Genomic DNA, 57,671 nt, shown 5'->3' with positions numbered 1-57,671 from the left:
ACTTCCATCTAACAAAAAGATCCCATCTTGCCCATCTGAATAGATTGAACCACGAATTATTCGATCAAGTCCAGCAATCTGTAGACCTGGTAAATCATCCCGAAATTTCCCTAAACAAACATGCTGAGATTCGATTGAACCATTGTATCGCCATAACTCTTTTCCCTCCCAATCATATAAAACCGTCACACTCCCCCCAATAACGAGCTGATAATCCTCAGCGTCTGGTTGGACCTTGCCTGCCCATATACAATCTGCATGATCATCAAGATCTTTACAAGACCATAAGACCGTTCCATCAGAGCTAAGAAAGTCATATCCTGCCATCACTTCATCCTTGCCATCGCCATTAAAATCAAAAACCCATGGGAAATGACCGATATTTCCTTTATGCGTCCATAGCAAATCCCATTCATTATTCATTGCCCACATTTGTTGATACCGATCTTTTAAAATTATATCACTTGGAAAATCATTTCCTGACAGGTTTGTGATAATGATACAATCATGTGCTTCATCAGCTGGCAGTGGACATTTCCTCTGTATACTGCCTGTCTCTCCATCAATAATGTGGAATGTTTTATCCATAATACTGAGCACTTCATTCTTTCCATCACCATCAATGTCATATATCTGGACTGGATAATCGCTGCCGGGACCACCTGGTTCTTCACTGGGTGTGCCGATCTGCCATAAGACATTCCCTTCTAAATCAAATGCAGTCATCGCTTCCACTTGATGGGGTACATATCTATCATCAATTCCCCCATCTGGTTGAACCATTAGAATATCTAACCTTCCATCTCCAGTTAAATCCCCAAGAAACATTTTGCAGTTTTTCCCCGCTTTTGTTATATCCACTTTTCCTAATAAAACTGGTTCTGCCCAAACTGATACCTCTTTATTTTCCATGGTCATTAATTATCTCCCCCTCTATTTACCCTAAACTTCACTTTCCTGTAATTTCTCTTGTCTCAGCTCCAGACGCAAAAAAGTCCGATATGTTATCCACATGATAACTAAACTAGTTAAACTGGCACCAAAGAAAAATATAAAAACCGGAAGAACAAAATACAAATAATATAATGTTAAACATGCCGCAATCAGATAAATGGTCCTGATTGGAGAATATACGGCAATGAGGATCGCATTTTTTAAATACACAAACAGTTTATTTTCATAATGAACATACATAGGAAAAATATAAATAAGCATAATACCATATACTACAGTTGTAATGATTAATAGGGTTTTCATTAACTGTTGGAGCCCCTCACTTCTAAGTTCTAAAAAATTTAAATTAACATATAACATATAGCCGAATAAAAGCAAAAGAATCCCAATAACATTTGCACGACGAAACTCTTTTTTGTACGTCTTCCAGAAAAGTTGAAATACGCGAATACCATCCTCGTCCATTGACCATTTCCGGAATATGGTGAACATCGCGACAGTACTTGGTCCGATCCCGAAAACAACTAAACCAGCAAGTGTAAAGCAAACCCACAAAAAGTTTACATATAATAATAGGAAAACTGTCTCTCCAAAATAATAAAATTTACTAATATATCCATCCCCAAGCATAATCTTCCACCACCTTTTAATAACTAGTTTTTAATCGCTTTTTTAACTGAAAAATTGGCATAAGCAGCGACCATTGGTGCCATTTGCCTAAAACCAATTCTCCCGCCATGCAATACCGATCCATAACTTTTTCCATCATCTGTCCATTCAAGAATAGGCAAATCATTGATCGAAAATTGAACAAATTGATTGTACTTAATTAATTTCATCTGATAAGGGGAAATCGCATCCTCAACAGGAGGAAGTGGATCAGCCGCTTGTGTAACCAAATGAAATCCGTAACTTTTCCGAAGATTGCAAGTTCGAAATGCACGTTCATCTGGGTGCTTATGACGAAAATAAGATAAATGCAATGCATTTATTGCCCCAGAATGATAGTGAGGATAGTAACCTGTTCGTTCAGGTAAAGACTTGTCAAATAAATCTTCTCCATTTCTTCCTTTTGCAGCGAAGAAAAGCATGCAAAGTCCTGGTTCTTTAATTGGATAATATTCCCACTCTATAATTACTTTATCCGGAACATCTGCAGGACACCATAAAACCCAGTGGGCATGGTCACCATGCTCATCAGGGTCTAATTTGTTTTCCAGCAATAATTTATTTTCCCAGGTTCTTGTTACGACTTCGCCTTCTCTCCTCCAATCTTTCACTGATTCTTCACCAGTTAAGGCATTTTCATAAATTGTTTCACCAGCTGTGAAAGATAACCCCCTCATATTCTAACCTCCTAAAAGATAGTAAAAATCAGTCTGAAAAAAGATGTAAACAAACAACTACCATTAGTGATAATCATTTGTTTTTACCTTTTATGATCTCAGGCAGAAGATTTTCTAAAAGCTATTGTTGTACTTCTGCCTAAGCAAGTATATATCCATCACCTTCTATCCTTTCACTGAACCTAACATGACACCTTTAGCAAAATGCTTTTGTAAAAATGGATAGAATAATAAAATTGGAATCGTTGCAATAACGATAACAGCTAACTTCACCGATTCTTCCGGCGGCTCATATAATTGCGCCTCTTGCAGATCACCGATACCAGAATTCGCTACCATAACTAATTGTTGAAGCAGTAATTGAATTGGCCATTTTGTTGTATCTGTTAGGTAAAGTAATGCCTGGAAAAAGTCATTCCAATAAAAAACGGCATAGAACAATGTGAAAGTTGCGATAACTGGTTTGGACAATGGCAGCATTACGCGCCAAAATGTTTGGAATTCGGTACATCCATCTATTTTTGATGCATCTTCTAATTCTTTCGGTAATTGCTGAAAGAATGTTTTCACAATGATTAAGTTAAATGGATTAATTGCCAGTGGTAATATTAATGCCCATATCGAATCTAAGAGACCTAAACTTTTTACAAGTAAATATGTCGGAATCATCCCGCCGCCAAAGAGCATCGAGAAAAGGACCAGATTCAGAATTAAGTTCCTTCCAACCATACTGGGTCTTGAAAGTGGATATGCCATAGTCAGGGTTAATATCATACTGACTGTCGTACCTAGTACTGTTACAATGATGGAAACTCCTAGACTCCGGATTACTGCATTGGTTGAAAATATATAATCATAGGCAGCTGTCGTAAAGTCATTTGGAAATAAGAAAAAGGATCTGGTTGCCAGCTCTGTTTCTGATGCAAATGATCCAGCTACAACGTATAAAAACGGGATAACGGTAACGAGTCCGACAACCGTTAAAAAAATATGATTAAAAACATCAAATACTCGACCTGCTGCTGTATTATGCATTCGATGCATATAAAAACCTCCTTTTATGCTGTGCGTTTTACTTGATTAGAAAAGTCCGCCCTGACCTAATCTTTTCGCTAATCTGTCAGCACCAACAATTAGAACAATGCCGACAACTGACTTAAACAGACCAACAGCTGTACTGTAACTAAATGCCCCTTCGGTAATCCCGACAAAGTAGACATACGTATCAAAGACATCTGCTACACTTCGGTTCAGCGAATTTGACATTAAGTAGATTTGCTGGAAACCTGTATCAAGGAAATTACCAAGTCTTAAAATTAATAAAATAACAATTGTACTACGTAAAGCTGGTAATGTTACATGCCACAATCTGCGTAAACGTCCTGCTCCGTCAACAATTGCTGCCTCATATTGCTCTTGATCTACACTTGCTAACGCTGCCAGGAAAATGACCGTACCCCAGCCTGTCTCTTTCCATATGATTTGTCCAATAATCATCGGTCTGAACCAATCGGGACTAGACAAGAAATTTATTTCTTTTCCTATTAAACTGGAAAGTAATTCGTTTACTACACCACCGCTAGTTGTTAAGAACACATAGCTGATACTTGCAATAATTACCCATGACATAAAGTGTGGTACATATACCAATGTTTGAAGTGTACGTTTATAGAAACTCAGTCTAATCTCATTAAGAAGTAATGATAGAATAATTGGTGCCGGAAAGAAGAAGACTAGATCATATAAAGCTAATATGAAGGTATTTCTTAATAATCTTAAAAAGTCAGGATTAGAAAAGAAATACTGAAAATGCTCAAACCCTACCCAATCACTTCTGAACACTCCAAGAAAAGGTGAATAATCCTGAAAAGCAATAACAATTCCCCACATCGGAATATATTTGAAAATAATGAAATAAGCTAAGCCTGGCAAAACCATAAAGTAAAGCCATTTTTCTTTTAATATCTGATTCCATTTACTTTTCTTCTTTACAGTACTGTTTAGTTTGCCTTCGTGTACATTTTCCATCGAATCCCCTCTTAACTTAAATGATGTTGGTAACCCTGATAACTCGGTAATGAACCATACGGGCAAAATAGCGCTTTATATTCATTCTCCCTGAGAGAAAATAGTATTTCATTTGAAGTAAAAAGCAGGTAATCACCTGCTTTTTACATTTTTTCATTTCCAATTATTGTGCTTCTTGATGTAATTGGTTGATTTCCTCAATATAGTCTGTACCGCCAGATTTCTTCCATAGTTCTACAGCTTCTTCAAGACCAGCTTCATCAATTTGCCCAACGATATATTTAATTCGTGCATCAATAATAATATTGTCTAATTGCTGGCCTTTTTTCGAGTATACTTCTGAAATATACGATTCTGCCGGGTTAGGTACAACAATATCTTCATTTTCAATCTTTAATTGTGCTTCCAGCTGACGTAATGGGGATGAATCTGCCGAAAGCGATTTCGCTTCTGGAAGATACATTAACATTTGATTAAATCCTGCAATTTCGGATTTCAATCCTGCATCATCTTCTAATTTGGATTGATATTCACCATCTACAATTTCATAATGGGTCCCTTCAAAACCGTTTTCTGCAAGAATTTGCATTTCTTCATCATTCATTTTGTCAAGAAAGTCAAGCACTCGCTTCAATTCTTCCTCTGACTTTACTGCAGTTTTTGATACAGCGAGCATACCTGAATAACCAGATGTCGGTAAATTGTGTAACCCCGTTGGACCTTCTACCGCTTTTATAACTGTAATTGGATCCGTATTTTCAGGTTCCGCATCAATTATCTTTTCCTGAATTCTGTGACCCTCATCCAATACGTTTACCTGTACCCCAGCTTCTCCGGATATTACAGGTTCTGACCATTTTGCAGGATCCATTACAGCAAAGTCTTCGTTTACAAGCCCTTCGTCATACAATTTCTTAAAGAAATTTAATGCATCTAAATAGTTGTCATCCATAAAGAATGGATATAACTCTCCGTTTTCATCTTCGCCCCATCTATTCGGTACACCGAACCATGTTTGCATAATATCCCATGGACCTTCATATTTAGATACAACCATCCCGTACGTATCGTCTTGTCCATTCCCATCAGGGTCTTCTTCTTTGAAGGCTTTCAACATGTTGTAGAATTCATCTATTGTTTTTGGCTCTTCTAACCCTAAATTTTCTAACCAGTCTTTACGGATAATGACACCATTTCGCCCTAAATCACGTGAACGATAAACTCCATAAATTTCCCCATTAATCGAGCTGTTATTTAAAATGATTTCATTTGCCTGACTTAAATTCGGATAATCTTTCAAGTATGGGCCAACTTCCCAGAATGCCCCATCTTCCACTGCACTAATAAAACTTGGGGATTTACTTGGAACATACATAATATGCGGCAAATCACCTGATGATAAAGTGATGTTAAACTTATCATCCAAGTTACTGTTTGGTGCCCATTCCATTGTTATATCTGTATTTGTGTATTCCTCAATTGCTTTTAGCACAGGGCTGTCATCTGTTGGCGGCTCTGTTTCAAATGTTGGAACAAAGATACGCAAATCCAACTTCTCTTCAGAATTACCAGAATCCCCACCTGATTCCCCATCACCTTCATTACTAGCTGTATCACTATCACTACTGCACCCAGTCACTGCAATAATTCCAATTACCAATAATGCCATAAATAAATAACGAAGAAACTTTGTGTTCATCTTGTGACCCTCCTTAAATTATCTTTCATAAACTGACAATCACTTGTTCCTTTTCAAAGAAATAAGAATAAAATCAAGCCTCCCTTCGCTGCAAATTTCTAATCGTATGAAAAGTCACCATTGTGTTGCCGGTAAACTTAATATAAAACGCTTACATTTTTCTTTCAATATTCAATTTTTGTATACGAGGTTATCACAGGCTCAACTCATAGTTAGCAAGGGGCTCTCTGTTTTGTTTATCATTTTATTTTCTGATTAATACTTTTTTGCAATTGCTTTTCCGGCGGTAAATCCTTTAGTAATTCAAGACATACCATCACATTTAGAGACCATTGCGAAATAGTGTTAGTTGTAATCCATGGAATCTCATTTAATGTCTTCCAGCTTGTCACTGTTTGTGATTGAATTGGAAGAGGTGTATAACTGTACTTAGGATCAAGTAATAAATTCCATGCTGTTTCTGCCAACTTTTGATCGTTTTTCTTCCTTGCTGCATATGCAACCATTGCCGCTGAAAACATTGGCCAATTAAACATTTTATTATGAAGTATTCCATTACTTCTATAACGTTTTTCTCTATCAGACAATGCATAAAATTCGCCAAATTCAGCAATCATCTCTTTCCATTCTTCATCATCCAGTAATTCTGCAAGTTCCATCCAAACCTGTGGTGCCCCAAATGCAATAACCATATGATAGCCGCCATCATTCCCATCACCCATATGGTGAAGATGGGATGTTTGGGGATCATAGCCATATGTTGGGCCTGAGAGTAGACGGTATGGCATTTTCTTTAAATCTTCGATACCTGTTACTATTTTTTCCAAGTAACTATGATCTTCTGTACGCTCCCACTCACATAACCAGTTTGAACTGAATGCCGCCCAATCCGGACCAACTCTTGTATGTGTTGGAAACTCATCTTTTGGATAGAACTCACGCATCGGATCTAAGTGCACAGTTGATCTATCAGCATCTTTAAAATTGGTTAAAATCTCTCCGGTTCGTTCATCGGCCGTTAGATAATAATAAATTTTATACAGATTTGCCATACTAATACGTGCTTCTTTGCAACCACAACCCCAATGGGAAACATTATGCCGTGAACCTAATCCTTTATATTCACCAATATGGTAACAATCCACTTCACTTGTATGTCTAGTCATTGCTTCAGCCATTTCATAAACCTGACCATCTCCTGTACGAAGAAAGGAATACCATAACCAAATATTCGGTACCAATTCAGTATTTTGCCAAGCAAAACCACCTAGATCATAACGCCATTGATGTCTAACCGGGTCATAGGTATGCATCACATCACCATAATTCCAGAATCCGTACCAACTTCTTTGGTCAATTTCCTGCTGATAAAATTGTATGGCTTTTTCAAGCTGTGTTTCCAGAAAGTTAGTTAACTCATTTGTTCTATTTGGCAGACTCCAGATTCCAGTTGCTTTCGTTCTATTGTAATAAGCAGGTTCACAGACTAGTAAATTATTATTTTGCCAGTCCTGCACTTTTTGAAATAATTGATCAGAATCTGGTGTGGATGAATACAAGGATAAAAATAATTCATTCGTGTTGGCAATTCCTACAGGTGTTGCCCGCATTTCTTCAAACCCTTCATACGCACTTGGTACATGTGTTTCATTACTGTAATGACGAAGATCCATTGCTTCACAATCAGGTGACCATAACCATATCGTTAGTAAAGATGTTTCCTTATTTAAATCACATACTTCCAGAGAACTCGGGAACTTTTCCCAGAATTTCTTCTGTCCAATAGCTATACCACCATCTACACCACCTGCATATACCACACCATTCGAGCGATTGCCATGTAAAACTTCCACCCATGAATTATTTTTTTCTCTTCGTTTCACCACTTTATAATGAACCGCACTATCTTGAATAATTTTGAAATCATTCCATGTTGCATTTTCTATCACATATTTCTTTACTTCAGGTGTCTCATCCAGATTAATGTTTTGATTCTCGATTTGTTTATTAAATAGCCCATCTGCATTTTGGTATCTTCTCGTCAAAATTAGCTGGCCAGGTTCGCTGTATACACCTTTATCCCCCGCAAATTGTACATGTCTGTTCCAAGGATCCCCTGTATAGCTGGTTTGTAATTTTAATCCTATTCCTTTTATAAAATAATGGGCAGGTTCCCTATCGGAGATCAGTGTATGTATTATTTTTACATCTGGTATGTCTTGATAAAAACATAATCTGATGATAAATGGCAGAAACCGTTGGCCGTCTAGATTATAATGGGCCCCTTCTATCTTTATAGCTGCTCGTATATTACCTTTATTCTCAATCACCACATTTTCAATCTTGCCTATCGCTGTTGTTTGATTAATCACAGTTTTCTCACTATTTTCCGTTCTTTCTTCAATTATTGCTTCTAAATTGGCTTGATATGTTTGTACATCTCTCTTTAAATCAAATAATGTCTCTCCTTTTTTATAAATGGCACAGGTGACTATTTTATTATGGACATTTATTCTGTCTTCTTTATCCTCAATAACGAGTCCATCCGTTTCGGCAGCAGGCACCCCGTCGGCGGAAAGTTGCAATGCTCGTTCCTGATTTAAGTTGGCAGAATGGGCAGTCCATTTCACACTCCCATCAGGCCAATAGGCAAGTGGCCATGTTTGCATTGGTATCGATTGTTTTTCTTCATTCAATAATGAAATATTCAGGTTCCGGTCTATTTCCCCCTTAGGCCAAGGTACTCCCCATGTAACATTAGTCAGGAAGTTGGGCTGATTATCTAACCATTTAACATCAACTTTCATTGCTTTTCATCCTTTCTTTTTTTATGGATACGAGTACTGAGATAAAAGTAATTAATTCATATAATAATCCGAACGATTCTCTTGAATCAGTCCGGATTATTTGTTTACTGAAATGTGATTCTATTATCGCTCCGTCAAAATACATCACTTTCACCTAACGGCATAAGTGCGATATCTACTCAAGCATCATTCGGCTTTTAATTATTACTTTAGTTATTAGTCTATTCAATTATTAATCAATGCTCGTAATGGTTCTGCTAAAAGTTTCGCTATTTGATTGGCACCTTTTTCAGTAAAATGTGTATGGTCCTTTCCATTAACCTCAACCATATAATAGGTGGTTGCTTCTTTGATTCCGATTTCAGTTAAATGGTTAATGGATAGATTCATTAAGTCAATTAGTGAACACTGTTCTTCTTCTCCAACCTCTTTCATTGCATTACAATAATCACCAAAGTCTGCCAGAAATTCACCAGATACATAATGTAAACGAGCAACGGGTGTAATTAATATTGGTATTGCTCGTCTTTTTCTTGCAATTATAATATATTGCTTTAGATATTGTTTATACTCTTTATACGGTTCTGTATATCTTTCCGGCTTCTCTTTCGTTGAATCATTATGACCCATTTGGACGAGAAGGTAATCCCCTTCTTGTAGTGATTCTTCTATTTCACCTAATCTTCCTTCTTCAATAAAGGACTTGGAACTTCTCCCGCCTATTGCATGATTAAAAACAGTACAATTAGCCAGGTAATCTTGTATAAATTGCCCCCAACCTGCTTGAGGAGCATTTTCTTCACTATAACTCTGACATGTAGAATCACTTGCTAGAAATAATCGTGTCATATCATCACCCCTTTACTAAATAGAATGGTTGAATCCATATATATTTTAACTGGTCCAATTAAGCCAGACGGTAGTACCTGTTTATCCATTTTATTTGCACTATTATTAGTAACACGAACAGTGATTCTATTCTCTCCTTTAAGTAAGCTGTCACCTGAAAAATGAAGCTGATAAGGTGCCCACATTTTCACTCCTGGTTCTTCTGAATTAAGAGAAACCTCTGCTATTTCATAAACCTCACCTAAATCAACGGTTACTGCATCTACCTTTTCACCTCGATAGTCAAAAGTAAAATAGTAGGTAATGGTTCCGGAATAATGTTTTAACTCTTCACATGTAGTCCAATCAATTAAAGATTCCCTGCCCCAATCATGTTTAGATATGTTGGTCAGTTGTAAAATCGGATTTATCTCCATAACTTTCGTAGTATCTGCAGGAAAATAGTTTTTCTGCCAATCTTCTGTAGTCTCCGCTGACAAAATTACTGATTCACGATAAGGAAGTTCAAGGAGGTACGTTCCATCCTCCTTTTTAGCTAACGGCCGTCGCGACCCTGACCATGGATCCCATTGTTCTGCAGGCTGGTCAGCAAAGAATTTTATCACCCCATTGTAAGCTGTCTCACCTTCATTTGTTAGAAAATAATAGATTCGATTGAACTTTTCTACCTTTGAAATTCGAATGTCCTTACTATCTTTGGATAATTCTGCGTATCGATATTGTAAGAAGTTCTTTTGATATGATGATATATCATTTGGCAGAATATAAACCGCCCCATCTATTTCTTCTTTTTTATTTGATGTGATTATATATATTTTTCCACCTTGTAAAATAAATTCGTTCAATTGCTGTATTATTGTTGGATGGAATTCCGATAGTTCTATTTCATCCACTACCAGGGCTTGGTACGCTTGCTTACCTGCAATGATGCGATTATCTTTTATTCGTACTTGGCGGTTAACAAACAAGGCTTCATGCACATAATTGAATTCCACTTGATGTTGATATAAATATTTGGCTAATTTCCATGGTAAGCGGTCATTTAAGGCTAATATTCCAATTTCTGCCTTATTAATACTATCTGTCATTAACCAGCTTACTCTTTTGATATATGTGCTGAAATAGTTGTAATATGGCCACCATACATTATTCGGTCCTACATCTGGTGGACGTTCATGACTTCTCACCTTACCATCTACAGAATAATAGAATGCATGGGGACAAAATAGATTTACCCCTCTAACCGCAAGCCAATCCGTATACCATTTCATATCAGAGGCAGATAGGTTCCAACTATTATCAATTCCGCATACACCTAAGTATTCATTTAAATTTCGGCGACGCTCGTAATGTCTAGCTGCATCTGCCCCACATTTTCCAGCTGTTGAGTGTTCACCTGCTAGATCTTTTTCATCTTCTGGTGCCACCCATCTCCAAACAACATCCTGCCCCGGAATTGTAAATGGTTCCAGCAAACCAATATCATCACTTTTTGCTGGATGACCTGTTAAGAAGAGATTATTATTGTTACACCACTCTGCTATAGGTATGTAGTATGTTTCCAACATTCGTTTATTAATAATTTTTGAATAAGTTTGGCGAATATGTGCCGTTTTATCACCAATGTTATAAAATAAACCAGGGAGATCTTCCACACGCAAACCTGCCTGATAGATAAATTGTTCAAAGTTGTTTGTCCATGCAACACATCCTGGTTTAGCATTTCGACCGGTTATATCAGGTTCATCGGTAAACATGGCAAAAATAGTTTCACCAAAATACTGACCGACAGCTTCTTTATATCTGTCATGAGTTAATTGAATAAAAGTTTGAACAGCTTCTGGATTTAACAAATCTGCAGAGCGCGGGGCTTCTTCCTGCCCATCATCCTGATTGGTATGTATTCCTCGTATCGTTCCCTTCGTATAGCTTTCTTTTAACACAATACAAGCATAATCACCTTTGTCACGTTCTTTGGCTTCAAAAAACTGGTCTATTTCTTTTTGAGGAATTATCGCATTATCATCAGCCATTTGGATAATTTGCGCATTTAATGGATAGATGCAACTTATTTGATTGGGATCAAACTCAGTTTCTGGATCTTTTTTTGCTAAGTAAACAGCAACTATTCGATCATCCTTATCTAAGGGAATCTCTACAGTATGAGGAAGTTTATCTATTTTCGTTGCATACAACCCCCTGCTAGCAAACTTGTCATTCTCCTTCACTACTTTTCCATTTGCTGCACCGGACGGATACATCGCTTCATCATATAAAATAACATGCATTTTTCGCTTATGGGCTTCTTCTACAGCAAATTTTACAAACTCCATGAATTCATCGGATAAATATTCTGTTTCTTTCGGGATGCCCATTCGCGGGTGTAATACAAAACCCTCTACACCCTTTGATCGGAAATCATCTATTTGTGATCGTAAGGTATCTTTATCAAGCCTGTCGTTCCAAAACCAAAACGGCATTGGTGAAAATTCGGATCCAGGATTAAGAAATTGTTGATATATTGTATCCATTTTTATTCCCCCTAAGAATTACTTGCTCTCATTTTTCGATATTGACTGGGCGGCAGACCTACATGCTTTTTGAATATTCTGTTAAAATAGCTATGCCTGTAGCCAACCTTTTCTGAAATCTCATTAATTTTCATATCCGTTTGTAATAACAACTCTTTTGCCTTGTCCATTCTTATCGTTGTTAAGTAATCAATAAAATTAACCCCATGAATTTTCTTAAAAGCCTTACTTAAGGTATATGGCGTAATGTCAACATATTCCGCACAGCTTTCCAGTGAAATATCCTCCATATAATGTTCTTCTATATAGGAGACTACTTTATCTACAGCCATTTTCATTTCCATGTTCGTATTTTCTTCCAAAAAATTAATATATGGCTCAATCACTTGATCAATTAGCCATTTCACTACCCACTCAATTTCACGCAGTTGTGATAACTCTTCATACATATTCCGCCCATTATATAAGACTACCGGATCAACACCTGACAACAATATTTCGTGTTGAATAGTACTGTATAACTGCATCATTCCAGCATGGACACTAACTTCTTTTGTACTGTCTGTCAGCAATTCATCGAAGAATTGACGCAACAACTCCTCTGATTCGTTGATCTTACCTCTACGTATGCTCTGTACAATTTCCTTTTCTGTTTCAAAAGGATAGAATAATCTTTGCCCTGTTACTTCCTTTTCAACTTCATTAAGCATAAGTACCTGATTCTGATTATTAAAGTCTCTATATCTCTTTGCTCTGCCAATTTCTTCAAAAAGGGTATAAATGTCCTTTATTTTGGGTGTATTTGAGCTGATTGTTATGGTGACATAATTTGATAATATTCGATTAATCGCTGTTGTAATATCTTCCGCTAATTGATTCAAAAGATCTGTCAGATTACCAATATCATTAGGAACGATTAAAAAAATACTAGCCGTCATGTCATACTGATTTAGAACCGTATATTGATCAACATATTTTTTTGTAACATCTTCTGCAATATTCGCCATGGCAAATGCAACCAAACTATCATCTTCGTATGTCCTTTTACGATTACTAATACCACCAGTCAATTGAATATCTAACAGAACAAAGGAATGATCATTTACTTTCCAGCGGTAATTCTCCATTCTCCTCTTTAATGCTTGCTCGTCAAAGTCATATAAATAACCTTTTGTTAACTGAATCAGAAAGTTCTGTCTAAGTTGCGGGATCTGGTTGCTAATCCGTTTTTCTAATTGCTCTCTTTCAAAAGTCAATGAATCCAGTTGATCACGGATTTGTTTAAATTCATCTTTTGCGCCTTTTGATGGTGAACTGTCTGCAGGGGTAAAACTGCTCGCAAGATTTTTAACCGGTTTATACAAACGGTTTGATGCAAACCATGTCAGGAAAAACGCCAAGCCTAATACAAGCAAACTAGCAATTAATATTACTTTTGATATATTAATAATCGGTGTTGTAATTGCCGATATTGGTGCAGCAGAAACATACGTCCATTCAGAGCCAACCCGGTCAAATGAGCCATAAGAGACAGAGTATGTTTTGTCATCCCAGTCTAATTGAAACGAACGATCTTCTTTATTATTTTTTAAAAATGCGGAAAGTAATTCTTTCGTAAATCCACTTTCTTTAGTACTTTCGGTTGTGAAAAGCAACTCATTATTTTCATTCAGTAATAAAGTAACACCATTACTGTATGGTGTTAATGTTTCTAATGTACGGCCAAGGCTTTCCTGGTCAATTGTCACAACAATCGCTCCAAAAGGATTGTTGATTACTCCTGGTATTTGATGAATCAGAATTAAGTTGCTAGAATAGTTCGTATATTCATGGAATTTATCTGAATGGTCCCATGTAATATGTTTTGAATTTTCTATTAATGAATGATATCCTTCTTGTTCACTTTCATCAGATATATACTCAATATAAGGTGAGAACATTATAGGACCATTTTCTGTTTCTACATATAAGTCAACTTCTTTAATAAGAGGCTGGCTTCCTTCGAGAATCAGTAATTTTTGCATAATATCTCTAGTTTTTGTAAATTCATAAACAAAATCTGTAGAAATTAGCTGGTAATTAAAGGTTGGTTCATAAGCCCAATAAGTAAGTGATTCTTCTAAATAACTAAATTGAACATCAATATTTTGAGCACGATCGTCTATCTCATCTGTATGAACTTTGTGCAGCTCGTTTTCTGTTGAACTTAAACCAATCGTATAAATAGCAATACCTGAGATAATACCGGGAATAGAAGTTATAAATAAAATTAATAAGAAACTCTTTCTAAAATAATTACTTTGCCAACGAAAAGAAAACCAACTTAATATATTGGAAATTATTTGCTTAATTTTCATATTCTTCACCTCACAAAAATTATTTTACCATAAATGTAAGCACTTTCACAATTTGCGAGGGGAAAATTGAAGAATATTATATTTCATAATCACCTCCCTGACTATACTGGTACTATATATTCTATAAATCTTTACTGCAATGATATTTTTTTGTATATATTTATATTTCATCATTTTTTTCAAGTACTTTTATGCGAATGTAACACTTTTTTGCAAGTAATAATGGTGAATAAGAAAAGGGATGTAACCAGACGGCTAACATTCAGTATAATTTATGGTAGCAGAAAACAAAATATGCGCTCAGCACACTTATTTTATGAAATAAGTGTCTTGTGCTTCAATTAAAAGAATATGAACGACTGAGCCAAGATGCCATTTGTTTACACCGTCGCTTTTAATGCCAAAAGCACCGCAACTATTACGTTAAATGGCATTGAGGGAGCCTTTTAATGCCAAAGATCTTCTATATATTCCTGAATTTTACTTATAAGTTGTTCCTTTTCACAAACAAATTAAAATGACATTTCAATTTGATCGAAGAATGCTTTTGCCAGTAACAAATGTTCATGTTGGTTTGGGTCATCTTTCCTTTAAATCACGAATAATCTCTCATGACAATCCTTTGTTTACGATAATCAAATCGAAAGAACACTACATGATGTAATGTTCTTTCGATAACCGATGTTGTTAACCTTTCTGTTTTAGTGTGATTTCTCCACATCTAGCGTCACATTCGCAATCTCTTTCTTTTGAAAGGTTGACTGCTTAATTTTCGCTTGTAAATTTTCTAAATACAGGTCCGGGTCTACTGGTAATTCGACCGTTTTCTCTAGCCAAGCAGATAGATAAATTGCATTAGAAATCTCTAATCCCTTAATTCCTTCCGTTCCTGGAGCAAGTAATGGAGTGCCATTATGAATGGCATCCATCCAGTTTTGAAGTATACCTAAATGACCTGGATAATCACCTTTAACAGGGATTTCAATTTCCCAGCATTCTGGCCGGCCAAAACCTGTTTTATCTGTTGCATTAAATTTGCGCTCAGATTCTGTTAAGCGATAGAAAATCAGTTTGTTATTCTCCACAACAATTTTCCCTCTATCACCTGTAATTTCAAACCGATTCGTTCCAGGGGCTTCCCCTGTTGACGTAATAAAGACTCCTGTTGCGCCATTTTCATATTCCACATATGCAGTGACATCATCTTCGACTTCAATATCATGATATTTACCCAAACTGACAAAAGCATGAACTTTCTTTGGCATTAAACCTGTTGTCCACTGCCACAAGTCCAGTTGATGGGGTGCCTGGTTTAATAAGACTCCTCCACCTTCTCCATCCCATGTTGCTCTCCATTCACTTGAATCATAGTAACTTTGTGAACGATACCAGTCTGTTATAATCCAATTTGTTCGTTTTATATCACCCAACTCGCCAGAATGAATCATTTTACGTAGTTTTTGGTATAATGGATGTGTACGCTGGTTATACATCATACTAAAAACAAGACCGCTTTCAGCTGCTGCCTCATTCATTTCTTTTACATTCTTAGCATACGTACCAGCAGGTTTCTCCAGCATGACATGAATCCCTTTGTCAAATGCTTTCATTGCTGTTGTTGGGTGAAAATAATGTGGTGTAGCTATGATGATTGCATCAATGTCAGCTTCATTTAAAAATCTGTCTTCATCTTGATAAAGGTCAATATCATCCGTTATATTATTTTTCACCCATTCAATCTGTTGTTCAGAAGCATCACACACTGCTGTTAAGACAGCTCCTTTTACTTTCCCTTGATTTAATTTTCTGGCATGTGAGCGGCCCATATTCCCAACACCAATCACTCCTACTTTAACTGCACTCATTTATGTTCACCTCTAAATTTTTTATTTTTGCCTACCCGTTTGATTAACTGTAACTTGCTTTACCAGATTGTTTAAATTAGTTAAACTTGTTTGTAAGCAATCATATGGGTGACGTTCGCAGAAATCTTGCTCTACCGCATACCATTCGATACCATTTGCTTCGCCCCATTCCAGGATGGAGATAAAATCAATAACGCCTTCTCCCACTTCCGCGAATGTTTGGCGTTCATCGGGTGTCATGTCTTTCAAATGGATGATCGGCATCCGATTTTCGTAACTGGATATAAATTTAACAGGATCATACCCACCTTTTTTCACCCAAAAGACATCTATTTCAGCTAGAATTTCATTGTCATCTTCAGGGTTAAGTATAAAACTTAATGCATCTTGCCCATCGATCTTACTATCAAACTCGAATGCATGGTTATGGTAGCTGATTCGATACTCTGGCGCTTGTTTTGCAACCTTATTTAACGTCTTTTTAACCTCACGATAGCCAGCTTCATTTCGCAAATCATTCGATAGAAAAGGGCAGATTATATCTTTCGTCCCATATAAATCCGCTTCTTTTAATACATTATCCAAATCCGTTTGTAAGCGCTCTAAAGATATGTGCATTCCTGCAGCATTTAAATGATTCTCTCGCAAAGCAAGTGCGACTTCATTCGGGTCATACCCACTTGGCAATGCGGAAATTTGCACACCCGCCCAACCCATCTCTTTCAATTTTCTGAACACTGGACGTATTCCCTCTCCTTTTAATTCTTCACGCACTGTATACAGCTGTGCAGCAAACTTTTTTTCCATTAACAACCTCTCCTTTTTTTGAAGACACAAAGAATATCACCTTTATGTGCTTTTATTTCTGTTTCCAGAACCGGCAGAGTAACCCTTCCTTTTAGATAAAGTAACCGATTACAAAACTGAATTTACTATTACTAGGAACTAGTTAAATTATAGTAGGATAATTCATAAAAATCATTGCATGAAGTTATTTAGATTAAGCAGAAAATTATCTGAGCGTGCTTTTTTGGTTTGCTTATTCTTATTGCTTTTTTATTTATTGTTTAGTCGAATGTGTCGATATTGCTTTGCAGTTACTCCGACTTTTTCACGAAAAAAGCGACTAAAATGGGAAACGCTTTCAAATCCACACTCATATGCAATATCTTTTAGCGGTTTATCGGGCTCCATTTCTAATAAATATTTTACTTGGGTCAGACGGCATCCCATCACATATTCCATTACAGTAAAACCTGTCATTTCTTTAAATACATGAGAAACATAAGACTTACTTAAATTTAGTGCTTTTGCTATACCATTTAAAGATAGCTTGTTCATATAGTTGACTTGAATATATTCTGCTATTTTTTCTGAGTGTTCAAACTTATCACTTTTACGACCTGGCAGTTTAATAAAATCAAGCTTTCCCAGATGATGAACACTTATTAATATTTGAATTAATAAAACTTTCAGTTCTGATTCACTAATAGCTTCTTCTTGATTTGCTTCAACTTTTCTTTTATACAGCCGTTGAATTACTCCCTCTAAATATTTTGATTCACTGTTTTCCTTTGTACGAATTAAGCAATGGCGAAGCTTTTTAAATACTTCTAATAAATACATACTGTCTATTTCTAAGAGAATGCCTTTAATCCACTGCGGTGAAAAATGAATGACACTTCGAACATATTCTTTGTTTGGATTCACATTCGGTTTATGTAAAGTCATCCCATCCATTAACAGCAAATCACCTGGTTCTAAGTCATAAATCTGGTTATGAATTAAATACCGACATGATCCTGAATGAAAGAAATATATTTCATAATGGTCTGGATGTGAATGATAACCAAAATCACCATTATTGCTTGATCGATAACCAACTCTTAAAGGTTCATTCATTTGCTCCATTCCTTTCAAATGATTTACTTATAGTATATCGGGATTGTAAAAGAAAATCATTGAATTATAATCAAAGATACTTAGAAATGTAAAAGTGCCTTACCCATTTCCCACAGATCAACGAGTAGCTGACTTTTATATAGGAAAGAATGTTACTGACGTCATTTTCGAAGGTTTCAATGTGAGGAATAAAAGCTGGTAACCAAACAACAGTCCGAAGCTTTCAGATAACACGGCAATGCAAACTTTTGGAATATGGCGGTACACGATAATGAAGCAAATGGTTTTTATTTTGCTGGAAGCCCTGCATCAGGCATTGTTTATAATTTTGTTGCCTCCAACAGCATCGGACCAACTGACAGTTCTGCTGGCAATATAGTTTTTTTGGTTCTCATGGAGAAGAAGTGGTGTTTATAACAACCGTGCCTGGATTAATAGTGATGATGGATTTGAAAGTATCAGTGCGGAAGGAACAGTAATTCACCGGAAAAACTGGTCTTTTAATCACAAGGGGAATCGGGAGGTTTTAAAGTGGAGGCTACAGTTATCAAACAACCGGAATTCCGGTCCCTATGCCAATCCACACTGTTCAATATAATTTAGCAGCTAATATATGATAACTGTTATTCGGAATCATCAGCCAGGACAATCCGCTTACTGGATTAATAACACTGATTCGGTTCTAGATTCAATATGTTAGAGCGTGTTAGTCCAACTAGTAAAGAAGACATTCCTGGCTTCAGCATTCGAACAATCTGGAATGATAGATAGTAACGGGATCTGAAATGGTCTAGCGTCAATGCTTTACCATAATAAATATGGGTTATCATCCATATACATTTGTGAAATATCCATAAATAAATATAAATCATGAGCCATTGGATACGAAAATGTGCGAATCATTTCCCCAGTTTCAATATCACTGTACAAATCGGATAAGATGCCGTGTTTTTCCTCATTCATACGAATAACGTTTTCAATAAAGTATGGCCTCCAGCTCCAATTCTTCCCTTTTACCGATTTTTCTATATTCCAGCTACTTTCTTTATATTCAATATTGGCTGTTTTCTGAAAGCCTTCTCCATCTGTGGCATACATTCGGAAACAGATTGCTTGCAGCTCTTTCGCCATTATTTCTATGCGATCATCAAGATCCTTAATTTTTTTTGTCTGTATTAATAAATCATGGAATTGACTGTTTAGTGTTGTGGTTAATTGATATCTTGACGTTAAATGGGATCGTTCAATTGCTATAAACTGTCCGATATCCTGTCTAAATCTCTCTTTCCAAACTGTATTCCCGACAAAGTGCTCTGTTGCTCCACTAAAGAAATTCCCCTGGTAATACCTTCCGTTCTTTCTCCATGCATAATGAAATTGGTAACTGGAATCAATTCCGTCAAACAGTAATTCTGCGCCCACTTTACGTGCTAAGAGTGATAAAGAATAGATAACATTTTGATAATTATCCATAAATGACTGGCTTTGCAATGATGCAAGATTAATCTTAATAATATCAGGTTCTAATGTGCTTATCCGATCTAAATTGTTCGCCCCTTTTAATGCATCGTTTATTGCTACTTTTACACCAAATGTCTTTACATATTTAATCGAGTTTACTAATGAACTCATCTCATCAATATTGTCTTGCTCTACAATTTCGATAACAACTTGCGAGAGATTAAGCCCTTTCTCTTCATATGACAAAATTTCTTGAATAAAGTCATTTTCCCCACTGCTCATTAAATAATCCTGGTGAACAATTAAATAGATCGAAGTTTTTAAATTCGCACCAATAAATTGCTCTAAAGCTTGTTTATGTAAATGACGGTCCATTTCTATCTTAAAATCTTCAGGGACATTATCATCCTGAAAAAAATTACTTAAGCTCTTGCAGCCATCAGCTGTTTCTATATAACCTAAAACTTGATAGCCAGTAACTTCATGACTGTCTGCACTGAAAATCGCTTGATAATATGGCTTAGCATTTTCTAGATCTAGCATAATTTCTAAAGGATCCATCTCTTACACCTCACTACTTATTCGCCCAATTATCTATTATTATATCGAAAGTGACTGCGAAAGCGAATAATTAATTATTTTCCAAGATTAATAAAAAAAATGACTATTGCTATTCGTCTATCACAAAGTTTTTCAATAAATTCTGTTAGAAAAGAAAGCCTGAATTCTAGAAGGAATTCAGGCTTCATCACTATCAATTATTAAAATTTCGCTTGATATTTCTCTAATTCCCAACCAGTTACAGCAATTCTATAACTATCCCATTCATCTTGTTTCAACGATACATATTCATTTAATGCATATTCACCAAGAACTTTTTTACCTATCTCGCCATCTTTCAAAGCCTGGATAGACTCACCTAATGTTGTTGGAAGATTTTGAATCCCTCTTTCTTCGCGTTCCTCATCTGTCATGCTGAAGATATCATCAACTGTCTCCACAGGTGCTTCCAACCCATTCTCAACTCCGTCAATCCCTGCCTGAGCAATCGCAGCAAATGCGTAATACGGATTTGCAGATGGATCTGGACAGCGGATTTCTACACGTGTTCCAGCACCTCGAGTAGCAGGTATACGTACTAATGCGGAACGGTTTGATGCAGACCATGCAATATAACATGGTGCTTCATAGCCAGGAACCAGTCTTTTATAAGAATTTACCAGCGGGTTTGTAAATGCTGCAAAAGAAGATACATGTGTCAACAACCCTGCAATAAATTGGTATGCTGTTTCCGATAATTGACGGGAATCTGATTCATCAAAAAAGGCATTTTTGCCAGCTTCTTCATCAAACAATGACATATTTACATGCATCCCATTACCATTTTCCCCGAAGATTGGCTTTGGCATAAATGTTGCACGCAGTCCAAATTGCTGTGCAACTGTTTTTACTACCCACTTAAATGTTGTAGCATTGTCAGCAGTTGTTAAGGCATCACCAAACTTAAAGTTGATCTCGTGTTGACCGACTGCTACTTCATGGTGAGAGGCTTCAATTGTAAAGCCCATTTTTTTCAGTGTACGATAGATTTCCAGACGGACTCTTTCTCCCAAATCATAAGGTGCTGGTTCAAAGTATCCCCCACGGTCTGCTACTTGATTAGTAGGTTCCCCTTTCTCATCTGTTTCAAATAAGAAGAATTCTAATTCAGGTCCAACATTCACTGAGAATCCTTTTTCTTTTGCTTTATCGACAGTATTCTTCAGAATGTTCCGCGGATCACCTTCAAATAGAGTGCCATCAGGATTTGTTACACTGCATAGGAATCTTGCTTCAGAATATTCTTCTTCTTCTGTCCAAGGTAATACAGCAAATGTATTTAAATCAGGTAATAAGTATAAGTCAGATTTATTAATAGGTGTAAATCCAGTAATGGATGAACCGTCAAACATTGTTTTCCCTTCCACTACATCATTTAATTGTTCAACAGTTACTGTTACTTGTTTCAAAGTTCCTTCAATATCTACAAACTGTAAATGTAGTAATTCCACACTTTTTTGCTTGATTTCTTCTTTAATTGCTTCTAGAGTTGTTTGAGTGTCCACAGTTTTTTCAGGTGCTATAGTTGCCATAAAAATCATATCCCCTTTTTACTTTTATGTGTTAATCTTTTTAACATCAATTGTTATAAATTATCCTACTATTCAACCGATATTTCCGTCATGACTTTTGTCAGATTATCTGACAAACTTTTTCTAGTAAATTAAGGATAAAAAAAAGCTTGAAAAATTGCTATATCAGCATTCTTTCAAGCTTTTTATCCATTAATTATTCAAAAAATATTTTTTAAGTGTTTGCCATTCTTCTAGACTGAGAGTCACTCCTTTACCCATTTTGTCATGTTCTGGTGACCAATCTCTAATATCATATTTTGGTTCCCGGTCATTCCAGCTAACTAGGTTTATCTCTTTTTTCCAGCCTTTTGCTGATTCAGAAAGTATGGCAATATGCTCAACAATTTCATATTTCAATCCTGCCATCTTATCACCTCTAATTAAATTGTTTTGCTCCTTCTCTTAAAATACTGCAAATTCTATGTTATAACAAATTAAATGCAGGAATTAATCGTCCTTGAATATAAACCCCTCATTGTTCCAAATTATGGTTCAAGCAGTTACAAAAACAAATTTAACGACAAGTATGTCAGATATCGCAAAAAAAAAAATGATTTATATCGGCAACTACTTCCCGCTTTTTAATCTTGTTTTAATATAACCAATAAACTCCTCGGCTTTTTCTGTCGGTGCTTTCGTGACTAGACTAATTGCAATATATAATATTGTTGCTACAGAAATTCCCCATATACCTGATTTTAAGCCTAATGGCAGCAATGAGAAAAATTCCAGTATGATAACGAGTATACTGCTAAATGTAACACTAACTATAACACCGGCAGCAGTTCCTTTTTTCCAGAAAAAAGTTCCAATGATTGCTGGAACAACAACGATTAACCCTGCTGATGAAGCTACAGATAATACGGCTATAAGATCAAGCTGTAATTGCGCAAATAAAAAGGCTAGTATCGCAATGATGGGAATAACCACCTTGCCAATCTGAAGTTGTTTTTTATCATTTGTTTTAGATTTTATATTACCATAAACATCCCGTGAAAATAATGAAGACAGTGTTAGCAGGATCGAGTCAATCGTAGAGATGGCCGCTGCCATAATTCCCACCATAACAATCACACCTAATATTGGGGGCACTAAATCTGATGATAATAACATCGGTGTAGCTAAATCTGCATTCTCTAAATCCGGAAATAAAATAGATGCCGAGAATCCCCATACAACAGACACTATCGTATAAATGAGTCCAAAAATCAAAAATCCCATCAACATATGCCGTAAACTTTTTAATGAAGCAGGCATAAATAACCGCTGGCTGACTTGCGGGTTAGAGATACTAAAGAAAAACCACGGAATGGTCAGCCCTAAAAATGTCAGAAAACTAAAATACCCATTTCCGGGCACTGTCAGATCTTCCGGTTGATTTGTTTCAAGTGCTTCATAGAAACCAGTTATACCACCTAGTCCTTTAATAATCAGGATGACAACAATACTTGAAGTAATTATCATCATTAATGCTTGTAATGAATCCGTCCATGCAACTGACCGTATACCTGCAATATAGGAAAAAACGATCGCTAAAATTGTTGCAATGAGCACACCGGTTGTATAAGGGATCGCATTGTTAGTAACCCCCTGAAGCAAATAGCCAATTCCTGTCAGTTGCACCGCACTATACGGGATTAAAAAAAGACAACTTGATATTGCTGTTACCACTGCAACCCATTTGTTTTGATAGCGGTCACCCAACATTTCAGATGGTGTTACATAACCATATTTTTTCCCGACTAACCAGAATCTTGGACCGAAAATAGCAACTAAAGATACACCCATAAAATAAATAATTTCAAATCCATATGCACCGACTCCGCCACTATAAGTAAGACCAGCCAATCCAACTAGCATAAAAGCAGAATAAGTTGTAGCACTGTAACTTAAAGCCGAAACAAAACCGTTTAATTTACGGTCGCCTAGAAAATAACCTGTCATACTATCTTGTTTCCCATTTCTTGATAAATAAGCAATTACTAAAGCTATAACAACATAAAGCGCGATCATCGTCCACACAAGTGTTGGATTCATTTCTTATCACCCCAGTCTTTCGTCAAGAAGTAGTTTGCCAGAATGATAAGAACTGCCAGAATCGTCCATAATAAGAAACTGCCATACCATTTAACAACATCACTTAGCAGTGTGTAAGGGATTAGATACCCTAGCAGTACAATCATTAAGATGATTAGTCCCCATACTTTCTCTTTCTTATTCATGTTTCCACCTGCCCTTTTATTTTCATGAATACTATTATACACACTTAAAAACATCTGTAAAGACACATGTAATCATGTATGTATTAACACATCATAAAAATGAGGATAGAAGTTATTTACTCCTATCCTCTTGCAGCTATAATGCAAACATCATTTTAATGTCAGTTACAGAATCTAATATTATCCCTTATTCCATTCACATAGAGAAAATACTCATTCGAAAGAAGCTAGCCTTCTATTCTTATCACTTCTTTTTATGATAGTTGGCTGCTTTGTTACGGATATAAATATTATAGGCAAGTAATGCTATTAAAAGAATAAATATAACAAATGGCGGGACATAAATGATCCCTGTTAAATCCAGCATTGCTACTAAGATAATAATGACTAATAAAGGTATTCGAATTTTATTATACATAACACCCTCCTGATAAACGCTTTCACTATTATAATATAATATCATAATAAGAAGGGATAGACTAGTTGTTCATCAGCTGCCCATTTTTTATTTATTAATTTCGGGAAGTACTTTCTTCGCTATTAATTGCATGGTTTTTTTAACGGAATCAAGTGGCTGACCACCAAAATCAACTTGTGCATTAAATCGATGATGGCCGAATAATTCGTATTGATAGTTAATTTTTCTTATGATCTGTTCGGGTGTACCAACAAATATCGCTGCTTCCTTACTTGTTAAATAATCTAAATCTGTTCTTGCAACACCCATTGCACCTCCTATCCCTTGCTTTGTAATATGTCTCCAATATTTCGCATAATAAGGATAGAATTCTTCCTCCAATTCTTGCTCTGTTTCGCGTACAAAAGTGTGACCAGACATGGCAATATGTAAATCTGAACCAGTAAAATGCTCTCTGTATGCTTGAATAAGCGGCAAATATTTTTTTGCAATACCACCTATCATAACTACTGTCAGACCACACCCATTTCTTGCTGCCCTTACAGCACTTTCTATCGTTCCACCAACTCCAATGGTTATTGGCAACTTTGTCTGGTAAGGCCGTGGTGCTATTTCTGCTTTAACTAATGGCTGACGATATTTCCCTTCCCAGTTAACTATTTCTGCTTGATTTAATTTAGTAAAAAGTTCTAGGTGTTCTTCAAAAAGTTGATCATATTCTTGTTCATTATAACCAAATAATGAGAATGATTCAGTAAATGCTCCCCTTCCTGCTGTAAACTCAACTCTCCCATTAGATAATTGGTCGATCGTAGCAAAATCTTCGAACAAACGGACAGGATCGGCAGTATTTAATAATGAAGTTAAAGCTGTTAACCGAATTTGCTTTGTTCGTTGAGAAATAGCCGATAAAACAATCTGAGGAGAAGATACAGCATAGTCAAGACGATGGTGTTCACCAACTCCAAACAAATCGAAACCAAGCTCTTCTGCATAATCAGCCATTTGTAATATATCATCCAAGCGTTCATTCGTGGTTAATCCTTTCTTTGTTACAGGATCTTCCATTATTTCTGATAATGTATATATTCCGAATTCTAAATGCTTCATTGACTTCTCCTTTTATGTTCATTTTCTATAAGCATAGCAAATTTTTGGCACAATAAAAATATATGAAGATTTGTCTGCTAAAAAACAAAAGACCTCCTGCAAACAGGAAGTCTATCCATTCATTTATTGAACAATTAATGTTGCTACCATTTCGTTATGACCTATTCCGCATGGTATGTTACAACGGATCGTGTACTCACCAGATTCTAATGTTGCCGTTGCGCTTCCTTCAGCGTCAATTTCCATATCTGTGTTTTCGATCTCTATCCCGTGATAACCTTCTTCACTTGATAGATTAACAGTTACTTCACCAGCTGGTACGGTATATTCTTCTTGATCAAATTCCCAGTTTGATGCAACTATTTCAACAGTTTCTCCATTGCCGCTTGCTTCGTTTGATGTATTACTCTCCTTGTCTTCATTTGAACTGTCAGTTTCTCCGCCACCACATGCTGCAAGCAGCACGAGTAATGACACAACTGTTAAAGCTATTAACCATTTTTTCATTTTAAAATTGTCCCCTTTCATAATTAGTCTTATTATCAAGTATTATGGTGAAGATTTTTTATACTTCTAGAAAAATAAAACAATGTGAGACCACCATTAGTATTGATTCCTAATTTCCAAGGTACACCAAAAACAAAACTATAACTCTACTAATCATAACTCTTTAATGACAATTATGCATTAATTTTACTCACACAAAACTTATTCATCATCTTTTTATCCATATTTGGTTCACCCTAAAACAAGGTGAATTTATGGATTTTAGCAGGGAAATGCCCGCAATGTTTTCTCTAGTATTAGAATCTTATAGAAGAATATTGTATTTCTGAGACATATAGAAACAGGTTTGTGATTGGAGAGGATACACTTACCATCAACTACTTAGAAAAAAAGATGTTTTCCAGTAAATATTTATAATAGGCAGGAACTTCTCTAAGTGTTGAATAAATGTCTCGCCACTCCCAATATTCAGCATGTGCTCCATATACTTGTTTAAAGCCTTCCTGTTTAAAAGCTAATTTCGTCCGGGGAATGTGATAAAACTGACTGATGACAAATACTTCATCATCCGTAAAGTCCTCTTCCTGGATGATTTTCTTTGCATTTTCCGCACTCATTCTTGTGTTATAGCCATTACTATCTTCGATAATATCATCTGGCAATACGCCATGGCTCTCTAAGTAATCTCCCATCACTAATGCTTCATCAAAACCTTCTATCCCTGTGCCGCCACTGACAATTACTTTCTCAATTAATCCATCATTATACAATTCTAGTGCTCTATCTAACCTTGCTTGCAGCCTGTCAGATGGTGTCCCGTCTTCATTTACTTTATTCCCAAGAACTACTCCTGCTTCTGCCGTTTGTTGTTCGTCAGTAAGGCCATCTGCAACCAACAACGCTATATGTATCAATATAATGCCAACAACACAACTAATTATTATGAAAAGAAGTTTTATCTTTTTCATACCGTCCTCCTTTTGATTATTTTACTTTAAAAAATCGAGCTTTTAAAGTTATTCACTATATAGTAAACTGGTTGATAGCTTTATTTAGACAACAGGGGGAAAACAGATGAAAATCAAAAGTTTATTGTTATCACTTTTTGTATTTACTTTAGTATTATCAGGATGTGGAACAGCTTCACCACTCGAACAAGACCATACTGTAAATAAAAAAGAATTGACCGAAGAAATAATAGATAATAGTCAAACGGAGCCGAAAACAACATCTGCGGAGAATTTAGAAGCAGCGAAAGTATTACGAGTGGTAGACGGCGATACAGTAAAAGTCATATACAAGGGTAACGAAGAGACGGTAAGACTTTTATTAGTCGACACACCTGAAACGAAACATCCAGATTTGCCTATCCAGCCATTTGGCCCAGAGGCTTCTTCATTTGCTGAAGAAACATTGACAGGTAAAGAGATTCAATTAGAATTTGATGGACCCGAAAGAGATAAATACGATCGATTGCTATCATATATATGGGTAGATGGTAAGAATTTCAACCAATTACTAATTGAAGAAGGGTTGGCTCGCTATGCTTATGTGTATGATCCACCATATATCCATCAGGATGAAATGAAGGCAGCCGAAGATTCAGCGAAGTCGAATGGTAGAGGAATATGGAGTATACAAGGATATGTAACTGAAGATGGATTTAATCACGATATAGAAGTAAAAGAAGAAAACAAAACAGATCAGGAGGATATTTATTATAATAATTGTACCGAGGCTCGTGAAGCAGGCGTGACACCACTATATGATGGCGACCCAGGTTATCGTACACAGATGGATGGCGACGATGATGGCATTGCTTGTGAATAGGTGAAACAGGAGCAGATTAACTGCTCCTGTTTCTTTTTATTACCATATCACCGCCTGCCGTTGCAGAATCCGACACATGCTCAATATAGTACTAATAATTATCTTTTAAAAGATAGAAATCTCTTGTATTCTGTGTTACTGTATCACAAACCTTTTTGTATGATAAACATTTCAATTCAGCTATCTTTCTAACAGATTGTTCTATCATTTTTGGATGTGTCATCTCCCCGCTGAATGGTCCTTCAAATTGCCATGGGCCATCTGTTTCAACCATGATTAGGTCCAGCGGATATTTATCGATCAATAGTTGAATCTCCCGCTCATACACACAGTCAGGTGTAACAGATATCATGTATCCATTACTGATCATACGTTTAACAGTCTGGTCTAATCCTTTAAACCAATGAAAATGCGCTTTTGTAACCTGGTGTTTCTCTAATAAGTCACAAGCTGTCTCAGCATCCTCATAAATCGCATGAAGTACAATTGGTAAATGATACTCTTTTGCCAATTTTATAAACCGCTCCAAAATATTAAGATACGGTTTACTATCAAGTGTATAATCCTCTCTCTTCATATAATACGGCAAACCTACTTCCCCAATCGCTGCAAGGGAGTCGTGGTGCTCTCGAATTAGTTGTACAATCCTGTCAAGTTCAGCTTCACTTGGCATTTTTTGTTCCGGATGCCAGCCGAACGCCGGAAAAATGCGGGGGCACGCTTGATGCAGTTCCCATACGTTATTACATGACATAAGGTCACTCGAAACCGCAATAACGCCATCGATCGAACGTTTTTCCAAATCTCTGAGAATGATTGCTTGGTCCTCCGGTTTATACCAATCGAGGTGAATATGTGCATCAATCATTGCCGGTCCCTCTTAATGTCTGATAGATCGATTTCTTTATTTGTAAAAAGTCTTCTGTTAATGTTAAGGATTCGGCGCGCGGTCTGTTAAATGGGATGGTGATCTCTTGGATGACACTTGCTGGTCTTGCGCCTAAGACAAGTATTCGATCCGATAAGTAAATGGCTTCTTCGATGTTATGTGTGACAAATAATACGGATGGCCGCTCTTCTTCCCATATCGAAAGCAGCCATTTTTGCATATCCAGTCTTGTAAATTCATCAAGTGCTGAGAATGGCTCATCTAGGCAAATTAGTGATTGCGGGCTTAAAATACTGCGAACAAAGGCAACTCTTTGGCGCATTCCACCAGATAATTGAGCTGGAAAGTTATCGATATAATCTTCTAATCCTGCTCGTTTAAGCATCTCAATTGCTTTTTGTTTATCAGGCTTTTCAAACAGTTCCTGTGCCAAAATGACATTCTCTAGCACTGTTCGCCATGGAAAAAGGGAAGGAGACTGCGGCATATAGCTTATTGAGCCTTTTTTTCCGACAATGTCGTTCCCATCAATGGTGATTGTTCCATTGTCTGGTTGGTACAGTCCGCCAATCAGATGGAAGATCGTACTCTTTCCACTGCCGGAAGGGCCTAGTAATGAAACAAATTCTCCTTCATTTACTTTAAGATCGAGCTGTTCGAGAATGGTATCATTACCAAAGCTTTTGGTTAATTGCTTAATTTGTAATGTGCTCATCCATTCTCATCCTTTCTCCATTTAATCAATATTTTTTCTAAACCAATGATAAGCATGAAAAATAACAGACACAATATCATAATGAACAGAATCGCAACAAAGACCCGATCTGTTCGGAATGATGAAGAAGCGAGTGTCATATATACACCAATTCCCTGGTTGGCACCAAGCCATTCTGATATGACAGCACCCATTACACTATAGGTTGCTGAGATTTTCAATCCTGAAAAAATGGCTGGTAAAGCATGTGGAAGCTCTAGTTTAGTGAAGATTTGCTTGTTTGTTGCTCCAGCCATTTTCATATAATGGATTAACTCTGGACTTGTTTGCTTTAATCCATCGATTGTGGCGACGGCAATTGGGAAAAAACAGACAAGAATAATGATTAACAATTTCGGTGTAATTCCAAACCCAAACCAAATCACAAGGAGTGGTGCAAGCACAATGATCGGGATATTTTGTGACATTATTAATAAAGGGTATAATGCTTCCCTCAGCCTTGGTACTAAGTGAAGTGTCATCGCAATGAGCAAACCGATAATCACACCAGACAAAAATCCGTAAATGGTTAATTTGATTGTTGCGAAAATGTGATGCTGGTAATTGGACCAGCCTGCAATTGCCTCTGCTAATATGACTGTTGGTGCAGGTAAGATCCAGTCAGGTACTTGCAGCACTCTAGCAGCAAGCTCCCAAATTAGTATTATTGCAAAAATTACAGTGATCGGGAGCCATGATTTTTTGACCATCTATGCTGCCCCTCCTTTCTGAATGTCATTTATTCGGGCTTAATTGTATTTAGCTGTTAGGTCATCCATTGATGCCCTATCATCTGCTCTTGTGTAAATTTTCACCTGTGATATGTTGCTGGGACACCCAAGTTCCAGCATACGCTGATTCATTTTCTCAACGACTAATAATAACTCTCGTAAGTCGCCTTCCATGGTCGTTTCTAGCGGACCAACTTTATACGTCACTCCTGACGCTTGGATCACTTCAATTGCTGCATCCACAAATGGGATGACATCCTCCCCATTAGGGGTTTTCGGAATAATTTGTATACTTACTAACGCATTCGCCATATTGCTTCACTCCTTTGGTAAAAATTCATTAGTAAATGCTGATTCAGCATCTAATTCCTTTTCCAATAATCCATTTTCCAACATCCAGTCAGCATAATTTTCCCAAACCTCAGCTTGTTGTTCTCCCCATCTTGATGCATCATCCTGATACTTTGGTGATAGCCATTCCTGGCTTGCTTGTACGAGCTCTGGATCTAAATCTGGTACTGCTTCCATTAATATATCTGCAGCTTCACTAGGGTTATCGATCGCATACTCGTAACCTTTTGTCACTGCAGCCGTTAATGCCCGAACAGTGTCAGGATCATTTTCAATCATTTCCTCATTCGTGGTGATAACTGGAGTATAGTAATCTAGTTTTTCCGAATAATCCGTTAAATATAGCATATCAAGTTGAATACCTCTTAATTCTGCCTCAATACCTGTCCATCCATAATAAATCCAGGCAAAATCCACATCACGCTCTACCGCTGTGAAAAAATCTGTATTTCCCATATTAATAATATTTACATCTTCCACTGATGCATCTTCCTGTTTCATCAATGAGTCAATCACTGCTGCTTCTACCGGGGCGCCCCAACCGCCATAAGTTTTGCCAGCAAAATCTGCTGGAGATTTAATTCCTTTATCAACAGGTGCAGCAAATCCTGAGGTATTATGCTGAATTACAGCTGCTATTGAAACGATTGGAATATCTTGAACACGTGCTTCTGTTACAGCTTCCTGTGCGCTTATCCCGAATTCTGCCTGACCTGATGCGACAGTTTGATCAGCTCCTGCTTCACCAGGCATCACGATCTCCACATTTAGTCCTTCCTCTTCAAAATAGCCTTTATCTTTCGCGACATATAGACCTGTATGATTCGTATTTGGTGTCCAATCAAGTACAAATGTGATATCTTTTAATTCTTCTGTATTTTTTTCTTCTGCAGCTCCGTTTTCGTTGTCTCCACCGCATGCCGTTAAAAATAAAAGCATGCCAATTACTAAAATAAAAATTTTTTTCATGATTTTTTCCCCCTAATTTTTTTATTTAAGAGAACATATAGAAAAGCGCCCTAGACATTAGCCTAGAGCGCATATAGATTGCAAGATCCCATATGTTCCCTACGCTGGTTCTAACCAGATCAGGTTCTAAGGGTCAGTATCTTTTGGATACAATCTCAACTGGCAACACCAGTCCCCCTACATGTACATATTAAATTTCCTATCTACCTACTTTGGCATAAAACAACAAATATTTCAAGAGGTTTTCATCAATAAAGCAATTACCTTGCAACAAATTATTAAAGTTTGTTATGATAACAACTGTCTTGAAACTGAGATAATTAATATTTCTCATTCTGGAAGACAACTTTAAATGCAGAATTATAAGGAAGGGAAGTTTGAATCAATGGTAAAAGTAGCAGTAATTTATTATAGCTCGACTGGCACTAATTATCAGATGGCTAATTGGGCGGCAGAAGCAGCGAAAGAAGCTGGTGCAGAGGTAAAAGTGGTGCGTACAGAAGAATTGGCACCAGAAGCAGCAATTAACTCGAATGAAGCCTGGAAAAAACATGTAGAGGAAACGAAAGACGTACCTGTCGCAACTTCGGATGATATCGAATGGGCTGATGCGATAATTTTCAGTATGCCGACAAGATTTGGCAGTGTGCCATCCCAACTGAAACAATTTATTGACTCCCAAGGCGGCTTATGGGCGACTGGAAAAACAGCGAATAAAGTAGTGACTGCTATGGCCTCTGCATCGAATTCACACGGTGGCCATGAAGCGACATTATTAAACTTCTACACTACAATGATGCACTGGGGTGCGATTATTGTACCTCCAGGATATACTGACGAAAGTGCTTACGAGTCTGGAGGAAATCCTTACGGAACAAGTGTAACACAAGCACAAGATGGTTCTATGGTAGAAAATGTGGAAAATGCAGTGAAACACCAAGCAAGACGTGCCGTGGAAGTAGCATCAAAAATCCATGGCTAATTAAAAGAGAGGAGATTCTTTCCTCTCTTATTTAATTGATAAATCCGTTTCCAGGTAACTGTTCATTCTTACTAAATTACCAGCCTTGTAGAAATCGAAGACAATATTCGCCCCCTTACCTGACAATACAAGTTCCCCGTCTGGTTGCATTAATGTAATAGCAGCAATTGATTGTGCCTTACTACTTCTTACTTTATCAACAATCCCATTAATCTCTTCACGATCAGTAGTATCGAATAAAACATTATCTCCTGCTCTAACCAGCACCCTTGTGTAGATTTGTTCTGGTATAATCATTTCTGATAATTCTATTTCTGCCATCAGTAAGGATGTTGCTTCATTCGCATCACACCCAACTAGATCAAAAGAAATCATTTGGTCATCTGTTAAATAATATTCCAGTTGATCACAAGTAAATTGACTTATCTTATTATCTTCAGAGCCATATTGGTCTTGTGATCGATCAACTACGACACTAATTTGGCCATTTAAATACGAGTAAACCTTAAAAACGGGATCACCCTCAGTCGTATAATGTACCACTCTTATTTGCTTATCCATCCCATTTTGAATTGCTTGAACAAACAACTCTAGCTGAATTAAATTTTCGTAACGGGCCTGGTAAAATATTACATCATTTATCTCATCGGCCACTCTCTTTATATCGAGAGCCGTGCTCTGTCCAGGGTAAGACTCCGCAAGAGCATTATATGTGACTTCCACTTTCTCACCAATTTGAAACAAATCTAATGACTCTTGCTTCTCTAACTGAAAAATTATTGCATTCCCTGCTTTTACATAAGTTTCTTCAATAGGAATTTCCTCAAAAGGTTGCTGTATACTTTTCTCTACTACTAGAACACTTTCGTCGCTTATTTCTGCAATATAGCCAACCATCGTACTGTTATTTTCTCCTGGAATATTGTTATTCATTTGATCATGATTCGTGCCATCATTTAGTTTACTCGTACCGCATGCAACTAGAAATATAAGCAGAACACTAAATAAATATTTCAAACGAAAACACCCCGCTTTTTTTATTTTTATAGTCGTACAAAAATAAAAAAAGTTACATTCTTATCCCATGAAAAAAACCACCAGGCAATGCTAGTGGCTTTTCATCTAATATTCTAATGCTTGTTTCAGCACTTCTAAGTTTCGTTCCATTAATGTAAAATAAGTTTCTCCATTATCTATATCTTCTTCAGTTAAGATCGATAAGTTATGCAGCTCCAGTGCTTCTACTTGCGCTTCTTCTTGAATAACTTGCGCGACTTTTGGTTCTATATTTTGTTCGAACAATAGATATTTAATACCGTTCGTCTCCACATGATCAATGATTCTCTCAATTTCTTTCTGGGATGGTTCATCTGATGGCGATATTCCAGTGATCGCAATCTGTTCTAAGCCATAACTTTTTTCCCAGTATCCATAGGCTGCATGTGTAACTAGAATCTCATTATTTGACGTCTGATCAATCGTTTCATGAAATGACTTATCTAATGCTATCAATCTTTCTTCTAAATTATGAAAGTTTTCTTCAAAGAAGTCGCTTTGATCTGGATTTAATTCAATTAATGCATCTTTAATATTTTCAGCCAAACCAATTGCTTTCGTTGGATCTAACCACACATGGGGGTCGACATCTCCATGATCGTGATCATGTGCTTCTTCTGTTGCTGCTGCTTCATCATCATGGTTGTGATCCTCTTCCGTTGCTTCCTCTTCATGGCTGTGGTTGTGGTCCTCTTCCGTTGCTTCTTCTTCATGGCTGTGGTTGTGGTCCTCTTCCTGTGTTGCTGCTTCTTCACCATGATGATGTTCTTCTTCATCCCCGTGTTCATGTAGATGTTCTACTAAAGAGACACCTTCTGCTGCTTCTGCTATCTTTACATCTTCTGACTCAATTGCTTCTTCAATGGTGCTAGCATATGCTTCCATGTTCGCTCCATTGTAAATAAATAGATCACCTTTAGCAATATCTACCATCAATTTGGAAGTAGGCTCAAAATTATGTGGGTCAGCTCCTGGTGGAAGAATAGTAGTAACATTAACATACTCCCCGCCAATTTCTTTGGCAAAATACTCTAACGGATATAAAGTTGTATAGATTTCTAGAACATCACTAGATGATTCTTCCTCACTATTATTTCCTGCTGTTTGCTCATCTTGTCCACAGGCTGTAAGCCAAATTATTAATATAAATGATACAAAGATCCATAACCTCTTCATTTCTTTACTCCCCCTTGATTGTTATGTATAATATTAGATAGTAATGGTTACGATTTGAATTTCACAAACCGTAATAAATACGATTTACTATTTCATTATACATACAACCACCCTGTTTGTAAATAGTAATTGTTACGATTTATTGTATGTTGATGTTGACCCATTGATTTCTCTAGCATTTAATCGTATAGTTACAATGGAATAAATGATTATCTTGGAGGAAATAGTATGAAAAATATATGGTTATTGGCTATGTTATTTTTATTTCTCACCGCATGCAGTAACAATTCAGATGAATTTGAAAATACAAAGGAAAATGAAGAGCTGCAAAGTTTAGATGTTCAATTTACAATACCGGAATCAGCAGAAGCTGGAGAAACAGTAACATTGGAAGCAACAGTAACATATGGAGAAGAAGCGGTTACGGATGCTGAAGTGATGGAATTTGAATACTGGAATGTAAAAGATGAAGAAAACACAACTACGGTCGACCCTATAAACAATAATGACGGCACCTATACTGCTGAAGTCACCTTTCATCATCCTGGGACATATGAAATTTACGCACATACAACCGCCAGAGAGATTCATAACATGCCAAAAAAATCGATCACAATAGACGGAGAAGCAACAGCAGAACATAACCATAATCATGCGACACATGAAGAAACTGATGACAGTCACCATGAACATGCAGAAAACTTCCGTATGTCATTTGATCAAGTAGAAAACGTACAAACAAGCGAAAAGACGAAATTAACCATTTCCCCTTCACTTAATGACCAACCACTAGAAAATGCAGAGGTTCGTTATGAAATTATCCAAGAAGGGAAAGAAAAACACGAGTGGATTGATGCGACAGAAGAAGCAGGAACCTATTCTGCAACACATATTTTTCCCAGGACTGGTTTATACAAAATAGTTATCCATGTAACTAATGATGAAGGGTTACATGAACATGAAGAACATATAGTTGAAGTTACAGAATAGGAAAAAGTGCGCACATAATGCGCACTTTTTCTACTTTATAAAATGAATGACTAGTGGCATTTTGTATTTTTCGCCTTGGTATGCTTTTACTGCTCCAATAATTGTTAGAACAAATCCAGCAATACACACAACAAAAATTAATACAAAACCGATAAGAAGTAACATAAGTATAGTGCTGATAATTCCGTAAATGGTGAAAGATATAAAGAAATTAAAGTATTCCTTACCATGGAAATCTACTAAATCTGAATCATCTCGCTTCATTAACCAGATAATTAATGGTGCTAGAACCGCAAAGAAAAAACTCAATAAGTAAATTAACATGGAAAATAGCCGCTCATCACTCTCTTGCATATTGTCCCCTCCCTTCAAAACAATTATATTTTACCATAAGATTATGTAAATATTATATGGTTATTACAAATACGAGTGAAATTGGGAAAAGTTTCAACCAAATATATAATAATTTCATATTTTGGTTTTCTTTAAGTGAAAAAAGTGAATAAAATAACTAAGATAAAATAGACAATTGGAGCGATTTATATGAAACAACTCTATGATATTATTGGAATTGGGATTGGACCATACAATCTTGGTCTTGCAGCATTAACTGAGGAACGAAGCAATTTACATACAATATTCTTTGATCAGGAGGGTGAATTTGCTTGGCATCCCGGAATGTTAGTAAACGGGACCGACCTGCAAGTATCCTTTCTCGCCGATTTAGTAACATTCGCTAACCCTACAAGTAAGTATACTTTTTTAAATTATTTGCATGAGCATAATCGCTTGTATAAATTCTTTTTCTTTCATAAATTTGAAATGCCTCGTTCAGAGTATGCCGCCTACTTAAAATGGGTAGCAGATCAATTGCCTAGCTGTTATTTTCAAACAGAAGTAAAAGATGTAATTGATCACAATAATTATTATGAAGTTGTCGTGAATCACTGGGAGACAAATGAACAAAAATCCTATTTCACTAAACATGTAGTTATGGGGACAGGACAAATGCCATTAGTGCCGATTGAGATTGGTGAATCTGTTGAAATAGAGGACGTTTTTCATTCAAGCCAATATTTATACCACAAGGAACACACACTGAAAGCAAATGACATTACGGTTGTTGGTTCCGGTCAAAGCGCTTCAGAGATTTTTTATGATTTATTAAATCTGCAAGAACATTACTCTTATCATTTAACATGGTATACACGGTCCCCTGGCTTTCTTCAACTAGATAATTCTAAATTAGGTCAGGAAGTGTTTACACCAGATTATGTGGATTATTTCCACCAATTAGATTTTCAATCAAGAGTCAATTCTCTTGATCATCTCGGCCAGCTGCGTAAAGGAATAGATGGGGAAACTTTACATAATATTCATGAATTGTTATATCATCGTTCGGTTCATAATACTTCATTACCTGTTACCATACAGCCCTTAACAGAAATTAATCGTGTAGATAAAGAAGATGATTCATTAACTGTTAAAGCAACACAATGGCAAAAAGAACATTCATTTTTATTCCAAACAGATAAATTAATTATGGCGACAGGCTATAAACCAAATATCCCCGATTGGTTTTACAGGCGTTTTGAAGATAAAGTGGTCTGGGAAGATGACAAACGGTTTAAAATTGATGCTAACTTTAAACTTGTTTTTCATGAAAAGGACCGCTCACACCATTTTTATACATTGACGAACCTAGAACATTCGCATGGAACTGGTGCGACCAACTTAGGCCTGGCTGTTGATCGCAATATAAAAATAATAAATGAGATTGCTGGTAAAGTAGTTTATGAATCACAACGGGAGTCAATATTCTCACAATTTATGCCGAAGGATAATTGATTAATTTAACGGAACTGTAAGCATTTAATACTTCTCTGACAGAGGCTCGGTGTTTGAGCCTCTGAAATCTTCCAAAAGAAGTAACCTTCGCTCTGTTTTGATGTTATATGAGAGGCTCTCTTTGAATCCTATTGGCATTCAAACCCCTCGTTTATTTCCCCAGACAAGCGCATGAACCTGTGGCAAAACACGTACATGATTTAACGTGTTGGATGACACCACCTGGTCAATTAACCATTGATATTTCTTTAGCAAACTTAGTGCTAAATGATCTGATTCCATTTCTTCTAAATCATCATTACCAACCTGTAAGAAAAATGGAATGCCGGGATAACGCTGATGTACTTTTTCAGCATACATAAGGTCACTCTTATTAAAGATAACGACCTTCAAACTGATATGATTCTCTTTTAATCGTTCCACTATTTCATCTAATATATGCCAATTGGTTTTCATTTGGGAGCTTGGCGGTTTAGGAGATATGGTTAAATCATCAATCTTCTTAAACCAATCCTGCCAGCGGCTCCCTTGTGTTTCTAAAGCTACTTCGATACCATGCTGATGCAATAAATCAACCAATTCATCAATTGATGCTATTAATGCGGGGTTTCCACCCGATATCGTAACATGATCAAAATTTTCTCCACCAATTTTTTTCAGCTCTTTTAGTATCTCTTGACATTCCAGCTGTTGAATATCCTCTTTTGAACTGCCATCCCAAGTAAAGGCAGAATCACACCACGAACAACTGTAATCACATCCGGCAGTTCTAACAAACATTGTTTTCCTTCCAACTACCATCCCTTCTCCTTGTATCGTTGGTCCAAAGATCTCTAATACCGGAATTCTCTTATTCACTTATCATCCACTCCCGCCTTGCCTCAGCATAACTTGTTGGTGTCTCATATAATTTTACAAACTCCACCCTGCATTTATTTGGGTAGATCTTTAAGGCAGCTTCCATCTTTTCGTAAATCCATACAACCATATTTTCCGCGGTTGTATTCATTTTAGGCAGAGTTTCATTTAAGTAGCGATGGTCCAAGTGAATTTCTATCTGTTCTTTCCACAATTTTTTTATATCACCAAAATCTATCACCATTCCTATTTCATCAACAAATCCGCTAATACCGAATATTACTTTATATGTATGCCCGTGAAGGTTCTTACACTTGCCATCATAACAATGCAAGTGGTGTGCCGCATCAAAGGTAAATTCCTTGCTGATCAACACACGCTTTTGGTGAAATTTCAGTTCATTTTTCTTAATATCTTCGTCCATTTTCTGTAATTTATCGACAATATGAAAACCATACATCACTTGTTGCCCTCATTTCTTTTACCGATAAATTTCTCTAGTCCTTTTTGTCTTAAGTCACAGGCAGGGCATTCACCACACCCACTGCCACGGACACCGTTATAGCAAGTTAATGTTCTTTCTTTTATGTAATCAAAAACATCTAATTCATCAGCTAATTCCCATGTTTGGGCCTTGTCTAACCACATTAATGGTGTATGAAGAACGAATTCATCATCCATTGATAAATTTAAGGTGACATTTAATGATTTAACAAAGATATCCCTGCAATCTGGATAACCGCTAAAATCCGTTTCACAGACACCTGTAATAATGTGTTTGGCATCAATTTGTTTTGCTAGAATGGCAGCAAATGATAAGAATAACAGGTTTCGTCCTGGCACAAAAGTAGATGGAAGTTCACCTTCTTCTCCATGATCTACATCAATATCCTTTCTTGTTAGTGCATTTGGAGCTAATTGATTTAGCAGCGCCATATCCAGAATATGGTGCTTTAAACCTTGCTCTTCGGCTATTTCTTTTGCAACAATAATTTCTTCTTGATGACGCTGGTTGTAATCAAATGTTACTAATTCTACATGTTCAAATCTTTCCATTGCCCAGAATAAACAGGTTGTACTGTCCTGTCCTCCGCTAAATACAACAACTGCTCGATTATTTTTTTCCATTAGAAAATCCCCTTCCCTTTCAAAAGAGGTTTCAATACACCAAATAAAAAAATCATACCTAAGGCAAGGTATGATTATCCTTAGTTTTTTATAGAGGGTGTAGCTAAAACCTCTCCTGCAATATATGCAGACTTCTTTTTAAATTTAGTCTCGCAAGTAGTATAGCACAATCTATATCATAAAGAAATCGATTGGGAAGTTTCCATTACTCTATCGATTTAAAATTGCCGTTCCCCTCTGCAAACCACTAATGTTATAGAATAATCTGATGAGCATTTAACACTCGGTTTTCTGCATCCTCAGGTACAGGCATTTCAGGGTTTGACGGCATCTGACCAAATGTTTGAATATTTAGGACTTTGGCATTCAGGACACTTTCATAAAATGTAATCGCTTCTTGGCCGTTTCCATCCATTACTAAATAGGGGTAGATATTTTTAATCATTCTGTTCGAGCTCCCTTCGATTCATTCTAACTAGGTCTTTGCTTTATCATACACTAAATTTAGCATTGTCTGTTCCTATGCAGCTTTCCTGTTAAATTTCTTACCATAGTGAACTGAAAAACCAATAATGACTGGAGTTAATAGAATTGTTGGGGCAAACCATAATATAATACTTACAGATTCAATGTTCAACAATCTAGGGGCGCCAAATACAAGAAAGGCTGTTATTGTTGCAATACAACAACTGAGCATACCAATTAAATGCTCAATATACCAATGTCCTTTTATTTTTGGTTTTCTAAGCCAATATATCAATTGACTGACTGAGAGAAATAAACCAACAAATGGGAAATAGGATAATAATGCGAAGTTGATTATAAATCCATATATGCTGATACCGATAGAACTAAGAAATAACAGAATAGAGAATCCCAAGTCATCTAATCGCTGATTCACTGTTTTTCTTTTTTTATACCGCAACACACGTAAACCATACCATGCTGACGCTGTGCTTAATAATGCTATATACACAAGGAACCAGGAAAATGCCTTGTCACTTTCTTCATCGATAAAAATTCGATAAAATCCCATATAAAATGCCGAAAGAGCAACAATTAACATTGCATATACATAAATCCAGCCGATTATCGTGTGTAAACGTCCACCTTTCTTCACAACAATAGGAATCCAAAAAATGAAAGCTGCAAGAAATCCAGCAATTATGTGTGCAATACGAAAGAAATCAAATAGAATCAATTATCTGTACCTCCATACCCTTGTTTTTTGGTTAAATTAGCTAATGTCTGTTTGATTCCCATTTCATATGAAGTTTTCGGCAATGGACCTATTTCTCTTTCATACTTAGTACCATCTAAAACTACCGGTTCTTCCATTAAATAAAACATTTCAACAACTTCCCGCATTGTTTTATCAAACAGACCAATCATCCGAATCATCAATTTGTTTACAATCAGTGGCTTGCCCTTCTTATTTGTAAATGAATTGACAATTTGAAAGATTTGCCTCCCTGATATAACATCTGTTGCTGGTATGTTCCAGTTCTGCCCGTAGGCTGATTCATTTAATGCTAAACTCACCATAGCTTTCGCACCATCAGGTGTGTAAATATATTCACGCATTATAGCCGGGTCGCCTACGAACATTGGCTTTTTATTCGCGACTACGGAATTTAAGTAAAAATTTAATACGGCATTCTCTGCATGAGGACCATAGAAATCAGGAAAGTGTGCAATAAGATATGGTACATTGGATGTTTTTATGATTTTTTCCAGTTCTAATCTGATTTTCCCCTTTTTTGTATGTGGCTGTTTATGTTGGTTCTCTTGCATCTTTTTCCCGCCATTTCTTCCATATGCATATATATTATCAACAACAGCAAGTTTTGCATTATTTTGTTGAGCTGCCTTTATCGCGTGTTTCATAATGATGAATAACTTCTCCTGCCATTCTTCATATGGGACATTGACACTATGAATAATTACATCTGTATCTATTGCTGCTTTTATAACATCTGCTTGGTTTAACATATCACCGCTAATAATCTTAACTAACCTATTGCTGTCATAAAATCTTTTTAATTTTCCTTCTGTCCTGGCAAAAGCTACTACCTCAATTCCTTTGTTTGTTAATTCATTGACTATTTCCCTGCCCATCCCGCCTGTTGCTCCTAGTACTAATACCTTTTCCATAAAAAAACCCCCTTATTGACCGTTGGTTAATTAATAGTTAAAAAAAATTATTGATTTTTTATTGATTTTTTATTGCTTTTAAAATTAAGTTAACATGTATTTCCGCAAGGCTTCTGATATTCTCATAAGATTGGTCTGTTCGGCAATATTGTGCAACAAATCCATGTAACATAAGAAACACTGACCAAATAACCGTTACTGGTAATTGATACTCTGTCAACTGGGCAATTTTTGCAGAAAATTTTTGATAACTTTTATTAGGACTTTCCATATGATAACTGTTTATTTCCTTATCTCTTAGCAAAAACATTACTTCATAATGATTTTTATAAGTAACACCAAACTTAATATAACCTAGCAGTAATTGACGCAATTTCTCTTTCTTACTTAAATTCAACTGCTCTAATTTATCCATTTCATTATTAATCATCGCAAAATCCTGATCGACCATTGCTGTCAGCAGATCTGCTTTATTTTTGAAATGATAATAGATGGCACCATGGCTATATCCTAAGCTTTTCGCTATTTTTCTCATTGAAACATTTTGATAACCTTCTTCAACGAATAGTTTATGTGCTACATCAATAATCATCTGTTGAGTTAGTTCTTGTTCAACTGCTCTTCTTGCTGCCATCAATATTCTCCTTTATTAACCAGTGTTCAATTGAATAATAATAGAAGTTGAATCTTTTGTCAATCCGCTAAATAAAAAAACATTTATTCCCCATAATAATGGGCAATAAATGTTTTGAATGTCTTCTCATGAATATTTATAAAAATGCTTCTGATATGCTTGATACCATTCATAGATTTCCATCGATGGAGGGAGATCAAATTCCGTTTCCAGCATCTTAGTCAGTCTATCAAACTGATGTTCCACTTCCTTGTACATCTTCATTTCATTGTATAACTTCATTAGTTTAAAATAACTTGTTTCAATTAGTGGACATAACTGCTGCACATTTTGATATAGATATACTGCCTGTTTATATTCACCTTTTTTTTCATAATATAGTGATATCTTTTCCGCTAATTGAAGCCAAAACTGTCGGTATTTCTCAACTTCACTAGCAGCCCAGGAAAAGTTATAAGATGCTAAGACATCACCCTTATATTGGTTGAAAAGACTTAGAAAATGGTTATGGTTATAATAATTAACCTCTTGCAGTGTTTGAATATCTTCAGTCCAGGTATCTAGAATATAGTGAACGTTCTCCCCTATTATTAGATTATAGCCACTATCCATTCGGGAACTGCTTTTGATTTCTACACCTCTGATATTAGCCTTTTTTAAAGCATTTCTTATATGGTAAATGGTTGTATATAATTGCTGTGAAGCTTTTTCAATAGAAAAGTCTGGCCAAAACATGTCAATTAGGAGATCTTTTGGAACAAATTTATCTCGCTGCTGTAAAAGGTAGGCAAATAACTCTAATGCTTTTTTTGTCCGCCATTTAATCGGAATTTCCTCATTGTTAAAAACAAAACTGATTTCATGGAAACAAGATAAAGTTATCTGTTCATTGGTTAAGACAGCCCCTTGATTAGTAACCTTCATTTTCCTCATTCGGTCTATTGTCTTCTTTAGCCTCGGTTTTTGAATAGGCTTCAATATATAATCTAACGCAAAGAGTTCAAATGCCTCTATCGCATAACGATCATAACCTGTAACAAACACTATTTGAATATTTGCATTATGTTCTTGAATTTTATTGGCTATTTCTAACCCATTTACTCCAGGCATGTGAATATCCAGAAAAACAATATCAGGGGGGGTTTCTTTTACATATTCAATCGCATCCATTGATTGTTGAAATGTTCCAATTATCTCAACGAGGAACTCGTCGTTCTCTAATATTTTTTTTAATCTGTTTAATGCTAGTCGTTCATCATCAATTAATATCGCTTTAAACATATCAATCATTCCTTTTTAGAAATTAAGCATTAATTGATTCTTTACAAAAGGATAAAATCAATTTACTTTCACTTCGACAGAAAAATGTACACATTGTAATTACAATCATCTCTTAAAGCTAGTCAAAGCTATCTACAAATCAGTGGTATTTGTTACTATTTGTAATTAATTATATACAAAAAAAGATGAAAAGTCTGCATATATAATAAATATTTACCATATATGAAAGTTTTCATCCTTTTTTATTCTTATTATTGTGAAATGGGTACTCTGAATGATATAGCAGTACCTTTATTTAAAGCTGTATCTATATCAAGTCCATACCCGAAAAACTGTCGAAGCCTCTTGTCGGTATTTAGCAGCCCTATACCGTAATCCGGATTGTGTTTTTGTTCTTTGAGCATATCCAATACTTCAGTTGGAATTCCATTACCATTGTCTTTAATTATAATTTTAACATGATCCGCTTCTTTTTTAGTCTCTACTACAATCAACCCTTCATCAGGATTTTTTATAACCGCATGATGGACAGCATTCTCGATAATTGTTTGGATAGATAGTGGTGGCACCATAATCGGAACATTTTCGTCAATTTTCCACTCAATGTTCAACTTATCCTCAAATCTTACCTTCTCAATTGATAGATATGATTTTACAAGGGAAAGCTCTTCATCAAATGATACAAGATCATTTGCATTCTGGAAATCAAAACTAGTTTGTAAATAATATATGAAATGATCTAGCAATTCCTCCATCTTATTTGAGTCGATATCATTTAAAGCGAGAATCGAATTGATTGTATTAAATAGAAAATGAGGATTGATTTGCGCCCTCAACCATGCTGCCTCCATCTTCAATTGATCTCTAACTGCATAATTTAAGGCGATAAGTACTTTCACTCTAGCTCTTAGTTCAAAAGGGTCAACTGGCTTTATTAAATAATCATTGGCACCTGCCTTAAAACCAACTTCTAAATCCTCTTTTCTTGCTCTTGCGGTTAGTAATAGAATCGGAAGTTCGGAAATATCATATTTTGATCTGATTATTTCGGTTAATCTGTAACCAGACATTCCTGGCATCATGACATCACTAACAATTAATTGAAAATGCTCACGTCCGATTAGCTGCAAAGCTTCATTCCCATTGTTAGCATAAACTAGTTGATAATTTTCATTGATTAATATTTTTGATATAACTTCGAAGTTAACTTTTTCATCATCAACAATCAAGATTCTTGCTGCTGAATCAGTTGGTTTATTTATGCTTTCAGTAGATGATGTTATCTGTTTAGCACCATTTACAGGTATTGCTGTATCATATGCCATTTCGGATATATTCCCATGTGGCAATGTAAAAGAGATAATGGTCCCTTTCCCAACAACAGAGGATATACCGATTTCACCGCCATGAAGTCTAACTAATTCCTGTGTAATCGTTAAGCCTAATCCAATTCCCCCACTTACATAGTTTTTATTCTCTGTCGCTTGTTCGTAAGGTTTAAATATCCTATTAAGTGATTCACTTTCGATTCCAACCCCCTGATCAGCAATCAAAACCTTAACATATCCGTCTATTTGTTCAGCGTTTATCGTAATTGTCCCCTCATTTGTATATTTAACAGCATTATGGAGGATATTTAATAAAATTTGTTGGATTCTATTTTCATCACCAAACACGATTAATGGTTTTGTTTGAACATTATTAATTATTTCGACATTTTTCCCTTCTGTAAGATGTTGTATCATATCTGTAACCATATTAATAACTGATGAAAGATGTACATTTTTTTTATCAAGTCTGACACGCTTCTCTTTAAGCTGCGACAAATCTAATAGATCGTTTATTAATAAAGACATTCGTTTCCCAATATTAATGGACAAGTCGATAGCTTTTCTGTCTTCGGGAATTAATTTATTTTTGTTATTTTGCAATACATATTCGACAATATTTATCATACTATGCAAGGGATTCCTTAGTTCATGGGATGTATTTGCTAAGAAATCATCCTTATTTTTGATCGTTTTCTGTAATTCTATTGTTAATCTTTCTGTTTCCTGCACGTATCGCAAGAAACGTTTTATCCAAAATATGAGAAACGCTATAATTGCGATGGTAAAATCAACCGGATAAAAATCAAAAAACACTTCCGTATTATGCTTTAAAATAGCCCAAATCTCATTATGTAATATGGCGACAGCAGCTAACAATAAATAAATGATATCAGTTGTTCCACCACGAATGGCTCGAAAAAACTGTATATTGATTATTATCATTGTTGATAAAAGAACATAACCTAATAATTTTAGATACTGAAGAACAGTTTGGCTTGGAGCAATTATTACGAAAGCTATAAAGATGAGATATATTGCGATATGCAGGTATACTATTTTACTAAGGGCATACTTAGGCAGCAATGTTTTTATAAAGAGCAGGATAAAAATTGCTATCACTGTGTAATTAACGTTTCTAACCTTTAGTGTATCTCCATAATTTAATGTTAAATCAAGAAAAAGTACTGTATCTTCATCTAATAAAATCATAAGACTTGCACTAACTAATAAAAAGAAAAAATAGAGTAAGACCTTTTGTCTATATCGAATAAAATATATAATAATGGAAAGAGTTGCTAAAAGCAGAAATAAAATGAGTACAACAACCTTACTTAGCTTCGCTGTATCTAGATAATTTGCAATAACATCAGATTTACCAAAAATGAGTGGTTGAGTTTTTACCTTTATCATGTGATTATCATTACTTACTTGAACAGTCAGTTCAATCACAGGCCGATCTGCATAGAATTGGATAACAGTTGGCACAGTTTTCGCATAGAATTTATCTGGAGATTCAGTCGGATTGCCTGTCTTGCTCATTAATTCACCATTAATAAATACAGATGCCGCTATTGGAATTCTCGGAATATATATACTATATAAATCATTTAAAGATTCTTGATCCATTTTGATACTTAACTGATAGGTAGCGAAATTATATTCTGAGTCATCACCTGTTTCCAACCAATGTTCAGGAAATTTCCTGAACAGATGAGTATCGTTATTTTTCTCCTGGATGTCACTCGGATTAACCAGGTAGGGATAATATCGCCAGGAACCCTTCAAAGCAATACCTTTATTTGTATCGAAGTTTTCCTCAGATATGTAAATTTCGCCTTCGTTTGATTGATCCAAACTATTAATCGATTGAATATTCAGCCATATTAACCTAATTGATAGGAGACATATAACAAAAAGTAATAAAACACATGTATGTTTTAAGATCGTTCGTTGCTGCAATTCCTCCATATCCTTTCAAATTAGGATTTAACTCTCTATTATCAATAATAACTATACTTGCTAAAAAAATCGATAAGTTTTTAGCCTAACCATTCTTTCTCAAATGAATTTGCTGGCAGAGGCTTACTGAAATAATATCCTTGCATAATATAACAATTCTCTACTTGTTCTAACTGCCGCTTTGACTCAATACCCTCACATACCACTTCAATCCCTAAACTATGAAGGAGTAAGATGATATATTTCATAATACTTTTTACTTTTGGATTCGTGGACAATTGCTGCACATAAGATTTATCTATTTTAACTTTATCAATTGCTAACTCTGAGATATACTTTATTGAAGCATTGCCTATCCCGAAATTATCCAATGTAATCTTCACACCTAATTTTTTCAATGGTAACAGATTCTCCATAATTAATTCGATGTTATCCAGTAATGATTCTTCCATTAATTCGATTTCTATTGTATTTGGATTAGTTTCATAATATTTAAAATAATGGTTTATCTCTTTTAAAAATTGCTTATCTTTCAAAAGAACTGATGAAATATTTATGGATATAGGTATATCTCCATATCCCCTGTTACGCCAAGTTTGTTGTTGTTTCAATGCTTCATTAAGTACCCAATTAGTAATTTCTTCAGACAGACCCATTCTTCCACCAAGTTGAAATAATTCGCCTGGGGTGATATTGCCGAATTTAGGATTATTATAACGCAGCAGCACTTCCACACATACGATATGATTCGTCTGTGTATTAATTTGCGGCTGAAATACGAGATGAAAATGCATTAATTTAATTGCGTCTTTTAGACCGAGCTCAATATCATTGGTTCTGCTCATTTGCATTGCTAGTTCTTCGGTAAAAAATTGATGTTTGTTTCTTCCATTTTCTTTTGCACGATATAGTGCTATGTCTGCATAATTTAGGAGGGAGTGAATATGTTCAGAGTTTTCCGGATATAGTGCAATTCCGATTGATGACGTTAACTTAACTACATTACCATTAATATGCCACTCTTTTTTCAAACTGTGCAGAATCCTTGAAGCAATTTGATTAATCTGTTCATTTTCATTAAAATCTTCAACAATAATTGAAAATTCGTCGCCACCAGTCCTTGCAAACGTATCTGATTCTCTTAAACACTGTTTAACACGCTGGACAAATTCAATTAGAAATTGATCACCCGTGTCATGTCCAAAAGTATCATTTATATTTTTAAAATTATCACAGTCTAAGTAGAGAATCGCAAATTTCGTGTGATTCTGTCTAGCCTTCTCATAACACTTAGCAAGCCTTTCTTCAAATAGCCTGCGATTTGGTATTTTAGTTAAAGCATCAAAAAATGCTAGCTTTTCTACCTGTAATTGCAATTTTTTTCGTTCATCGATATCTCTTGCAATCATAATATACTGTCCAATATTTCCCTCGGAAGTATAAATTGGATCAATGTTAAGTTCGAACCATCTATATTCGCCTGTACTATTAACCATTTGGACATCTATTCTATGATTATGTAAAAGTATTTGATTATTATAAATAGGTATGCTAGAAAGATTTTCAGGATGGATAAGTTTCTTAAATTGCTGCTGGACTAGTTCCTTATGCGAATATCCCAATACATCCTGGTATGAAGGGGAAGCATAATGAATAATTCCCTCTGCATTAATTATACAAATTAAATCATTTGTCTGTTCTACTATTGATTTGTAAGACTGTGGTTTATTATGGATTAAAGAATTTACTGATAAGTTACTGAAAAGTTGTTCTCTATCAAGTAAGTTTGCCAGACTATCTTTGTTAAGTTTTAATTCTTTCATACTCAATATCCCTACCTATCCTTTGCTTTCTATCAGTTTAAAGCACCACTTTTCATCCATCTAATCAATTATATCAAACGATACTCTACAAAAAATATACAGAGATTAACTGAACTCTTGTGCAATCAGTAAAGGGCAGGAAATTCTCTCAATAAAAAACAGAGGAATCTGCAGTTTTCATTCTTGCTGCATTTTCCCCTGCTATTTATTAGTATTCAACTTTATCTGCTGTAATGGACCATAATTCGAATGGCAGTTTGGTTGACTCCACATCGATTTTCTCCATTAACATACTTCTTTCTCCCATCGGTAAACCGATCTGATCATATATAAACTTGTCATCAAATCCGATTTCAGCTGCATCTTCTCTTGTATTAAAGTAATATACCGCACGAGGTCTTGCCCAATAAATCGCACCTAAACACATTGGGCATGGTTCACAGGTTGTATAGATTTCACAATCTGTTAATTGATAATCATCTAAAGTACTGCAAGCATCACGGATTGCAGAAATTTCGGCATGTGCCGTTGGATCATTTGCTGTTGTTACTACATTGGTCCCTTTCCCAACAATTTCCCCATCTTTTACTATTACGGCAGCAAAGGGGCCGCCATTTTTATTCTTCACATTCTCATATGCTAGTTCTAACGCTGTAGCCATATGCTCCTTATCCATGTTTTTCCTCCTATTTCTGTTATGACGATAGTAGATTTTCACAAAAGTATTGTAGCATATGTTTCACTATTACATTAACGTTTTAACCTTCCCTTAAGTACATAATATCTGTACTTTTTTTAAAAATGGAAAATAAATATTTGAAAACGTTTTTATGAAGTGCTATAATATGAATTATCAGAAAGGAATGTTATCGCTTTCGGGATCGATTTGAACTGATATAAATGCACGCACATGTAAAGATGGCGTCTAAATATCAGTTCACATTTCTTTACGCACTTGTAAAAATTCCTGAATCAAATCACCTGACTATTTTCTCATTTACTTAGGAACTTTCTTACAGCGTAAGCTACCCCGTCTTCTCGATTGGTTCTTGTTGTAAAATTAGCCATTGCTTTGATTTCTTCATTCGCATTTCCCATGGCCACACCGAATCCAGCTGCTTTAATCATCGATACGTCATTGAAGTTATCTCCTATTGCCATAACATCCTTCATTTTAATTCCATATTTTTTTGCAAATAATTCTACCGCGATACCTTTCTGTGCATCTGGGTGATTAAATTCTAAGTTAGAAAGACCTGATGACGTTATGGTAAGGTCAGGGGCCTTTTCTAGTGTTTCACGTACTCTTTCAAGTGTTGTATCATCCATAGAAAATGCTAACATCTTATATACTTCAATGTCCTCACGATCAAATAATGCTTCAAAATCGTCAACAGTCTCGATCCTCTCTTGTTGAAAACGATTGGTTGCTTCTAATTCAACATCCTCTCGTGATAAATGCGGGAATGCTGAAACCATAATATCAATCATTACTTCGAGAAACTTTTCCCGACTCTCTGAATATGTAGCTTTATTTGTAAATACTTCAAAATACATATTGTTTTGCTGACACACCTGTTGTATCTCTCGACATGTTTGTTTATCAAGCGGCGCAGACCTAATCAACTGTTCTGCTTTATCATAAATTTTTGCCCCATTTAAACAAATAATCGGAAAATCTAAACCGGCATTTCTTAGTGGTAACTTAGCTGCTGAATAGGACCTTCCTGTTGCAACGACTATCTCTACCCCATTATCTTTCGCCATCTGCAAAGCTTGTCGATTTTCCGCACTAATTTCGTGATTTTCGTTTAGCAACGTACCATCTAAGTCTGTTGCAATTAATTGCATATGCTATCCCCCAACTTTCTACAGTTTATGTGTCCTCATCTATAATTTTACTCTAAAAATAGTAGGAATGTAAGTATAAAAGTATGCTCGTTAGATTTTACAAAAAGCTAAAAATAGAGGAAGAAGCTTCCCCAAAATAAAAAAGCAAGCCGTCACTATCTTGAGGCTTACTTTTCCATGAATTATTCCTTACTAAATGCTTCTTGGATAATATAGTATGATTGTTTTAATCTTTCTTCATATTTAGGTACATTCCATTTTTCCCAGGTGAAACTTGCTAAATTTCCCAATGCGTTGTTTTCCATTGCCGGAAATGAATCGATTACCTGATTATTCTCATTTACGGCAATGGCACCAATATAAATTTCATCAATCATTAAACTTGCTCCTAATCCATGTTTGTACAAATCACCTGTTGCTTCTCTTTGACTTGGGTCTTTCATATTTAATAATAACCATGGCAATCTAATTTCAATAACACCTGTCTCCTCATTGATAGTATAATCTGTTAAAGAATTATATTCTGGTGCTTCCGGATTGCTGTTCCCTTTCAATAACTTACCAGTTTCATAGTAATCAAAAGGTATTACCTTATTCGTACTTGGGATTAATAATTCATTACTTAACGCATAGTTAATTCCGACAAATTCTCCACTGTTTTGCTTTACAGGGTCTTCTAAAGGATCGATTAATTTTAATTGATAGCGATACTGATAGGTGAAAAGGTCATAATAAGCATCAACAGTCACTCTTGACTCACCGTTTTGATCAATATCGATAATAAAATCTACTCCCTTACTGAAATGAATTTCTTTCAATGAATTACTTGTAAAATTACCTTGGTTGGGCACCGTATCTAACAGGATTTTCCAATCATAGTTTTTCACTTCATTTATATCTAATTTGATATAAAGGTAACGTTCATCATAATCTGTTTGCAGTTTTGTTAGATTACCCTCATCTTTCTCATAGAGTGTTGGACTATCTGACCAATCTGTTATCTCTCCATCTACGTTTATTTTTAAACGATCAAAGCTTAGAATGCCAAATTGTTGTTCGTTTGTTTGTGCATTGGACCAATATGGACGTCGATCCGGATTGTCATAATCCATTGTATTCCATGTCCGTTTGAACCACTCATCTTGCCATGTAAAAACAAGACCTCCGAGTAAACCTTCCCTTACGATATCTTCATAAAGATGAACTACAATCTCTCCTTGTTCCTGCTCTGATAAAAAGCCTTGATTCCATCCATTTGGATTAACATGTGTTTGGCCTCGGGAAGCCGGGACACCAAATTCGGCAATCAATATCGGAATATCATGTGCTGCATGGAGCTCTTCCAAGTAGGCAGCATAGTTATTACGTTGTCCGCGATGATCGGTATAATTCAAATAATCTTCTTCATAGTTTAAGAAATCAGGATAGTAGGGATAAACATGATAGGAAGCAAATTGCTTCGTTTTTTCCAATTCTCCCTTTACGTGAATGTGGTTAGGGTTAACGCTGACCATATCCTCTTCAGGACTAGGTTCGGCAGGGTGTTCCAGTAAATCTGTTGTCACCCAATTTGTAAAACTTACCGGGCGTATCCAATTATAATTATCCCTCTCATAGCTTACAAGTTCTTCTAATTGAACGGCAAGCCAATGTTCAAAGGGGCTTGCATTTTCAGTATAGACATACTCGCCATTGAATTGACCAATGTTGTGATGAACTTCATTCGTATTTACAACCATTTCCGGGAACCACTCAATGCCAATTATCCAACCAATCACATATGGAGAAATATCATCTGCATAGACGCCTGATGCATGGCCAGGCTGTGCTGGAACAGTTGCATTGCCATGAATAATATCAACTATTTTCTTCATTTCCGCCTGGAACTCCCGCATAATCTTTTCATCATATGCATCCAGCTTAGATGATAATCCCTCTTCATCAATCCAAACACCGTGAAATAAATATAGCTTATCCTCATGGTTTTCATTATACTGCTTAAATGCATGATAAAATTCTGGTGGATGAACCGTATAGATTCTTATTGAATTTGCACCCATTTCAGCTATTGATTGAAGCCAACGTGTATATTCCGCTTCTGTTATCGCGGCTTCACCTGGGAATGTCCCCGGTTTCCCCATTCCCATATTTACTCCTTTAACAGGAAGAGTTTCCCACTCCCCATTTATTAGAACTTCAAATTTTTCTTTATCAATACGGCTATTATATTGGAGGTCTTCTGATACTTTTTCTCCTTGTCCTTCGCTAGTAGTGTTTTCCTTGTTATGGCTAGTTTCTTGTAATATTTTATCCATAACTGGAACATAGGCAGACCAATAAAAAGAATCTTCTGAGTAGTTTTTGAATAGTTTGTACAACAAATCCATTCCTTTCATTTGATAGAAATAAGGAGTTGTTGCAATATCATTATAATCTCCTGCAAAATAATAGCTCGTTGTGCCATCCCGCTTGTTTTCCGTTATACTGGGAAATTCAATGGGAATGTTGAGTTCATCTAATAACTGCTCCCCTTCTGCAGTAAGATCCCAGCTGTAAACAGCCAAGGCTTTTGTCGGTTGATTCGCAGTAGTAATATCAAACCAATAAGAATAAGAATTGGTACCATTAATATCAAATTTTTCTTGTCCATCTTCAGTAAACTTAATATTTATACCTTTTCCATTAAAATGCTTATCCGCTTCTAAAAATACTACGTCACGCGTCTGATCATTTAACAATAAAAAACCTGCACCATCGAAATCATAAATATCTGGATATTCATTAGTTACCCAATTAGGAATTTCTGAATTGTTATCAGGATTTAATTCATCAAAATATCGACCAATCCAGCCAGTATGCTTTATCCCCAAATATTGTTGAAGACTTTCACTTACCTCTTCAGCTGTAGGGGAATTAAGTGTATTAAACTCTACGATAAAAGTGGCTGGTTTGTCTTGTTGTAATCTTGTTGCAATTTGTTGCCATTCCTCTTCTTCCAGGCCACCATACACTAAGTTTGATTGGCTAGCTTCTTCCTGATTATCGGCCCATGGTATATCTTGTTCATATACTCCATAAGTGTCTGCAATATAAATTAAGTCTGTCTCATCATAGGCATTAGGAGGTTCTTTTATTTGATATGTTTTTTCTTTTTCGTTTGGTACAAAACCGTAATAATCTTCTTCTAGATTGTATTTTGTTCCGTCTGCTTTCTCATATTTTAAATAATTCAACAGCCAAACTAATCCTTTGTGCTCTCTATAAGTTTCATCTGCAACGGTTTTATCAATAATCATGACATCCAATTCTGTTTCTTCTGTTGTAAACCATAAAACGATCGGTGATAGCATACAAATGAGTAGTAAAATTATGAATAAAGCTAACTTTTTCAATTATTGCCCCTCCTTACTTCCAAAGCCTTTTCTTTCTAAATATCCCCAATCCTGTTTACGCGAAAGAAAGTGGAAAATGCCTTCAATTCTCCAAACCAATGTAAGGGGGCGGTACCAGAAAATTTCTGAAAAGGATAGTAATAGTAAACGAAATAAATCTCTAGTACTTGGATATGTTTTTGTATTCCATGCTTCAAAAATAACGGCAGTAAATGAAAATATCGATCCATATAAAATAAATAGAAGGGAAAGCAATATAGAGAATTCCACGTAAATACTGCCTGTAAAAAAAGACCATATTACAAATATATAGCCAAACAGCTCGATAATAGGACCGAGACATTCTACAAGCCAAAAATAAGGTAACGATACCATACCGATTAATCCATACTTTGGTTGAAAAGTCATCCGTCTGTATTTCCACAAACTGTCCAATAATCCTTGGTGCCATCTGCGTCTTTGTTTGCGAATAGAATGAAGCGATTCTGGTGCTTCTGTCCAGCATATCGGTGTTGGGACAAATTGAATCTCTTTCTTCTCTTTACTGTCTTTTATATATTTTTGCAACTTGATCACTAATTCAATATCTTCACCTATCACATTCGTATCATATCCACCGACTGCTATCACATGTTTCTTCTCAAAAACACTAAATGCTCCAGAGATTATTAGTGATAAATTCATCTTACTTAATGCTAATCTACCCATTAAGAATGCTCGAAAATACTCAATTACTTGCATTACGACAAGCACTTTTTTTGAAAGGGAAACGCTCATTAGTGTACCTAATTGAATGTCATTCCCGTTCGCGATCTTTACACTACCACCTGCAGCTATAACTTTACCATTAGATTTCAATAAAGGCTTCATTACTCGTATTAAAGCGGAATTCTCTAGAATAGAGTCTGCGTCAATTGAGCATATATAAGGATATTTTGATAGATTTATTCCAACATTCAGAGCATCTGCCTTCCCGCCATTTGTTTTATCAACCAATAATAAATTACGGTGTATCTTTGACTGATATACACTGCCAACATCTTTTGTTTCTATTTGCTTTTTATAAACTTTATCAATTTTCCCCATCTCAAAGTAGTCTTGTATTTTTTCCAATGTACCATCAGTTGACCCATCATTGACAACAATAATTTCATACTGAGGGTATGTTAAACTTAATAGGGAATGAATACTTTCTATAATTCCCAACTCTTCATTATAAGCTGGCACAATAATCGTAACAGGCCGTGCCGAATGAAGTTCAATTAGTTCACTATCCTCTTTTGATTGGTCTAAATAATAGTCTTTCCTCAAATGACGCAAGGCATATAAGAGCATTGTTCCATATGTTACAATAACAAGGATCATATAAAGAAATATAAAAGAAGCAAAGAATATTAGGATATAATTTGTAACGGAAGATAGATTAAACATTTAATAACTCTCCTGTAAGACATTATTAGCCATTTCTTTTCCATATGGGTCATCGGTTGTTTGGATAAACTGATGTAAAATCTCCTTGCCATTGGCACTGTTTCCTAATGACTTTGCTGCCTGATAACGAACCCACCATTCCTTATCAGTTAACAGTTTCTGTAATGGTCCGCTTACCTGCTCCACAGGAAAGTAATTGAATATCTTTGCTAACATTAACCGTTCCTCCCAGAAGTTAGAATCCATTATCGGCATATACCTTTCCAAATCCGATACCGTTCCCATCGTACTTATTGCCTTCAATGAGCGAATTCTCATCTCACTATCATCACTATCTATTAATCTCTCAAGAAAAGTAATTTGATCGCGATCACTTTCTTCGCCTATGGCATTGATCAACGCATAACGTAATGCTACTGGTAAACGATCAAATGAAGCGAAAAGTGGCTCTCTATCCTTTTTAGATAAAAGTAAAAGCAATTGGCGATATTCATACTCCCCTATGTTCATTGTTGAATGCAGCAACAGCCTATGAATTCGCTCCGGCTGATGCATAATTGCAATCTTATACATATAGATATACTCTTGATTGGTATACTTCTTCTTGCTATCTATCATTTGAGCGACATACTCATATAAACGATCCATACGAAAATCTATAATTCGGTATAGAGTATTCAGCCGTACACTTGACCGAAGATGCCTCAGTTTTTTTTGATAATAATCAACTAAGTAAAGATTGGCGAACATTGTTATTCTGCTGGTCAGCTCCTCGCTACTAACATTCTTAATATATTTGATTAATATTTCTTCAACAGCAGCAAAGTCCTGTTTATTTGTTGGTTTAATTATAGCTTGATTTTCTTTCTCATTAATTAAATAATCGAACCAATCATCTGCATGTTTTGTTATATAATTACTGATCAATAAACATTGTCTCTTACTTCTCCATCTCTGACTTACAACATAGCAAGTTAAAATGAATAAGAGCAAGCATAAGACTGCAATACCAATAGCTAATAAAATGACTAATTGCTTGATCATAGAGTATACCTTCTTACAATTTGTTCAATTTTCGCTGACAGCAACCTGATATTTACAGGTTTTGTAATATACTCATCAACTCCTGAGCGATAAGCGTAGATCATCGCTTCTTCCGAATTTCTATCTGAAAGCATAAATAGGATAAATTTATTCTTATTAGGGATTTCTTGAATATGATGAAGGATGTCTATTCCATTTCTTTTTGGTAGAATTTCATTAAACAATAATAAATGCGTGTCACCAGAATAGTACCAATCCGATTGCAGGAATTCTTCTCCATCAGCGAAAGTGCGAATCCTCCATGAGAAGCTCTCATTAGTCGTATTTTCCAAAATTGATTGCAACAGTCTTCTTACAACAGGGTCATTCTCCACAATACTAACCTTTGTCATAAAATGCTCTTTACTTTGTATTTGGCTGACGATTTCTGTTGAGAAAAATCCTTTCTCTTGTGCGTGATATAGACCTTCTTGTCCCTTCTTCACTACTTCCTTAAAAGATAAATTACCCTGGTTAATTTCTACAACACTTGCGGCTAATTCAATTGTAAAACGCTGCTCATTTTCATAAAAAAACCATACATCTTTATTAAAAATTCTTTTCAAATATGCAGAGGCTTCTCTTTCACCTGAATTGGTTAAAATCATCATCCAATTTGCTTCGACTGGTTGGGGAAACAGCAGATCTGAGGATCGTTTTTCATCTATTAAATAATTTTCAACTTTTCTGATTGCATGTTGTTTAATCGCATTATTTCTCGTTCTAGAAACATCACTTAATGGATGAATTGACAGAAAAACAATGGAAAACTTTAACTGATTTCGATGAAGATTAGCTGCCAGCATCTCATATATTTCTTCTGCTGTTTTTGTCTCCTCTAACAGGCTCTGTTGTGTAATCGTTTGTCTCATAAGCACCACCTATAGTAAAATCTGTCCTTTTGTAATTTATACACCTAATTTTTGTACGAATATTTATA

51 protein-coding genes, 1 pseudogene and 2 riboswitches (1 of these 54 only partly in view) are annotated in these 57,671 nt (G+C 35.8%); of the genes and pseudogenes, 5 read left to right on the top strand and 47 right to left on the bottom strand.

The annotated features are described in order from the left end of the window. The 14 genes from ACFOY7_RS10270 to ACFOY7_RS10205 form a co-directional block, all read right to left on the bottom strand. Positions 1-918, bottom strand: the 5' portion of a protein-coding gene (locus ACFOY7_RS10270) for a hypothetical protein (protein WP_390251957.1). Its footprint begins 378 nt before the window's first position; 918 of the gene's 1,296 nt are visible here — the first part of the coding sequence; it begins with the start codon at positions 916-918; its stop codon lies off the left edge, out of view. A gap of 24 nt (positions 919-942) precedes the next feature. Beyond that, positions 943-1,584 (bottom strand): YesL family protein, encoded by a 642-nt coding sequence (locus tag ACFOY7_RS10265; protein ID WP_390251956.1) that lies wholly within the window; start codon positions 1,582-1,584, stop codon positions 943-945. A 23-nt stretch (positions 1,585-1,607) separates the two neighbouring features. Further along, positions 1,608-2,300: a DUF1961 family protein gene (locus ACFOY7_RS10260; protein ID WP_390251955.1), complete on the bottom strand. Its 693-nt coding sequence runs from the start codon at positions 2,298-2,300 to the stop codon at positions 1,608-1,610. A 165-nt stretch (positions 2,301-2,465) separates the two neighbouring features. Further along, positions 2,466-3,344 carry a carbohydrate ABC transporter permease gene (locus ACFOY7_RS10255; RefSeq protein WP_390251954.1) on the bottom strand — a complete coding sequence of 293 codons (879 nt, stop codon included), beginning with the start codon at positions 3,342-3,344 and terminating at the stop codon, positions 2,466-2,468. Between the two features lie 36 nt (positions 3,345-3,380). Continuing rightward, on the bottom strand, positions 3,381-4,328 hold the full coding sequence (locus ACFOY7_RS10250; protein ID WP_390251953.1) for an ABC transporter permease: 948 nt from the start codon (positions 4,326-4,328) through the stop codon (positions 3,381-3,383). Positions 4,329-4,491: 163 nt separating this feature from the next. After that, positions 4,492-6,027 (bottom strand): extracellular solute-binding protein, encoded by a 1,536-nt coding sequence (locus ACFOY7_RS10245; RefSeq protein WP_390251952.1) that lies wholly within the window; start codon positions 6,025-6,027, stop codon positions 4,492-4,494. A 239-nt stretch (positions 6,028-6,266) separates the two neighbouring features. Further along, positions 6,267-8,834, bottom strand: a complete 2,568-nt coding sequence (locus ACFOY7_RS10240) for an exo-rhamnogalacturonan lyase family protein (protein WP_390251951.1) — start codon at positions 8,832-8,834, stop codon at positions 6,267-6,269. 225 nt (positions 8,835-9,059) lie between these two features. Next, positions 9,060-9,683 carry a rhamnogalacturonan acetylesterase gene (locus tag ACFOY7_RS10235; protein ID WP_390251949.1) on the bottom strand — a complete coding sequence of 208 codons (624 nt, stop codon included), beginning with the start codon at positions 9,681-9,683 and terminating at the stop codon, positions 9,060-9,062. Then, positions 9,680-12,214, bottom strand: a complete 2,535-nt coding sequence (locus tag ACFOY7_RS10230) for a glycosylhydrolase-like jelly roll fold domain-containing protein (protein WP_390251948.1) — start codon at positions 12,212-12,214, stop codon at positions 9,680-9,682. The genes ACFOY7_RS10235 and ACFOY7_RS10230 overlap by 4 nt, the downstream gene beginning before the upstream one ends. Positions 12,215-12,225: 11 nt before the next feature. Continuing rightward, positions 12,226-14,571 carry a helix-turn-helix transcriptional regulator gene (locus tag ACFOY7_RS10225; RefSeq protein WP_390251947.1) on the bottom strand — a complete coding sequence of 782 codons (2,346 nt, stop codon included), beginning with the start codon at positions 14,569-14,571 and terminating at the stop codon, positions 12,226-12,228. A 595-nt stretch (positions 14,572-15,166) separates the two neighbouring features. Further along, on the bottom strand, positions 15,167-15,292 hold the full coding sequence (locus tag ACFOY7_RS10220; RefSeq protein ID WP_390251946.1) for a hypothetical protein: 126 nt from the start codon (positions 15,290-15,292) through the stop codon (positions 15,167-15,169). Then, on the bottom strand, positions 15,273-16,436 hold the full coding sequence (locus tag ACFOY7_RS10215) for a Gfo/Idh/MocA family protein (protein ID WP_390251945.1): 1,164 nt from the start codon (positions 16,434-16,436) through the stop codon (positions 15,273-15,275). The genes ACFOY7_RS10220 and ACFOY7_RS10215 overlap by 20 nt, the downstream gene beginning before the upstream one ends. Positions 16,437-16,457: 21 nt before the next feature. After that, complete coding sequence (locus tag ACFOY7_RS10210) at positions 16,458-17,243, bottom strand: sugar phosphate isomerase/epimerase family protein (protein ID WP_390251944.1); 786 nt, start codon at positions 17,241-17,243, stop codon at positions 16,458-16,460. Positions 17,244-17,492: 249 nt separating this feature from the next. Continuing rightward, a complete protein-coding gene (locus tag ACFOY7_RS10205; protein ID WP_390251943.1) occupies positions 17,493-18,338 on the bottom strand; it encodes an AraC family transcriptional regulator in 846 nt (281 codons plus the stop codon). Positions 18,339-18,593: 255 nt separating this feature from the next. Between ACFOY7_RS10205 and ACFOY7_RS10200 the strand changes: the two genes are divergently transcribed. Then, a complete protein-coding gene (locus tag ACFOY7_RS10200) occupies positions 18,594-18,755 on the top strand; it encodes a hypothetical protein (RefSeq protein ID WP_390251942.1) in 162 nt (53 codons plus the stop codon). Positions 18,756-19,142: 387 nt separating this feature from the next. Here ACFOY7_RS10200 and ACFOY7_RS10195 read toward each other — a convergent pair whose 3' ends face one another. The 9 genes from ACFOY7_RS10195 to ACFOY7_RS10155 all read right to left on the bottom strand — a co-directional run bounded on the left by ACFOY7_RS10195 (position 19,143) and on the right by ACFOY7_RS10155 (position 27,198). Continuing rightward, on the bottom strand, positions 19,143-20,360 hold the full coding sequence (locus tag ACFOY7_RS10195) for an EAL domain-containing protein (protein WP_390251941.1): 1,218 nt from the start codon (positions 20,358-20,360) through the stop codon (positions 19,143-19,145). Positions 20,361-20,560: 200 nt separating this feature from the next. Next, a complete protein-coding gene (glnA, locus tag ACFOY7_RS10190) occupies positions 20,561-21,931 on the bottom strand; it encodes a type I glutamate--ammonia ligase (RefSeq protein WP_390251940.1) in 1,371 nt (456 codons plus the stop codon). Between the two features lie 192 nt (positions 21,932-22,123). Further along, a complete protein-coding gene (locus tag ACFOY7_RS10185; protein ID WP_390251938.1) occupies positions 22,124-22,339 on the bottom strand; it encodes a YdbC family protein in 216 nt (71 codons plus the stop codon). A 201-nt stretch (positions 22,340-22,540) separates the two neighbouring features. Continuing rightward, entirely contained in the window at positions 22,541-24,010 is a 1,470-nt protein-coding gene (locus tag ACFOY7_RS10180) for a sodium:solute symporter family protein (protein WP_390251937.1), read from the bottom strand. Next, positions 24,007-24,195: a hypothetical protein gene (locus ACFOY7_RS10175; RefSeq protein WP_390251936.1), complete on the bottom strand. Its 189-nt coding sequence runs from the start codon at positions 24,193-24,195 to the stop codon at positions 24,007-24,009. The genes ACFOY7_RS10180 and ACFOY7_RS10175 overlap by 4 nt, the downstream gene beginning before the upstream one ends. A gap of 244 nt (positions 24,196-24,439) precedes the next feature. Beyond that, complete coding sequence (locus ACFOY7_RS10170) at positions 24,440-24,613, bottom strand: hypothetical protein (RefSeq protein ID WP_390251935.1); 174 nt, start codon at positions 24,611-24,613, stop codon at positions 24,440-24,442. 87 nt (positions 24,614-24,700) lie between these two features. After that, on the bottom strand, positions 24,701-25,723 hold the full coding sequence (locus ACFOY7_RS10165; RefSeq protein ID WP_390251934.1) for an LLM class flavin-dependent oxidoreductase: 1,023 nt from the start codon (positions 25,721-25,723) through the stop codon (positions 24,701-24,703). 123 nt (positions 25,724-25,846) lie between these two features. Beyond that, positions 25,847-26,230 (bottom strand): cupredoxin domain-containing protein, encoded by a 384-nt coding sequence (locus ACFOY7_RS10160; protein WP_390251933.1) that lies wholly within the window; start codon positions 26,228-26,230, stop codon positions 25,847-25,849. Between the two features lie 377 nt (positions 26,231-26,607). Then, positions 26,608-27,198, bottom strand: coding sequence for a SanA/YdcF family protein (locus ACFOY7_RS10155; protein WP_390251932.1), 591 nt, complete (start codon positions 27,196-27,198; stop codon positions 26,608-26,610). Positions 27,199-27,304: 106 nt separating this feature from the next. On the opposite strand from ACFOY7_RS10155, the gene ACFOY7_RS10150 reads away from it, so the two are divergent. Continuing rightward, positions 27,305-28,060: a thermonuclease family protein gene (locus ACFOY7_RS10150; RefSeq protein WP_390251931.1), complete on the top strand. Its 756-nt coding sequence runs from the start codon at positions 27,305-27,307 to the stop codon at positions 28,058-28,060. A 91-nt stretch (positions 28,061-28,151) separates the two neighbouring features. Here ACFOY7_RS10150 and ACFOY7_RS10145 read toward each other — a convergent pair whose 3' ends face one another. Genes ACFOY7_RS10145 through ACFOY7_RS10125 form a run of 5 tightly spaced genes read right to left on the bottom strand, consistent with a single transcriptional unit; the run spans position 28,152 to position 31,754 of the window. Beyond that, positions 28,152-28,928 (bottom strand): TatD family hydrolase, encoded by a 777-nt coding sequence (locus ACFOY7_RS10145; RefSeq protein ID WP_390251930.1) that lies wholly within the window; start codon positions 28,926-28,928, stop codon positions 28,152-28,154. Continuing rightward, positions 28,921-29,664 (bottom strand): ABC transporter ATP-binding protein, encoded by a 744-nt coding sequence (locus ACFOY7_RS10140; protein ID WP_390251929.1) that lies wholly within the window; start codon positions 29,662-29,664, stop codon positions 28,921-28,923. The genes ACFOY7_RS10145 and ACFOY7_RS10140 overlap by 8 nt, the downstream gene beginning before the upstream one ends. Continuing rightward, positions 29,661-30,413: an ABC transporter permease gene (locus ACFOY7_RS10135; RefSeq protein ID WP_390251928.1), complete on the bottom strand. Its 753-nt coding sequence runs from the start codon at positions 30,411-30,413 to the stop codon at positions 29,661-29,663. Before ACFOY7_RS10135 ends, ACFOY7_RS10140 begins: the two co-directional genes overlap by 4 nt. A 39-nt stretch (positions 30,414-30,452) precedes the next feature. Continuing rightward, on the bottom strand, positions 30,453-30,746 hold the full coding sequence (locus ACFOY7_RS10130) for a thiamine-binding protein (protein WP_390251927.1): 294 nt from the start codon (positions 30,744-30,746) through the stop codon (positions 30,453-30,455). A 6-nt stretch (positions 30,747-30,752) separates the two neighbouring features. Continuing rightward, positions 30,753-31,754: an ABC transporter substrate-binding protein gene (locus tag ACFOY7_RS10125; RefSeq protein ID WP_390251926.1), complete on the bottom strand. Its 1,002-nt coding sequence runs from the start codon at positions 31,752-31,754 to the stop codon at positions 30,753-30,755. Between the two features lie 79 nt (positions 31,755-31,833). After that, positions 31,834-31,943, bottom strand: a riboswitch (TPP riboswitch). A 196-nt stretch (positions 31,944-32,139) separates the two neighbouring features. On the opposite strand from ACFOY7_RS10125, the gene wrbA reads away from it, so the two are divergent. Continuing rightward, complete coding sequence (wrbA, locus tag ACFOY7_RS10120; RefSeq protein WP_390252077.1) at positions 32,140-32,736, top strand: NAD(P)H:quinone oxidoreductase; 597 nt, start codon at positions 32,140-32,142, stop codon at positions 32,734-32,736. A gap of 27 nt (positions 32,737-32,763) precedes the next feature. Here wrbA and ACFOY7_RS10115 read toward each other — a convergent pair whose 3' ends face one another. Together ACFOY7_RS10115 and ACFOY7_RS10110 are read right to left on the bottom strand one after the other, a co-directional pair. Continuing rightward, a complete protein-coding gene (locus tag ACFOY7_RS10115; RefSeq protein ID WP_390251925.1) occupies positions 32,764-33,753 on the bottom strand; it encodes a DUF4362 domain-containing protein in 990 nt (329 codons plus the stop codon). 105 nt (positions 33,754-33,858) lie between these two features. Continuing rightward, complete coding sequence (locus tag ACFOY7_RS10110) at positions 33,859-34,968, bottom strand: metal ABC transporter solute-binding protein, Zn/Mn family (protein WP_390251924.1); 1,110 nt, start codon at positions 34,966-34,968, stop codon at positions 33,859-33,861. Positions 34,969-35,196: 228 nt separating this feature from the next. Between ACFOY7_RS10110 and ACFOY7_RS10105 the strand changes: the two genes are divergently transcribed. Continuing rightward, positions 35,197-35,958 carry a FixH family protein gene (locus ACFOY7_RS10105; RefSeq protein ID WP_390251923.1) on the top strand — a complete coding sequence of 254 codons (762 nt, stop codon included), beginning with the start codon at positions 35,197-35,199 and terminating at the stop codon, positions 35,956-35,958. A gap of 30 nt (positions 35,959-35,988) precedes the next feature. Here ACFOY7_RS10105 and ACFOY7_RS10100 read toward each other — a convergent pair whose 3' ends face one another. Then, on the bottom strand, positions 35,989-36,312 hold the full coding sequence (locus tag ACFOY7_RS10100) for a DUF4870 domain-containing protein (protein WP_390251922.1): 324 nt from the start codon (positions 36,310-36,312) through the stop codon (positions 35,989-35,991). 189 nt (positions 36,313-36,501) lie between these two features. Here ACFOY7_RS10100 and ACFOY7_RS10095 point away from each other — a divergent pair, with 189 nt between their 5' ends. Further along, a complete protein-coding gene (locus tag ACFOY7_RS10095; RefSeq protein WP_390251921.1) occupies positions 36,502-37,806 on the top strand; it encodes a lysine N(6)-hydroxylase/L-ornithine N(5)-oxygenase family protein in 1,305 nt (434 codons plus the stop codon). A 138-nt stretch (positions 37,807-37,944) separates the two neighbouring features. Here the strand turns inward: ACFOY7_RS10095 and queE are convergent, their stop codons facing one another. The 16 genes and pseudogenes from queE to ACFOY7_RS10015 form a co-directional block, all read right to left on the bottom strand. Next, entirely contained in the window at positions 37,945-38,664 is a 720-nt protein-coding gene (queE, locus tag ACFOY7_RS10090) for a 7-carboxy-7-deazaguanine synthase QueE (protein ID WP_390251920.1), read from the bottom strand. Next, positions 38,657-39,124, bottom strand: coding sequence for a 6-carboxytetrahydropterin synthase QueD (queD, locus tag ACFOY7_RS10085; RefSeq protein ID WP_390252076.1), 468 nt, complete (start codon positions 39,122-39,124; stop codon positions 38,657-38,659). Before queD ends, queE begins: the two co-directional genes overlap by 8 nt. Further along, positions 39,124-39,792, bottom strand: coding sequence for a 7-cyano-7-deazaguanine synthase QueC (gene queC, locus ACFOY7_RS10080; RefSeq protein WP_390251919.1), 669 nt, complete (start codon positions 39,790-39,792; stop codon positions 39,124-39,126). Before queC ends, queD begins: the two co-directional genes overlap by 1 nt. A gap of 74 nt (positions 39,793-39,866) precedes the next feature. After that, positions 39,867-39,911: riboswitch (PreQ1 riboswitch) on the bottom strand. Positions 39,912-40,060: 149 nt separating this feature from the next. Further along, positions 40,061-40,237: pseudogene (locus ACFOY7_RS10075) on the bottom strand (VOC family protein); the annotation flags it as partial. Between the two features lie 75 nt (positions 40,238-40,312). Further along, positions 40,313-40,993, bottom strand: coding sequence for a DUF2306 domain-containing protein (locus ACFOY7_RS10070; protein ID WP_390251918.1), 681 nt, complete (start codon positions 40,991-40,993; stop codon positions 40,313-40,315). Next, positions 40,990-41,946 carry an SDR family NAD(P)-dependent oxidoreductase gene (locus ACFOY7_RS10065; RefSeq protein WP_390251917.1) on the bottom strand — a complete coding sequence of 319 codons (957 nt, stop codon included), beginning with the start codon at positions 41,944-41,946 and terminating at the stop codon, positions 40,990-40,992. The genes ACFOY7_RS10070 and ACFOY7_RS10065 overlap by 4 nt, the downstream gene beginning before the upstream one ends. A gap of 58 nt (positions 41,947-42,004) precedes the next feature. Next, positions 42,005-42,580, bottom strand: a complete 576-nt coding sequence (locus ACFOY7_RS10060; RefSeq protein ID WP_390251916.1) for a TetR/AcrR family transcriptional regulator — start codon at positions 42,578-42,580, stop codon at positions 42,005-42,007. A gap of 126 nt (positions 42,581-42,706) precedes the next feature. Beyond that, the gene (locus ACFOY7_RS10055) at positions 42,707-43,870 is read right to left on the bottom strand and encodes a response regulator (RefSeq protein ID WP_390251915.1); all 1,164 of its coding nucleotides are present in this window, start codon (positions 43,868-43,870) and stop codon (positions 42,707-42,709) included. A 242-nt stretch (positions 43,871-44,112) separates the two neighbouring features. Then, on the bottom strand, positions 44,113-47,151 hold the full coding sequence (locus ACFOY7_RS10050) for an ATP-binding protein (protein ID WP_390251914.1): 3,039 nt from the start codon (positions 47,149-47,151) through the stop codon (positions 44,113-44,115). An 80-nt stretch (positions 47,152-47,231) separates the two neighbouring features. Beyond that, on the bottom strand, positions 47,232-48,974 hold the full coding sequence (locus tag ACFOY7_RS10045) for an EAL domain-containing protein (protein ID WP_390251913.1): 1,743 nt from the start codon (positions 48,972-48,974) through the stop codon (positions 47,232-47,234). 208 nt (positions 48,975-49,182) lie between these two features. Next, positions 49,183-49,650 (bottom strand): nucleoside deaminase, encoded by a 468-nt coding sequence (locus ACFOY7_RS10040; protein WP_390251912.1) that lies wholly within the window; start codon positions 49,648-49,650, stop codon positions 49,183-49,185. Positions 49,651-49,967: 317 nt separating this feature from the next. Further along, a complete protein-coding gene (locus ACFOY7_RS10035; RefSeq protein ID WP_390251911.1) occupies positions 49,968-50,825 on the bottom strand; it encodes a Cof-type HAD-IIB family hydrolase in 858 nt (285 codons plus the stop codon). A 182-nt stretch (positions 50,826-51,007) separates the two neighbouring features. After that, positions 51,008-54,217: a hypothetical protein gene (locus tag ACFOY7_RS10030; RefSeq protein ID WP_390251910.1), complete on the bottom strand. Its 3,210-nt coding sequence runs from the start codon at positions 54,215-54,217 to the stop codon at positions 51,008-51,010. Continuing rightward, positions 54,218-55,648, bottom strand: a complete 1,431-nt coding sequence (locus ACFOY7_RS10025; RefSeq protein ID WP_390251909.1) for a glycosyltransferase family 2 protein — start codon at positions 55,646-55,648, stop codon at positions 54,218-54,220. Next, entirely contained in the window at positions 55,649-56,692 is a 1,044-nt protein-coding gene (locus ACFOY7_RS10020) for a HEAT repeat domain-containing protein (protein WP_390251908.1), read from the bottom strand. Beyond that, entirely contained in the window at positions 56,689-57,603 is a 915-nt protein-coding gene (locus ACFOY7_RS10015; protein WP_390251907.1) for a response regulator transcription factor, read from the bottom strand. Before ACFOY7_RS10015 ends, ACFOY7_RS10020 begins: the two co-directional genes overlap by 4 nt. Positions 57,604-57,671 lie beyond the last annotated feature (68 nt).

This window comes from Gracilibacillus xinjiangensis (genome assembly GCF_042651765.1).
Lineage (GTDB): Bacteria > Bacillota > Bacilli > Bacillales > Amphibacillaceae > Gracilibacillus > Gracilibacillus xinjiangensis.
The sequence above is the reverse complement of the archived record's forward strand: the minus strand, read 5'-3'. Positions and strand labels throughout refer to the sequence as shown.

What these genes read in the sequence shown, in the direction of transcription:
- ACFOY7_RS10260 (WP_390251955.1), bottom strand. Translation starts at nt 2,300, where the DNA reads ATGAGGGGGTTATCTTTCACAGCTGGTGAAACAATTTATGAAAATGCC.
- ACFOY7_RS10130 (WP_390251927.1), bottom strand. Translation starts at nt 30,746, where the DNA reads ATGGCGAATGCGTTAGTAAGTATACAAATTATTCCGAAAACCCCTAAT.
- ACFOY7_RS10265 (WP_390251956.1), bottom strand. Translation starts at nt 1,584, where the DNA reads ATGCTTGGGGATGGATATATTAGTAAATTTTATTATTTTGGAGAGACA.
- ACFOY7_RS10220 (WP_390251946.1), bottom strand. Translation starts at nt 15,292, where the DNA reads ATGTGGAGAAATCACACTAAAACAGAAAGGTTAACAACATCGGTTATC.
- ACFOY7_RS10140 (WP_390251929.1), bottom strand. Translation starts at nt 29,664, where the DNA reads ATGAGCACATTACAAATTAAGCAATTAACCAAAAGCTTTGGTAATGAT.
- ACFOY7_RS10150 (WP_390251931.1), top strand. Translation starts at nt 27,305, where the DNA reads ATGAAAATCAAAAGTTTATTGTTATCACTTTTTGTATTTACTTTAGTA.
- ACFOY7_RS10245 (WP_390251952.1), bottom strand. Translation starts at nt 6,027, where the DNA reads ATGAACACAAAGTTTCTTCGTTATTTATTTATGGCATTATTGGTAATT.
- ACFOY7_RS10035 (WP_390251911.1), bottom strand. Translation starts at nt 50,825, where the DNA reads ATGCAATTAATTGCAACAGACTTAGATGGTACGTTGCTAAACGAAAAT.
- ACFOY7_RS10135 (WP_390251928.1), bottom strand. Translation starts at nt 30,413, where the DNA reads ATGGTCAAAAAATCATGGCTCCCGATCACTGTAATTTTTGCAATAATA.
- glnA (WP_390251940.1), bottom strand. Translation starts at nt 21,931, where the DNA reads ATGGCAACTATAGCACCTGAAAAAACTGTGGACACTCAAACAACTCTA.
- ACFOY7_RS10020 (WP_390251908.1), bottom strand. Translation starts at nt 56,692, where the DNA reads ATGATCAAGCAATTAGTCATTTTATTAGCTATTGGTATTGCAGTCTTA.
- ACFOY7_RS10215 (WP_390251945.1), bottom strand. Translation starts at nt 16,436, where the DNA reads ATGAGTGCAGTTAAAGTAGGAGTGATTGGTGTTGGGAATATGGGCCGC.
- ACFOY7_RS10145 (WP_390251930.1), bottom strand. Translation starts at nt 28,928, where the DNA reads ATGATTGATGCACATATTCACCTCGATTGGTATAAACCGGAGGACCAA.
- ACFOY7_RS10200 (WP_390251942.1), top strand. Translation starts at nt 18,594, where the DNA reads ATGGCGGTACACGATAATGAAGCAAATGGTTTTTATTTTGCTGGAAGC.
- ACFOY7_RS10015 (WP_390251907.1), bottom strand. Translation starts at nt 57,603, where the DNA reads ATGAGACAAACGATTACACAACAGAGCCTGTTAGAGGAGACAAAAACA.
- queD (WP_390252076.1), bottom strand. Translation starts at nt 39,124, where the DNA reads ATGTATGGTTTTCATATTGTCGATAAATTACAGAAAATGGACGAAGAT.
- ACFOY7_RS10225 (WP_390251947.1), bottom strand. Translation starts at nt 14,571, where the DNA reads ATGAAAATTAAGCAAATAATTTCCAATATATTAAGTTGGTTTTCTTTT.
- ACFOY7_RS10205 (WP_390251943.1), bottom strand. Translation starts at nt 18,338, where the DNA reads ATGAATGAACCTTTAAGAGTTGGTTATCGATCAAGCAATAATGGTGAT.
- ACFOY7_RS10235 (WP_390251949.1), bottom strand. Translation starts at nt 9,683, where the DNA reads ATGACACGATTATTTCTAGCAAGTGATTCTACATGTCAGAGTTATAGT.
- ACFOY7_RS10165 (WP_390251934.1), bottom strand. Translation starts at nt 25,723, where the DNA reads ATGAAGCATTTAGAATTCGGAATATATACATTATCAGAAATAATGGAA.
- ACFOY7_RS10040 (WP_390251912.1), bottom strand. Translation starts at nt 49,650, where the DNA reads ATGGATAAGGAGCATATGGCTACAGCGTTAGAACTAGCATATGAGAAT.
- ACFOY7_RS10195 (WP_390251941.1), bottom strand. Translation starts at nt 20,360, where the DNA reads ATGGATCCTTTAGAAATTATGCTAGATCTAGAAAATGCTAAGCCATAT.
- ACFOY7_RS10180 (WP_390251937.1), bottom strand. Translation starts at nt 24,010, where the DNA reads ATGAATCCAACACTTGTGTGGACGATGATCGCGCTTTATGTTGTTATA.
- ACFOY7_RS10060 (WP_390251916.1), bottom strand. Translation starts at nt 42,580, where the DNA reads ATGGCAGCAAGAAGAGCAGTTGAACAAGAACTAACTCAACAGATGATT.
- ACFOY7_RS10105 (WP_390251923.1), top strand. Translation starts at nt 35,197, where the DNA reads ATGAAAAATATATGGTTATTGGCTATGTTATTTTTATTTCTCACCGCA.
- ACFOY7_RS10185 (WP_390251938.1), bottom strand. Translation starts at nt 22,339, where the DNA reads ATGGCAGGATTGAAATATGAAATTGTTGAGCATATTGCCATACTTTCT.
- ACFOY7_RS10025 (WP_390251909.1), bottom strand. Translation starts at nt 55,648, where the DNA reads ATGTTTAATCTATCTTCCGTTACAAATTATATCCTAATATTCTTTGCT.
- ACFOY7_RS10110 (WP_390251924.1), bottom strand. Translation starts at nt 34,968, where the DNA reads ATGAAGAGGTTATGGATCTTTGTATCATTTATATTAATAATTTGGCTT.
- wrbA (WP_390252077.1), top strand. Translation starts at nt 32,140, where the DNA reads ATGGTAAAAGTAGCAGTAATTTATTATAGCTCGACTGGCACTAATTAT.
- ACFOY7_RS10160 (WP_390251933.1), bottom strand. Translation starts at nt 26,230, where the DNA reads ATGAAAAAATGGTTAATAGCTTTAACAGTTGTGTCATTACTCGTGCTG.
- ACFOY7_RS10045 (WP_390251913.1), bottom strand. Translation starts at nt 48,974, where the DNA reads ATGAAAGAATTAAAACTTAACAAAGATAGTCTGGCAAACTTACTTGAT.
- ACFOY7_RS10240 (WP_390251951.1), bottom strand. Translation starts at nt 8,834, where the DNA reads ATGAAAGTTGATGTTAAATGGTTAGATAATCAGCCCAACTTCCTGACT.
- ACFOY7_RS10125 (WP_390251926.1), bottom strand. Translation starts at nt 31,754, where the DNA reads ATGAAAAAAATTTTTATTTTAGTAATTGGCATGCTTTTATTTTTAACG.
- ACFOY7_RS10250 (WP_390251953.1), bottom strand. Translation starts at nt 4,328, where the DNA reads ATGGAAAATGTACACGAAGGCAAACTAAACAGTACTGTAAAGAAGAAA.
- ACFOY7_RS10095 (WP_390251921.1), top strand. Translation starts at nt 36,502, where the DNA reads ATGAAACAACTCTATGATATTATTGGAATTGGGATTGGACCATACAAT.
- ACFOY7_RS10230 (WP_390251948.1), bottom strand. Translation starts at nt 12,214, where the DNA reads ATGGATACAATATATCAACAATTTCTTAATCCTGGATCCGAATTTTCA.
- ACFOY7_RS10065 (WP_390251917.1), bottom strand. Translation starts at nt 41,946, where the DNA reads ATGGAAAAGGTATTAGTACTAGGAGCAACAGGCGGGATGGGCAGGGAA.
- ACFOY7_RS10155 (WP_390251932.1), bottom strand. Translation starts at nt 27,198, where the DNA reads ATGAAAAAGATAAAACTTCTTTTCATAATAATTAGTTGTGTTGTTGGC.
- ACFOY7_RS10255 (WP_390251954.1), bottom strand. Translation starts at nt 3,344, where the DNA reads ATGCATCGAATGCATAATACAGCAGCAGGTCGAGTATTTGATGTTTTT.
- queC (WP_390251919.1), bottom strand. Translation starts at nt 39,792, where the DNA reads ATGGAAAAAAATAATCGAGCAGTTGTTGTATTTAGCGGAGGACAGGAC.
- ACFOY7_RS10175 (WP_390251936.1), bottom strand. Translation starts at nt 24,195, where the DNA reads ATGAATAAGAAAGAGAAAGTATGGGGACTAATCATCTTAATGATTGTA.
- ACFOY7_RS10055 (WP_390251915.1), bottom strand. Translation starts at nt 43,870, where the DNA reads ATGATTGATATGTTTAAAGCGATATTAATTGATGATGAACGACTAGCA.
- ACFOY7_RS10210 (WP_390251944.1), bottom strand. Translation starts at nt 17,243, where the DNA reads ATGGAAAAAAAGTTTGCTGCACAGCTGTATACAGTGCGTGAAGAATTA.
- ACFOY7_RS10100 (WP_390251922.1), bottom strand. Translation starts at nt 36,312, where the DNA reads ATGCAAGAGAGTGATGAGCGGCTATTTTCCATGTTAATTTACTTATTG.
- ACFOY7_RS10170 (WP_390251935.1), bottom strand. Translation starts at nt 24,613, where the DNA reads ATGTATAATAAAATTCGAATACCTTTATTAGTCATTATTATCTTAGTA.